Below are 56,272 nucleotides of genomic sequence, written 5' to 3'. Positions count from 1 at the left end.
ACCGACGCGATCTGCCGCGTCAGTCGGCGCTGCTCCTCGCGCAGCCACGCCAGATGGCCCTCGAGGGCGCTCTCCTGGCTCGTGGGTCGCGCGAGGATCTCCCCGATCTGCGGGAGGCCGAGGCCGAGTTCCCGCAGGAGGAGGATGCGCTGCAGCCGCACGAGCGCCGCCTCGTCGTAGTACCGGTAGCCGTTGGCGCCGGTGCTCGACGGGAGAAGGAGCCCGAGCTCGCCGTAGTGCCGGAGGGTCCGGCTGGTGGTTCCGGCGAGCTTGGCGATCTGCTGGATCGACCATTCGTTCGTCATGTCCCTCACGGTAGAGGTCGACGTTGCGTCAAGGTCAAGTGCCGCCGCTGTGAGGCATGTCCCAGTTGTGGTTAGGCATGTCCCCGTTCTTGCTGGGTATGTCCCAGCTCCGGCTGGGTATGTCCCACTTCCGGCTGGGTATGTCCCACATTCGGCTGGGTATGTCCCACATTCGGTCGAATCCACCCGCCCGAAGCAACACAAAGTGGGACATGCGGCGGGCCGCAGCCACCCCGGCATCCGCCCATGTCCCACATTCGGTCGAATCCACCCACCCGAAGCAGCACAAAGTGGGACATGCGGCCAGCCGGCATCCGACCATGTCCCACATTCGGTCGAATCCACCCGCCCAAAGCGACACAAAGTGGGACATGCCCCAGCACAGCCCAGCACAGCCCAGCACACCCCAGCCCAGCACAACCCCCGCCCCATCCCCCGGCCATGCCCGCCCGCAACAGATAGCCCTCAGCGGGAACCAACGAACCGGATGCCGTTGACAAACTCGAGATATATCGTGTTACTCTGACAACACGCGATATATCTCGATCCACGGGGGGTCGGTCGCGGACGGAGGACATCATGACCCTGGAGAAGTGGCTCATCCACCCGGGCGAGACCCGCGTCATCGACATCGAAGGCGTGCGCCGGCTCAAGGTCGGCCTCGTCGGCGGGCAGGTCGACGTCGTCGCGCACGACGAACCCGGCATCCGCATCGAGGTGCACGGCGTCAGCGTGAAAGACCTGCGCATCGAGGCGACCGGCGACACGGTCGAGATCGACCACGCGCAGCTGCGCTGGGACAACTTCCTCGAAGTGTTCCGCAACTTCGGCAGCGGCGGGCCCAAGGCCGAGATCAGTGTCGCCGTCCCGCGGGGAACCGACTTGAACCTCGGCGTCGTGAGCGCCAGCGCCCTCGTCTCGGGGCTCACCACCGACGCCCGCCTCAACACCGTCTCGGGCGACATCATCGTCGACGGTCACACCGGCGACGTCTCGGTCAACGCGGTCTCCGGCGACGTGCAGATCCGCGGCCTGGAGGGTGCGCTCAGCGCCAACTCCGTCTCGGGCGACGTCGCCGCCACCGGCCGGCTGCGGAAGGCATCCGTCGACACCGTGTCGGGAGACATGCTCATCGACACGACCGGCGAGATCCAGGCCGTGAACCTCAACACCGTCTCCGGTGACGCGAGCGTGCGCGTCGACGAGTCGCTCCCCGCCAACTACGTGCTCCGCAGCGTCAGCGGTCGAGTCACGGTCGACGGGATCAAGCGGTCTACCTCGTCACCCACGAACTACACCGACTCCGTCGGCGAACTCAGCGGCACGTTCGTCGATGTCCGCGCCAACTCGGTCTCCGGCGCCGTGACGGTGCTCCGACGCAGCGTCGACCCCGTGGGCATCGACGAGGCCCCCACCCCCGAGGAGTGGTGAGCATGCCCCCCGTCTTCTCCCACGGCGACCTGCGCCTCTACCTGCTGCGGCTGCTCGACGAGGCCCCGCGCCACGGGTACGACCTCATGCAGGCGCTGTCCGATCGCACCGGCGGCACCTACACTCCCAGCGCCGGCACCATCTACCCGCGCCTCGCGAAGCTCGAAGAGGAGGGCCTGGTCACCAAGACCGTCGACGGCCGCAAGACCGTCTACGAGATCACGGATGCCGGTCGCACCGAAGTCGCCGACCGTGCGGACGACCTCGAGGGCATCGAGGCAGGACTCGCCGACAGTGTGCGCCTCATCGCCGACGAGGTGCGCGGGAGTGTGCGCGAGGCGATGAAGAGCCTGCGCGCCGACCTCGCCGCAGCGGCTCAGGCCGACCGTGCCGCACAGGCCGGCCGCACCGCCCCCGCCGGCGAGCGCAACGGTCCGCCGCGTCCGGCCGACGACGTGCGCACCGCGTCTCGCGAGCAGCTGCGTCGTGCGGATGCCGCGGTCACCGAGTTCCGCACGACGGTGCGCGCCGACCTGCGCACCCACGTCGCTCGCGGCGGCGCTCTGCCGTCGACGGCCGTCGACGCACTGGAGGAGGCGCTGACGCAGGCGCAGCGCGCGCTCACGGTGGCCCTGCGCGGCTGAGTCGGAACGGCGTTTCGTCTCGTCGCTGCGCTCCTCGCTCAACGACCGACCAGGGTCGCGGCCTCCCGGTCGTTGAGCGAGCGCAGCGAGACGAAACGCCCACCCCTCCCCGGTCGTTGAGCGAGCGCAGCGAGACGAAACGCCCACCCTTCCCCGGTCGTTGAGCGAGCCAGCGAGACGAAACGCCCCCGACCGCGCGGGAATCAGCCCTCGGGCCAGAGCTCCTCGTCGTCGCGCGCCGGCTCCTCCAGCGGCACCACGAGGATCGGGCGGGCCTGACGGTGCGCGAGGCGCGCGGCGACCGATCCGGTGAAGAATTCTCGCACCGACTCGCCGAATCCGCGCCGCCGCGTGCCCACGACGATGAGGCGCGCGTCGGACGTGTCCGCCAAGTGCTTGAGGGCCAACGCGGGGTCGCCCACCAGCTGGCGGACGCTCCAGTCGACGTCCATGCCCGTGAACACGGATGCCGCGGCATCCTTCACGACGGCCAGCTGAGTCTCACCCGCCGAGAGGTCGAGGTCGATCGGCGCGGAGTGCACGTAGCCGTCGGGATCTTCGTAGGTCACGAAGCGGGTGACGTCGACGTGCGCGACGATGAGCGGAGCGCCGAACAGCTTCGCGTAGCGGCCCGCCTCCTTGAGCACGCGGGTCGGCTGATCCGGGATGGCTCCGACGATGACCGCGCGATGCGGCACCGGGTCTTCGCGGCGTTCTCCACGGTGGGCGTCGGGCGCGACGCCGGCAGGATCTGGCTGGTCGGTCATGATTCAACCTCCGAACTCGTTGTCGAGCGTGTGTTCCCCTGCGAACCCGGAGCATCCGACGACGATGGCCTCAATGCACCGTGTTATCCTGAATGCTACTCTTACCGGCTCAACGCCGGACCATTCTGCGACGGGTATATTCACTCAAGCCCGTGACTCTGAAATGAGGGGGTCTCGCATGGGGCGTGGCCGTCAGAAGGCGAAGCACACCAAGATCGCTCGCGAACTCAAGTACGACACGTACAACGTGAACTACTCCGCTCTGGAAAAGGAGCTCGGGCACCACGAGGAAGACGCGTACGTCGACAAGTGGGCCGACCAGTACGCCGACGACGAGGACGAGCTCGAAAAAGCCTGACCTCGTCGTCCGTCACCACGGACGCGCGTTGCGCTGCTCCCATTCGTCCTCGACGGTGCCGGGCTTCGCCAGTCGCACGCCCGCCGGGATCGACGCGACGATGAACACCGCGAGCGCGACGAGCGGGATCGTCCACGCGCCCGTCAGATCGTGCACGACGCCAACGCCAAAAGGCAGCGCGGCGACGATCGCGTAGCCGATGCTCTGCACGAACCCGCTCAGCGCCACCGCCGTCTCGTGCGTGCGCGCGCGCAGCCCGATGAGCGCGAGCGCCAGCGGGAAGTACAGCGGGGGGATGCCGAGCAGCACCACCCACAGCACCGGCGCTGCCGCCGGTGCCCACAGCAGGCCGCCGATCGACACGAGTCCCGCGGCCACCGCAATCGCGAACAGCACGGGCAGCGCCCGGCGGCGCGAGGCCAGCGCAGGAACCGTGAGCGACGCCGGAAGACCCATGAACGCGAACAGCGACAGCAGGGCGCCGGCTTCCGCCGGTGCGACCCCCGCCGTGTCGATGAGCAACGGCGGTAGCCACGCGAAGCTCGTGTAGGCGACGGCGCTCGACACGAGGAAGGTGACCGTGATCGCCCAGGCGAGCGGAAGCCGCCACAGTCGCCCGAACAGCTGCGCGTTCGCCTCCTCGACGACGACGGCATCCCCTCCCCGCTCGCGGATGAGAAGCGCGACCCACGGCAGGATCGCGAGCACGCTGAAGATCGCCCACATCGACAGCGACGTCCGCCAGTCCGCCGCGTCGGCCACGGGCACCGCGAACAGCGGAGGCAGGAACGTCGAGAACGCCATCGTCATCGAATAGAGCGTCGTGACGAGGCCGATCCGGTCGGGGAAGTACTTCTTCACGAGCGGCGGCAGCAGCACGTTGCCGACGCCGACACCCGCGAAGATGACGGCCGTCGAGACCGCCAGCATGACGGCATCCGTCGACAGTCCCCGCGCGATGAGCCCGGCGGACACGACGACGAGCGCCACCACCGTCAGCCGTTCGAGGCCCAGGCGCCGCTCCAGCCGCGGGGTGAGCAGGCCGAAGAGAGCGAAGCAGACGGGCGGCGCCGCGCCGATCGCACCGACGATCGCCGCGGGGACGTCGAAGTCGTCCTGGATGTGGTCGAGCACCGGCGACAGCGACGCCACCGCCGACCGCAGCGAGAACGCGAACAGGGCGATCCCCAGCAGTGCCAGCGTGCGTCCGCGCCACAGCGGGCGGGCGGGAGCGGACGTCACTGATCCAGCCTAGGGCGTCGGCGCGTGGCGGTGGCCGGGGCCGGCGGAACCATTCCCGCCGTGCCGGCTCAGCTCTCCTGGTTGCCCTCGACCCAGGCGAGGTACTCCTCGGAGACCGTACCGGTGACGTAGCGGCCGTCGAAGCAGCTCATGTCGAGGTCCTCGACGTCGGGCGAGCCCTCCAGGATCGCCGCCTTGAGGTCCTCGACCTCCTGGTACACGAGGTAGTCGCAGCCGAGCTCCTCGGCGATCTCCGGGATCGTCCGGCCGTGCGCGACGAGCTCCTGACGCGAGGGCATGTTGATGCCGTAGACGTGCGGGAAGCGCACCGGCGGCGCGGCCGATGCGAACGTCACCGACAGGGCACCGGCATCCCGAGCCATCTGGATGATCTCGCGCGACGTCGTGCCGCGGACGATCGAGTCGTCGATGAGCAGCACGTTCTTGCCCTTGAACTCGCTCGACATCGCGTTGAGCTTCTGACGCACGCTCTTCTTGCGCACCGCCTGCCCCGGCATGATGAACGTGCGGCCCACGTAGCGGTTCTTGTAGAAGCCCTCGCGGTACTCGAGCCCCAGCTTGCGTGCCACCTGCATGGCCGCCGGCCGCGACGAGTCGGGGATCGGCATGACCACGTCGATCGATCCTGCCGGGGTGTACTTCGCGATCGTGTCGGCCAGCCGCTCGCCCATGCGCAGCCGCGCCTCGTACACCGAGATGCCGTTCATGATGCTGTCGGGACGAGCCAGGTACACGTACTCGAACGAGCACGGGACGAGCTGCGGGTCGGTTGCGCACTGGTGCGTGTGGAGATGACCGTCGAGATCGATGAACACGGCCTCGCCGGGCTCGACGTCGCGCACGACCTCGAAACCGCCGTTCTCGAGCACGAGCGACTCGGATGCCACGGTCCACTCGTACTTGCCGTTCTCGGCCTTGCGGGTGCCGAGGATCAGCGGACGGATGCCGAACGGGTCGCGGAACGCGAGGAGCCCGTAGCCGGCGATGAGGGCGATGGCGGCGTACGAGCCCTCGACCCGCTCGTGCACCCGGCCGACGGCCTGGAAGATCTGCGTCGGGTCGAGTTCGAGCCCCGAGATCGACTGCTGCAGCTCGTTCGCGAGGACGTTGACGAGCAGCTCGGTGTCCGACGACGTGTTGAGGTGCCGGCGGTCGTTGCGGAAGAGCTCCTCGGTGAGCTCACGCGTGTTCGTCAGATTGCCGTTGTGGACGAGGACGATGCCGTACGGCGCGTTCACGTAGAACGGCTGCGCCTCCTCCTCGCTCGACGCGGTGCCCTTCGTCGCGTAGCGCACGTGACCCAGACCGATGTCGCCCAGGAGCGCCCTCATGTCGCGGGTGCGGAACGCCTCGCGCACCTGGCCCTTCGCCTTGAAGATGTGGAAGACGCCGTTGGCCTCGGCGGTGGCGATTCCCGTGGAGTCCTGCCCGCGGTGCTGCAACAGCAGCAGCGAGTCGTAGACCTCCTGGTTGGCGGGCCCCTGACTGACGACCCCGACGATTCCGCACATCTGGTGTAGCTCAGTCCGTTTCTGCGTACGTGCCGACGAGCCGCACGGCGCCGCCGTCGACCCCCTTCGCACCCTGCTCGAAGTCTCCGGCCGGTCGCGTTCCGTCAGCGACGACGCCGACCTGCCACGTGTGGATGCCGTCGGCCGCCAGCGCCGAGATCGCCGCGCCGGCCTGATCCGGCGCGACCACCGCGAGGAAGCCGATGCCGAGGTTCCACGTGCCCTCGGTGGCCGTCAGCTCGAGGTCGGCGAGGTCGGCGAGCACGCGGAACACCGGCGACGGCGACCAGGTCGATCGGTCGACGTCGACCCAGGTGCCCTGCGGCAGCACGCGCGCCAGGTTCGCGGCGATGCCGCCGCCGGTGACGTGGCTGAGCGAGTGGACGGCATCCGGGATCGTGTCGAGCAGGCGCAGGAGCGGCGACGTGTACAGGCGCGTCGGCGCAAGGAGCGCTTCGCCCCAGGTGGTGCCGAAGTCGGCCGCGTTGTCGCCGTAGCCGATGCCGCGGCCGGCGACGATGTGGCGGACGAGGGAGTAGCCGTTGGAGTGGAGGCCGCTGGAGGCGAGGGCGAGCACCACGTCGCCCGCGCGGACGCGTTCGGCGCCGAGCACCTTCGCCGCCTCCACGACCCCCGTCGCCGCACCGGCGACGTCGTAGTCGTTGATCCCGAGGAGGCCCGGGTGCTCGGCCGTCTCGCCGCCGACGAGGGCGGTTCCGGTCGCCGCGCAGCCGTCCGCGATGCCGCGCACGATGTCGGCGATGCGCTCGGGGAACACCTTGCCGCACGCGATGTAGTCGGTCATGAAGAGGGGCTTCGCGCCCACCACGACGATGTCGTCGACGACCATGCCGACGAGGTCCTGGCCGATGGTGTCGTGCTTGTCGATCGCCTGGGCGATCGCGACCTTCGTGCCGACTCCGTCGGTGGACGTCGCCAGCAGCGGCTTCTCGTAGGAGAGGAACGCCGATGCGTCGAAGAGGCCGGCGAAGCCGCCGACGCCGCCCCAGACCTCCGGCCCGTGGGTGCGCTTGACGGCCGACTTCATCAACTCGACGGCCAGGTCGCCTGCCGCGGTGTCGACGCCGGCTTGGGTATAGGGATTCGGTGGGGTCGAGGCCACCCCCACAGCCTACCGGCCCCCAGCCGGTGCCGGTGCCGCTGCCGGTTGGCCGGCGGGGAGGGGGTGGGCGTGGGTCCCGGGGGGGGTGGCGGGGCCGGGTGCGGGGGGCCGGGGCGGGATCGGGGGAGGGTGGGGTGGCGGCTACCGGGCGCTGCCGTGCCGCATACAGGCAAAACCGGCGATCTGCGGCCCTCCAGCGCCCCACACGGCCGATTCAGCCTGTACGCGGAACACCGCGAGGGCGTCGGTCCCTAGGATGGCGGCATGAACGCCGCCGCCGGACCGGAGTGGGTCGTGCGCGAAGACGCCGGGATGCCGGTGCTCGTCGCGCTCTACCTGCGACAGGTGCTGGGGCTGCGCTACCCCGAGGAACTGCCCCCGCTGCGCGGCGTGCCCGCGCCCGACGCGTCGGAGTTCGACCGCGACCCCGGACTGGAGCGCCAGTGGCGCAGTTTCTGGGAGATGACCGTCGAACCGCAGGCGCACCCGTCGCCGGTTCCGCTCGACCTCGTCGACGGCTTCGAGATGCTCATCGCCCTCCCCACCGAGGGGTTCGCCGAGCTGAAAGCGGCGATCGCGCCGCACGGACCGGATGCCGTCGCCGTCGCGCGTCGCGCCCACGAGCACTATCGGGCGGCGCTCGGCAGCGGCTCCTCGTATCGGGCGTACGCGAGCGCGATCGCGCAGCATGAGCGACACGTGGGGCGGCGCGCGCACTCGTTCGAACTCAACGTGCAGGTGCTGCCGCTCACTCAGCGCGGCGTGTGGTGGATCGGGTCGCTCACGGTCGCGGTGACCGACGGTCTGCGCGGCGATGTCGCGGCGTTCGACTCGGCGATCGCGCCGGTCATCGCCGATCTGGCCTGAGCGTCAGGACGCGTCGGGGCGGTCGACGACGGTCTCGCGGTCGATCCGCACGTCGCGGGTACGGCGGCCGACCACCCGGTCGAGGATCAGCGCGACCGCGCCGCCGAGGGCGACGCCGATGGGCACGCAGATGAGCGCGACGAAGCCGAGCACCTGCGGCATCGAGTAGAGGACACCCGTGTTCTCGCTCTTGACCTGGGTGCCGTCGAAGGCGAGCGTGAGCACGAACGCCACGACGAGGCCGAGCACGCCGCCGGCCACCATGAGACGCCCGTAGCGGGGGCTGCGGCGCAGCTGCGCCGTCTCGATGTGGTGCTCGGCCTGGGACATGACTCCATTGTCCCACTCCGGGCGCCATTTCGGGGCGCGGCCGGTCAGGGGCGAACGGGCAGTACCGCGGTGAGGTCGGCGCGCGTGCCGGAGGCGAGGATGCGGCCGGCGGCGACGGCATCCGTCCAGGTCTGGGAGCCCGTCGCGAGGGCGATCCAGGTGGTCGCGTCGGTCTCGACGACGTTGGGCGGGGTGCCGCGCGTGTGCCGGGGACCCTCGATCACCTGGACGGCGCCGAAGGGCGGCACCCGCACCTCGACGGAGTTGCCGGGGGCCTTCTCCGCGAGCAGCTGCAGCAGGTAGCGCACCGCGGTCGCGAGCTGCGCGCGGGCGGGCAGATCGGCGGCCGCGACGGCGGCGAGCGCGGCGCGGCCGTCGTCGGTGCTGATCTTGCGCGGCATGTGGTCCAGGCTAGCCGTCGCTAACTCCTTCAATCTGGGTGGTCGCCACCCGGCCGCCCTCTCATTTCCGCGGCGCCAGCCCGCGCACGCGCACGAATTGCAGGAGTTACGAACACGCGGGAGTCGAGAGCAGCCCCTCGGTAGGCTGGGCGGGTGCGCATCCTCGTCCTCGGTTCCGGTGCTCGTGAGCACGCCATCCTGCTCGCTCTGAAGGCCGAGGATGCCGGTCACGAACTCTTCGCGGCTCCCGGCAATGCGGGCATCGCCGCCGATGCGGCCCTCGTCCCGGGTCTCGATGCGAACTCCCCCGCCGCCGTGACGGAGTACGCCAACACCGAGGCGATCGACCTCGTCATCATCGGGCCCGAGGCGCCTCTCGTCGCCGGTGTCGCCGACGCGCTGCGCGAGCGCGGCATCCCCGTGTTCGGTCCCGGCAAGGCGGCGGCGCAGCTGGAGGGCTCCAAGGCGTTCGCGAAGCGGGTGATGGATGCCGCGGGCGTTCCGACCGGCCGGGCCACGCGCGCGCACTCGCGTGATGAGGTGGCGGCCGCGATCGACGAGTACGGCGCCCCGTACGTCGTGAAGGCCGACGGGCTCGCGGCGGGCAAGGGTGTGATCGTGACGTCGGATCGCGACGCCGCGCTCGCCCACGCCGAGACGTATCTGCCGACCGGTCCGATCCTGGTCGAGGAGTTCCTGAGCGGGCCCGAGGTGTCGCTGTTCTTCGTGTCCGACGGCGACACCGTGCGGGCTCTCAGCCCGGCGCAGGACTTCAAGCGGGCCTACGACGGCGACGCGGGTCCGAACACCGGTGGCATGGGTGCGTACTCGCCGCTGCCGTGGCTCGCGGGGGCGTTCGGCGGCGAGGAGGAGTTCGTCGCCGAGGTCACCCGCACGGTCGCCGAGCCCGTCGTCCGCCAGTTGGATGCCGAGGGCACCCCGTTCATCGGTCTGCTCTACGCCGGGCTCATCCTGACGGAGCAGGGCATCAAGGTCATCGAGTTCAACGCGCGGTTCGGCGACCCCGAGACCCAGGTGGTGCTCGCGCGCCTCGTGACTCCGCTGTCGAGCCTGCTGCTCGCGGCGGCGTCGGGCACGCTCGAGGACGAGCCGGCGCCGGCGTTCGCCGAGGCGGTCGCGGTGACGGTCGTGCTCGCGAGCGAGGGATACCCCGAGGCTCCCGTCACGGGGCGCGTTCTGACGGGGCTGGATGCCGCGGCATCCGTCGACGGCGTGCACCTCGCGCATGCGGCCACGGCTGAGCGCGACGGCGGCCTCGTCGCGACCGGCGGGCGCGTGCTCAACGTCGTGGCGCTCGGCAACACGTTCTCGCAGGCGCGGGAGCGCGCCTACCGTGCGCTGGGCGAGATCTCGCTGGAGGGCTCGCACCACCGCACCGACATCGCCGCCCGCGTCGCCGACTGACGCGACCGTTTCCGCCGCCGAAACAACACCCCCGCGCCGAAACAACACCCCCGCCGCGCGGGAATCGTGTGGTCTCGCGTGGAGGGTGTTGTTTCGGCGAGGAGCGGCAGCCGAGCGTCGCGGGTGCGCCGCGGGTGCGTCGCGGGTCAGCGGCGCGCGGCGACGGATGCCGGTCGGCGCAGGAACAGCACGGCCACGACGCCGATGAGGATGACGCCCGCGGGAACGAGGATCGCCTCCGACATGGCCGCCGAGAACCCGTCGACGACGAACGGGGGCAGGGCGCCCTCGCCGAAGCCGCTCGTGGCGTCCGAGGCTCCCGGGAGGTGGGCCGACAGCCGCGACTGCATGACGGCGGCGATCGCGGCCGATCCGATGACGGAGCCCACGGTGCGCGTCGTGTTGTAGATGCCCGCACCGGCGCCGGCCTGGCGCGGCGGCAGGTCGCGGGTGGCGGTGGTGGCGAGCGGACCCCACATGCCCGCGTTGCCGATTCCCATGAGCGCCGACGGGAGCAGGAACATCCAGATCTCGGTGTCGACGTTCATGAGCGACGAGTACCAGAAGAGCGACGTCGCGACGAGTAGCAGGCCGGGCACGAGCAGGAGCCGCGGGTCGGACCGGTCGAGGAGCTTGCCCGCGAACGGCGCGAGCACCCCCGACAGCACCGCCATCGGGATGAGCAGCAGAGCCGACTCGGTGGGCGTGAGCCCCCGGGCGAGCTGCACGAAGAACATGAGCGGCAGCGACATGCTCGTGACGGTGAAGCCGACGGCGGCGATCGTGAGGTTCGAGATCGAGAAGTTGCGGTTCGCGAAGAGCTCGAGCGGCACGAGGGGTTCGCTGCGGGTGCGCGCCTGCGTCCAGATGAAGATGCCGAGCACGACGACGCCGGCCCCGATCATGAGCCAGATCCAGGTGGTCCAGGCGAACTTCTCGCCCTCCTGCAGCCCGAAGACGATGAGGAAGAGGGCCACGGCGCTGAGCACGACGCCCACGAGGTCGAAGCGGTGCGGGTGGGTCTCGAGCGACGGCACGAGGATCCACGCGAGCACGAAGCCGATGACGCCGACGGGGATGTTGATGAAGAAGATCCACTGCCAGCCGAGCCCGTCGACGAGCAGGCCGCCGGCGAGCGGGCCGACGAGCGTCGCCATGCCGGCGGTCGCCCCCCACAGGCCCATCGCCGCGCCGCGGCGCGTCGCGGGGAAGGTGCGCGTGATGACGGCCATGGTCTGCGGGGTCATGAGGGCGGCGCCGAGACCCTGCACGGCACGCGCCGCGATGAGCATCTCGAGCGTGCCGGAGAGCCCGCACCACAGCGACGCGAGCGTGAAGATCGCGAGTCCGATGAGGTAGATGTTCTTCGGGCCGAACCGGTCGCCGAGGCGTCCGGTGATCAGGAGCGGCACGGCGTACGTCAGCAGGTAGGCCGAGGTGACCCACACGACGTTGTCGAGGTTGTTCGTCGCGGGGTCGAGGGCCGCCTTGATGGCGGGGTTGGCGACCGAGACGATCGTCGTGTCGACGAGGATCATGAAGAACCCGATGACCAGCGCCCACAGGGCGGGCCACGGGCTGCGGGCGGGCGTCTCCGGGGCGGGTGCCGCCTCCGGGCGGGGCGCCGCCGGGGCGGGCGCCGCGTCGGGACGGGATGCCGTCGAAGGATCGGTCATGCGATCACACTCTCTCTGAAGGCCGCGAGTCGGGCCATGGTGGCGACGGGCACTTCGTGCACGCCCCAGGGGATGTCGGGGTCGGCCAGGCGGGTGAGGAACCCGTCGAGCCAGGCGAGATCGGCCGCGAGCACGTGCTCTTCGCGATCGAGCTCGACGAGGAACTGCGCGGGCACCTGACGGCTCGCGGCGCCGGCGAGGCCCGCGCGGAGCTCGTCGCGATACGCGCTCAGCGCGGCCCGTCGTTCGGACAGGAGCGCCGCCACTTCGGCGCGCGGCAGGTCGTGCGCTTCACCGAGGGCGACGCGGAACTCGAGGATGCCGTCGATCCGCGGCAGCCGGGAGCGCACCCAGTCGTCGGCCGCGGCGCGACCGGCATCCGTCACGGCGTAGGTCGTGCGTTCGGGGCGGTTGCCGTCGCGATCGACGCCGACCTCCTCGACCAGTCCGTGCCGTTCGAGCCGGGCGACGGTGTGGTACAGCGTGCCGCGCGAGCAGCCGACGAGCCGGTCGTCGCGGCGCTGCTGCATGAGCCGCAGCATCTGGTACGGGTGCATGTCGCGCTCGCGGAGCAGGCCCAGGACCACCACTCCCAGGGGCGTCAACGTGAGGGTGCGCGGCGTCGCGGCAGTGCTCACGGCATCCGTCATGTCGCCTCCCCCGAAGTGCTGTCGCGTCGTCCGCGCGCTTTTCTCCGGCGGAAGATCGTCCGTCGAATAGTCCACATGGACTATATACCGAAACTCCGACATCGGTATCAGCCGGCACCGACCGCGCTCCTCACTGTCGAGGCGATGGCCGCCTCCACTTCGCGAAACGGAGCCGCTCATGCGCACCGAACTGCACCGCGACCAGCCCGACGACCGCTCGACCACGTTCACGGTCAACGTCGATCGGGACGACCTCAGCCTCACGGAGACGCCGCTGGGCGTCGTCGTCCGACTGACGGACTTCGCCACCGGCGGAGCACCCGGCCATCCCGCCCTGCCCGTCACGCGGGTGCGGATCGCCGCACCCGAAGGGCAGTGGCCGATCGGCCTGACGGTGGAGCGCGAGAAGTGGACGCGCGCGACACGAGGGCTGACCTTCGTCGCCCCCGCGCAGCACGCCCGCCCCGCGGCCCGCGCGACCCACGTGCACTGCGACGCCGACTGCAGCTGCCGCCGCGACGACCACGCACCCATCGATACGGGGTTCCCGGCCCCGCCGATCGTGCCGCCCGACGTCGACGCCTACCTCGCCGCCGCCGAGGAGCCGCCGCCCGTCGTGCGATCGGCCGGCATCGAGACGGTCGGCGGCATCCGCATCGCCGTGATCGAGATCTCGCCCGTGCGGATGACGCGCAAAGCCGTGCTCGAGCTGTGCACCACGGTCACCGTCACGGTGCAGTTCGGCCCCGAACCCGCCGTCGACGACCGGGAAGCGGCCGCGGCGGAGTTCCGTGAGCGGTTCGGCGACGCGTTCGACGAGCAGCGACTGCAGCTGCTGCCCGAGGCGCTCCCCGTGACCGAGACGGAGAGCGTGCGCTTACGCGACGTCGTCCGCGGCTCGGTGCTGAACCCGGAGGTCGTCGAGAAGATCGAGCTCGACTGGCCGCGGTTCGAGTTCCCCTCCGCGTACGTCATCGTCACCGACGACTACACGTGGAATCCGATGACGCTCACGCGCGGAGCGCCGCGTCCCGGCATCGTCGCGCAGTTCGAGCGGCTCGCGCAGGCCAAGCGCGCGCGGGGCATCACGGCCCGCGTGGTCACGATCACCGAGATCCTCGACGGGCGCTGGGGCGACTTCCGCACGGGCTCCCGCGACCTCGCCGAGGTCATCCGGCGCTTCCTCGTCGCGAAGCGGCAGGACTGGGGCATCTCGTGGCTGCTCGTGGGTGGCGACGTCTCGATCGTGCCCGCCCGGCAGGCTGCCGGCGGCATGCTCGGCACGGTCGCCGTCGGCACGAACGCGAAGCCCGACAACGGGCAGAGCTTCTGGACGGGCTCGCACCTCCGCATCCACGCGCAGGCGCTCGGCGACTGGTGGGGCAACAGCGTCGACAACCGGCTCACCCGCATCAGCGACGGCACGCTCATCCCGTACGACTCCGCGGGCACGTCGGGCAGCGCGTCGCCCGGTTGGTACTTCACCACCGGCGACTACGCGACCCGGAGCGCCACTCCCACGGAGTGGATCCGCGTCGAGGGACCGCAGAGCCTCGTCGCGACACCGCTGCAGTTCCTGTACGCGTGGAACACGATCCCCACCGACTTCTACTACGCGAGCCTGTCGAGCTTCCTCATCGGCACCCGCCGCATCGACCTCGGGTTCTTCTCCTTCACGCTCCCCTGGGTGTACGTGCCGGAGCACGCATGGGATGCCGCGGGCAACGGCCTCTACGGGCAGAACCACGCCGACGGCACCGACATCGACGGCGTCGTGCTGCGCACCGACCTGAGCGTCGGGCGAGCTCCCGTGGAGGATGCCGCCCAGGCGGCGGTGTTCGTCGACAAGACGCTCGCCTACGAACGGGCCGGCGGAGTGTGGGGGCTGCTGGCCGACCGCGACTGGCCGCGCCGCATGGTCCTCGTGTCGTCCGACTGGGGCGGGCGCACCTTCCTGTGGCCGACCGCCGCCGCCACGCCCGGCGACAACCAGTTCGCCACCCAGGCGGGTCAGAACCGGGCGCTGCTGAAGCTCACCGCCGCGCCCGCGGACTACACGTGGGACCTCATCGCCCGCATCACCGAGACCGATCGGCGTGAACTGCCCTTCAAGACCGACCCGTCGGCATCCGTCCGCGGCTGGTACTACGCGATGTCGGCGACCGACGCGCGACCGAGCGCCATCCGCATCCCCCTGTTCTTCACGACGCTCACCTTCCCGGTGCCGAGCCCGTGGATCGTCGTGCACGGCGCCGCGGCCGAGCGGGCACCGCAGGCCTACGAGTTCAACCCGCGGGGGGCCGAAGGGTCGATGGCCGACCAGGAGCGGCTGCGGAAGCAGCTCCGCAGCGAGGTGCCCGGCATCGACCGGTTCTCGCGGCACTATGAGGACGAGCGCGACCTGTCGTGGTTCGACCGCTGGTCGGCGCCGGTGCAGTACCTGACGGAGTCGGGCCTGCGCGGCGGGCTCGATGCCGCACCGCACCTCGTGTCGCTGTCCGGACACGGCAGTCAGTCGGGCGTCGCGCACCTCGGCACCGGCATGGCCGCCTCGCTCCGCAACGGCACGCCGGGCTTCATCGGCTACGCCGACTCGTGCCTCACGAACGGGTTCGACGCGAGTGACGCCATGGGAGAGGCGCTGCTGCTCAACGGCGCGGGCGGGGCCGTCGGCTACGTCGGCAACACGAGGTTCTCGTGGATCGGCGTCGGCGACGACTTCCAGCGGGCGTTCTTCCACCGCCTCGCCTCCACGCGGCACCTCGGGCTCCTCAACGACAGCCGCGTGGGCGTCTTCGGATCGACGGGCTACTGGTCGGGCTACGACCGGTGGCAGATCTTCAGCCTCAACCTGTTGGGAGACCCCGAGCTCCGCGTCTACCGCGCCGCCTTCCCGCGGCTCGTCCTCGAGGCGGACCTCGGGCACGGTCTCCTTCGGGTCACGATCGAGCGGGCCGAGCCGGTCCCCGGGCGGCCGGGAGATCCCGGACCGGTCGAAGGCGCGCTCGTCCACGTGCGGGCCGTCGACGGCCACGGCGAAGAGGTCGTGCTGGAGACGGATGCCGACGGCATCGCGAAGCTGCCGCGGAAACTCCGGGGACGCGCCGTGGAGGTCACGGCATCCCACGGCGACGCCGCCGTCTCGGTGCTGGAGCTGGCCGGGCGGGACGGGTGAGGCCATACTGACGGCATGACCTCGCCCGACGAGCTGTTCGACGCCCTCGCCGCCGCACACCTGCGACGCGAGGGCGTCGACATCGGTCCGATGTTCGGAAGCGAAGGACTCCGCATCCGCGGCAAGATCTTCGCCTTCCGCGTGAAGTCGGGGATCATCGCGAAGCTGCCCGAGGCGCGGGTCACCGAGCTGGATGCCACGGGCCGCGCCGAGCGCATGATCATGCGCGAACGGGCGATGCGCGAGTGGGTGCTCGTGCCCGACGCGTCCGCCGACCTGTGGGAGGGCGTCGTCGACGAGGCCTTCGCCTTCGTCGACAGCATCACCCCGGGTGGTTGAGCGGACACAACCCTCCGGTCGTCGAGCCAGCGCAACCCTCCGGTCGTTGAGCGAGCGCAGCGAGACGAAACGCCGTACCCCTCCCTCGCCCGCTGACCCTTCCGGTCGTTGAGCCCGCTCACCCCTCCGGTCGTTGAGCGAGCGCAGCGAGACGAAACGACGCTCCCCGTCCTCGCCCGCGCTCCCTCCGGTCGTCGAGCCCGCTCACCCCTCCGGTCGTTGAGCGAGCGCAGCGAGACGAAACGCCGTACCCGTCATCGCCCGCGCTCCCTCCGGTCGTCGAGCCCGCTCACCCCTCCGGTCGTTGAGCGAGCGCAGCGAGACGAAACGCCGTACCCGTCATCGCTCGCTCACCCCTGTGGATAACTCCCGACATCTCTCGAACATTCCTTCTAAACTCGACGCATGATCACCCCGCTCGATCGCATCGCCGAGGCGCTGGCCGCGCTCGCGGCAGCCGGCGGCGAGCGCGCGCCCGAGGCCCTGACCCCGGGCGAACTCGTGGCTGTCACGACGGCGTTCGGGGCCCTGAAAAGGCAGGTCGAGGCGGCGCTGGCCCCCGTCGCCGCCGAGGTGGCGCGGCAGTCGCGCACCGAGCTCGGCCGCGACTCGCTCGCCAAGCGCCAGGGGTTTCGCACGCCCGTCGCGATGATCGCGACCGCCACCGGCACCACGGGCGGCGAGGCGGCGCGACTCGTCCAGGTGGGAGAGGCAACCGCGTCGCGGCGCTCGCTGACCGGCGAGGAGCTCCCCGCGGCGCACCCGCACGTCGCTGCCGCGGTGGCGTGCGGTGCACTGGGCACGTGGGCGGCCTCGCAGATCGTCGCCCTGCTCGACCGTGTATCGACGCGCTGCACTCCCCTCGCGCGGGATGATGCCGAGCGGCAACTGGTCGACCTCGCCCAGGGGCTACGTCCCGACGAACTCCAACGGCTGCTCTCCCGTGCTGAGGCACATCTGGATCCCGACGGCGTCGAGCCGCGGGAGCAGGAGCGGCGCGGCGAGCGCTCGCTCGTCATCCAGGAGCGCGAGGGCATGGTCGTGCTGACGGCGCGACTCGACCCCGAGACGGCGGCACCGATACGGGCGGCGATCGATGGGCTCGTCACCGGCGCCCTGCGACGCAATGAGCACCTCGACGAGGCCGAGCGCGATCAGCGCAGCGTGAGGCAGCTGCAGGCCGACGCCCTGGCGGATCTCTGCCGCCACGGACTCGGATGCGACGCGCTCCCCTCCGGGCCGTCGGCGACGGTGATCGTCCGGGTGGATCTCGACACCCTCCTCACGGGCCACGGCTCGGCCACCATCGACGGCATCGACGTGCCCGTGAGCGCACAGGCCGCCCGCCGGCTGGCAGCTGACGCAGAACTCATCCCGTGCGTGCTCGGAGGCGAGTCCGAGATCCTCGACTGGGGCCGGGCGAAGCGGCTCTTCACCCGCGCGCAGAAGCTGGCGCTCGGTGAGCGCGACGGCGGCTGTGCAGGATGCGGCGCCCCGCTCACCTGGTGCCACGTGCACCACCTCCGATGGTGGGAGCGAGATCGCGGTCCGACAGATTTGTCGAACGGGGTGCTGCTGTGCTCGGGTTGTCACCATCGGGTGCACGACGATGGCTGGGACATCGATGTCGAGGGTGTGGGCACGTCCGCGACGGTGTGGCTCACGCCGCCCGCGTGGATAGACTCCGCACGCACCCGCCGTCGCGGCGGCCGCGCACGCTACGAACTGATCGCCTGACGGCGCCATCACGCGAGGAGCGAGCGCGATCACTGATGACCACACCCGACCGGGATAATGAACGGGTGACCGACGCGCGCGAACTCCCCGGCTGGACCCACGTGTACTCCGGGAAGGTGCGCGACCTGTACCGGCCCGCCGACGCCGCGGATGCCGCCCCCGGCACGATGCTCGTCGTCGCGAGTGACCGCGTGAGCGCGTTCGACCACGTGCTGAGCCCCGGCATCCCGGACAAGGGCGCGCTGCTCACGAGCCTCAGCCTCTGGTGGTTCGACCAGCTCGCCGGCGCTGACGGCGGACGCCCCGTGCCGAACCACCTCGTCGCCGGCGCGACGCCGCCCGCCGAGGTCGCCGACCGGGCCATGGTCGTGCGTGCGCTCGACATGCAGCCGATCGAGTGCGTCGTGCGCGGCTACCTCACCGGCTCCGGGTGGGCGGAGTACCGCGCGAGCCAAACGGTCTGCGGCATCCCGCTCCCCGCCGGACTCGACAACGGCGACCGTCTGCCCGAGCCCCTCTTCACCCCCGCCTACAAGGCGCCGATGGGTGAGCACGACGAGAACATCACCTTCGCGCGGACCGTCGAGCTCGTCGGTGCCGAGCGCGCCGCCGAACTCCGCGACGCGTCGCTCGAGATCCACACCCGCGCCGCCGCCATCGCCGAGGAGAAGGGGCTGATCCTCGCCGACACGAAGTTCGAGTTCGGGGTGGATGCCGACGGCATCCTCACCCTCGCCGACGAAGTCCTCACGAGCGACTCTTCGCGCTACTGGGATGCCGAGGCGTGGCGCACCGGCACGACACCGGCGGAGCGGATGGCGAGCTTCGACAAGCAGATCGTCCGCGACTGGCTCGCCGCCCACTGGGACCAGCAGGGCACGCCGCCCGAGCTTCCCGCCGACATCGTCGCGCGCACGGCGGACAAGTACCGCGAGCTGCTGGGCCTGCTCACCGCCTGAGCGCGCGCGCCGTTCCGGCGCTCCCAGGGTTCTCCCAGATAACCTGACGTCGAGCATCACGCCCGACCTTCCCCCGAATCTGAGGAGCATCGCCATGCCCACCTGGAAACTCCACGGCGACGGCCGCCACGTCGAGCGCGGCGCCGTCGTGAAGCCCGACGAGCGTCTGAGCTGGGGCGGCACGATCGCCATCGGCGCACAGCACGTCGTCGCGATGTTCGGCGCCACCTTCCTGGTGCCCGTCATCACCGGCTTCCCCGTCTCGACGACCCTGCTGTTCTCGGGCGTCGGCACGCTGCTCTTCCTGCTCCTCACCCGCAACCGCCTCCCCAGCTACCTGGGGTCGTCGTTCGCTTTCCTCGCGCCGATCCTCGCGCTCGGCCCCGGAGGCGGCAAGCCGCTGGAGACGGCGGAGCAGTTGTCGCAGGCGCTCCTCGGCGTCTTCGTCGCGGGCCTCCTGCTCGCCGGTGTCGGCTTCCTCGTGCAGGCCACCGGTACTCGCTGGATCGAGAAGCTCATGCCGCCGGTCGTCTCCGGCGCCATCGTCGCCCTCATCGGCCTGAACCTGGCCCCGGTCGCGTGGCAGAACTTCCAGACCGACGCGCTGCTCGGCACGATCACCCTCGTCGCCTGCATCCTGTTCGCCGTGCTGTTCCGCGGGTTCCTCGGCCGCATCTCGATCTTCCTCGGCGTCGTCGTCGGGTACGTCGTGGCGATGATCCTCGGACGCGTCGACTTCTCGGGCGTCGCCGGCGCCGCGTGGATCGGCCTGCCTGAGTTCCACTTCCCCGCCTTCGGCGACCCGGTCGCCTGGGGCGCGCTCCCGATGTTCCTCCCCGTCGTCCTCGTCCTGATCGCCGAGAACGTCGGGCACGTCCGCGGCGTCGCGACCATGACCGGCGACCCGACGATCAACCGTCACACCGGCCGCGCCCTCGTCGCCGACGGCGTGGCGACGGTCGTCGCGGGCGGCCTCGGCGGCTCGGGTACCACGACCTACGGCGAGAACATCGGCGTCATGGCCGCCACCCGCGTCTACTCGACGGCCGCCTACTGGGTCGCCGGCATCGTGGCGATCCTCCTCGCCTTCTCCCCCAAGGTCGGCGCGGTCATCTTCGCGATGCCCAATGGCGTGCTCGGTGGTGTCACGACCGCGCTCTACGGCCTCATCGGCGTCATCGGCATCAAGATCTGGGTCGACAACCAGGTGGACTTCTCCCGCCCCGTCAACCAGTACACGGTCGCCGTCGCGTTCGTCATCGCGATCGCCGGTTTCACCATGAACCTCGGCACCCTGAGCTTCGGCGCGATCGTGCTCGGCACGATCGCCGCGCTCGCGATCTACCACGGCGGCAACGCGATCGCCCGGTGGCGCAAGACCGGAGCCGACGACGGCGGCCCCATCGTCCCGATCGGCCAGCTCGGCGGCGACCCGCAGTAGCCGCTCGTTCCGCAGGCCCGGGCGTTCACAACTCCGGACAGCTGCCTCGTTAGCTCCCCCTGTGGCCCGCTTCGGGCCCGGGGGGAGCGTCGTTTCCGGAGTTGCGAAACCCCAGACCGATGCCAGCCCCGACCGACGCGAACTAGGCGACCGCGTCAGGCGGAGACGCGGACGATCAGGTCGGTCTCGAGGATCGTCACGTGCGGGGGCTTTCCGCCCGACAGGATCGACAGCAGGATGTCGGCCATGCGCTCGCCCTGCTGGAACGACGGCTGCCGCATGGTCGTCAGCTGCGGACTCACCGTCTGCGCGACGGGCGAGTCGTCGAAGCCGATGATCGCGATGTCGTCGGGCACGCGGATGCCGACGCGCCCGAGCGAGGCGAGGGCACCGCGGGCCATGAGGTCGCTGGCGACGAACAGCGCGTCGAAGGCCACCTGGCGGTCGAGGATGCGCTGCATGGCGGCGGCGCCGCCGTCGGCGGTGAAGTTGCCGTCCTCTACCGCGACCTCTTCGAGCCCTGCGGCGGCGAGCGCTTCCCGGTACCCCGCGAGACGGTCGACGCCGGCGGGCATCGTGAGCGGGCCGGTGATCGTCGCGATACGCCGCTTCCCGGTGCCGATGAGGTACTCGGTGGCGCGGCGGCCGCCGGCGACGTTGTCGACGTCGACGTAGTAGTCGCTGTCGCGTTCGCGCACGGGACGCCCACCGAAGACGACGGGCACGGCAGCAGCGATGCGGTCGATGAAGGTGTCGCTCGTGTGGTGCGAGACGACGATCGCGCCGTCGACGGCGCCGCTGCGCAGGTAGGCCGTCGCCTTGTCCTGCGGGTCGTCGCTGGCGATGATCAGGTTCAGGACGTAGTCGGAGCGACTGAGGCGCGCGTTGATCCCCGACACGATCGCGGCGAAGAACGGGTCGCCGAAGAAGCGCGTGGTGTCTTCCGGTACCACGAGCGCGAGCGCCATCGTGGCGCGGCTGGCGAGCGACCGCGCTGCGCGGTTGGGCACGTAGTTCAGCTCGGCGATCGCCTGGTGCACCGCTTCGAGGGCGGCGGGGCTCACGGCCGTGGAGCCGTTGACGACGCGTGAGACCGTCGAGCGCGACACACCGGCCACGGCAGCCACCTCTTCGATGGTCGCGGCGGAGCGCGTCGAATCGATGGTCACGGCGGGGCTACCTCTGCAGGAGCGGGTTCGGGATGTCGATCGCCCGAGAGGCGATGACCCGACGATACTCCAGCGCGCTGTCCTTCAACGCGCGCTCCTGCGTCTCGTAGTCGACGCGGACGATGCCGAACCGCTTTTCGTACCCCCACGCCCACTCGAAGTTGTCGAGCAGCGACCAGTAGAAGTAGCCGCGGACGTCGACTCCGGCGTCGGCGGAGTCGAGCACGGCACCGAGGTGCCCGCGCAGGAACTCGGTGCGGTCCGCGTCGTGCACCCGGGTCTCGCCGTCTTCGATCACGGCCACGTCGTCGTAGGCGGCGCCGTTCTCGGTCACGTAGAGAGCGGTACCGGCATCCTTCGCGTACTCGTCGGACACCCGCTCGAGCAGGGTCGTGAGCGCCTCGGGCTGCACCTCCCAGTGCATCGACGTGCGGGGAAGACCGCGTTCGTGCCAGTGGATGCCGTCGTGCGACGGGAACGGCGAGGCCGTCTGTCGCGTCGTGGGCGCGTCGCCCGGGGTCGGCGGGTTCGGGTCGGGCTGACCGCCGACGAACTCGCCGTGGTAGTAGTTCACACCGAGCGCCTGGAGCGGGGTGGCGATGACCTCGAGGTCGCCGGGGTGCGTGGCGGCATCGAGCGCGTCGATGGCGGCGGGGTCGACGGCACGGAAGTCCTCGACGATGTCGGCGGGGTAGCTGCCACGGAAGATCGGGTCGAGGAACCAGCGGTTGAACTGGCCGTCGATGCGGCGCGCGGCGTCGAGGTCGGCGGCGTTGTTCGGGTCGGCGGGCTCGGCGACCGTGAGGTTCAGGGTGATCCCGAGGTCGAGCGACGCGTCGCGCTCCCGGAGTGCCTGCACCGTCTGCCCGTGGGCGAGCAGCAGGTGGTGGGCGGCGAGCACGCCCTCCGTGACGGAGAAGTGGCCGGGTGCATGGATGCCGCCGGTGTAGCTCAGGAACGACGAGCACCACGGCTCGTTGAGCGTCGTCCAGTGCTGCACGCGGTCGCCGAGCGCGTCGTGCACGGAGAGCGCGTACTCGGTGAACCGGTCGGCGCTCTCGCGGACGGTCCAGCCGCCGCGGTCCTGCAGCGCCTGCGGCATGTCCCAGTGGTAGAGGGTCAGCCACGGAAGGATGTCGGCGTCGAGCAGCTCGTCGACGAGGCGCTTGTAGAAGTCGATGCCCTTCGGGTTGAGGGCACCGGCATCCGGGCGCACGCGCGACCACGAGACCGAAAAGCGGTATGTGTCCAGCCCGAGGCTCTTCATGAGCGCGACGTCGTCGCGGTAGCGGTGGTAGTGGTCGCACGCGACGTCGCCGTCGTCGCCGTTGATGACCGCTCCCGGCACGCGGCAGAAGGCGTCCCAGATGGATGCCGTCCGGCCGTCTTCGAAGGCCGCGCCCTCGATCTGGAAGGCGGCGGTGGCGGCTCCGAACAGGAAGCCGTCGGGGAAGGTGCGCGACATGGACGCAGTGTCCTCTCGGAAAGTGTGGCTCATGGAGGGTACCGCCGAATGGCGCTCGGGTCGTCGGCGGGGCCGATTTCAGCCCTTGACCGCACCCGCCATGATGCCGCTCACGAGCTGCTTGCCGGCGAAGATGAACAGCAGCAGCAGGGGGATCGTGGCGAGGATGACCCCGGCGAGGACGATGGAGTAGTCGACGAAGTAGTTCGACTGCAGCAGCGACAGCGCCACGGGAAGGGTCGGGTTCTGCCGATCCAGCACGATGAACGGCCAGAAGAAGTTGTTCCACGCCCCGACGAAGGTGAAGAGGAACAGCATGGCCGCGGCCGGTCGGGCGGCGGTGACGCCGACGGTCCAGAACGTGCGGATCATCGACGCGCCGTCGACGCGGGCGGCCTCGATGAGTTCGTCGGGCACCGCCTGTCGCAGGTACTGGGTCATCCAGAAGACGCCGAACGCGCTCGTGAGCGCCGGGATGATGATCGCGCCGATCTGGCCGGTCCACCCGAGCTCGCTGAACAGGATGTACAGCGGCACGACGCCGAGCTGCTGCGGCACGGCCATCGTCGCGACGACGAACACCAGCAGCGCCGGACCGCCGTGGAAGCGGAGCTTGGCGAACGCCCAGCCGGCGAGCGTCGACGTGATGACGACGGCCGCGGCGATGAGGAAGGAGCTGTAGATCGAGTTCCACAGCGCCGGCCAGAAGTTGACGGCGGGGTTGTTCATGACGGCGACGGCGTTGTCCCAGAAGTTGCCGCCGGGCACCCAGCTGAACGGGCGGCGCAGCGACGACGCGTCACCCGAGCCGATGATGAACGACCAGTACAGCGGGAAGACGCCCGTGAGGAAGACGACCGTCAGGATGCCGTAGACGACCCACCCGGGGCGGGAGCCGCGAATGCGGACGGTGCGGCCGGCCTTGCGGCGGGCACCGGCATCCGGGATGGTGTCCTCGACGGTCGCGAGGGGCGTGGGGGTTCCGAGCGTGCTCATCGCGAGCCCTCCTTCGCGTCGCGCTTCGCGGACTTCTCGAGCGCGCGTTGCTGCCGTTTCGTGAGCTCCCGATGCAGACCCTCGTCGCGCACGAGCGTGCGGGTGATGAGGAGGTTCAGCAGACCGATGAGCAAGATGATGATGAAGAGGATCCAGGCCATCGCGGCGGCCCGGCCGAAGTTCCACTGGCCCCACCCGATGTCGTAGAGGTAGAGCGAGATCGTGAGCCACTGTTGGGCGGCACCGCCTCGACCGAACTGGTCGAACACGCGAGGCTCGTCGAAGATCTGCAGACCGCCGATCGTCGAAGTGATGATGACGAAGATGAGGGTCGGCTTGAGCGACGGGAGCGTGATGGAGAAGAACTGTCGCACGGGACCGGCGCCGTCGACGGTGGCCGCCTCGTAGAAGTCCCGGTTCACGGCCTGCATCGCGGCCAGCAGGATCAGCGTGTTGTAACCGGTCCAGCGGTAGTTGACCATCGTGGCGATCGCGATGTGACTCCAGAAGGGGTCTTTGTGCCAGGGGATCGGGGTAAGTCCGATCGAGGTGAGCCAGTTGTTCACGAGCCCGAAGTTGTCGGCGAAGATCGCCGTGAAGATGAGGCCGACGGCGACGGGCGCGACGACGAAGGGGAGCAGGACACTCATGCGCCAGAAGGTCTTGGCGCGGATGTTGCGGTCGAGGACGGCGGCGATGAAGATCGCGAGGATCAGCTGCGGCACGCTCGAGAGCACGAAGATGCTGAACGTGTTGCGCAGGGCCGTCCAGAAGTGGGGCTGCGTGAGGATCCACACGTACTGGTCGAAGCCGATGAACTCACCCGAGTTGCGGATGAGGTCCCAGTCCATGAAGGAGATCACGGCCGTGTAGGCGATCGGGAAGAGACCGACGACCGCGAACATCAGGAAGAACGGCGAGATGTACAGGTAGGGCGAGAACTTGATGTCCCACTTGCTGAGCTTCTGGGAGAACGAGATGACCCGGGGTGCCCGGGGGCCGTCGTCTGTGGTGCGCGGGCGCGTCGCGGGGCGCTGCTGTGTCGTGGTCACGGTCGTCCTTCGTCGTGGGGTGGGTCTGCCCGGGGGGAGGTCTCGGTGATGACGGGGGCGCGGCGTTCGGGTCGCCGCACCCCCGGTCATCCGAGTCCGGGTGGGATCAGAACGCGCTGACCTCGGTCACCCAGGTGTTCCAGCTGGTGCCCTTGTCCTCGAGGCCGTCGAAGACGCGGGTGACCGCGTTCTGGAGGGCGTCGTGGAACTGGAAGTACTTCGGGCCCTTGAACGGCGCGACCGTGATGGCGTTCGCGCGGTTGGTGAGGATCTCACCCGAGGGGGCGTCGTTGAAGTACTCGTTGGTCGCCGAGGCGAGCTCAGGGCTGGCGAGCGCGTCGTTCTGGCTCGGGAAGGTGCCCGCGTTGGTGAACGCCTTGATCTGCGTCTCGGGCGCGGTCAGCCAGTCGGCCAGCTTCTGGGCCGCGGCGACGTTGGCACCGTTGGCCGGGACGACCAGGTACGAACCGCCCCAGTTGCCGCCGCCGCCGGGGAAGCCGTCGGCGATGTCCCAGCCCTTGGTGTCGGGCGCGTTGCCCGAGATCACACCGAGCATCCAGCCGGGGCAGAGCATCGTGGCGAACTCGCCGCTGGCGAGGGAGGCGAACCAGTCCTCGCTCCACTGGCCGGCGTACGCGGCGACGGGCACGGCACGGTCGACGACCGTCTCGTAGGCCTCCTTGACGACCGGGTTCTCCGTGGCGACGATCGAGCCGTCGGTGTTCTCGTAGGTGATCTCCTCCTGGTTGAGGATGCCCTGGAGCACGGCGTTGGCGGAGTCGATGAACGGCTGGCCGGTCTTCTCCTTGTACTGGTCGGCGACGTCGAAGAACGCGTCCCAGGTCGGGAAGAGCTTCGCGACCTCGGCACGGTCGGTCGGCAGGCCGGCCTCCTCGAACAGGTCGGCGCGGTAGCAGATGCCCTGCGGGCCGATGTCGGTGCCGTAGGCGACCAGGTTGCCGTCGCCGTCGGTGGCGGCCGCTTCCTTCCAGTCGAGCCAGCGACCCTTGAGGTCGTCGGAGACGGGAGCGAGCAGGTCGGCGTACTGCATCATCTCGGCGAACCAGTCGATCTCGACCGCCTCGACGTCGGCGAGGCCGGACTTGCCGAGCTTCTGGAAGAAGTTGGCGCGCGCGTCGTTCGACGTCGCGGCCTTGTTGTGCACGACCTTGATGCCGGTCTCCTCCGTGAACTCGGCGAGGAGCTCGTCGGTGTAGCCGAAGTCGTTGAACGTCGCGAGCGTCAGTTCGACGCCCTCGAAGTTCTGCTCGCCCGACGACTCGGAAGGCGTCGGGGTGCCGCCGCCGGCGCAGCCGGCAAGCACGATCGCGGTGGTGGTGGCGGCGCCGGCGATGAGCCCGATGCGGCGCAGTGCGCGTGATTTCACGTGTCACTCCTTTGTGGTGTGGGTCTAGCTGCGTGTTCGCTGTCGTCGGCGGTCCGTCTCACATCGGGTTCCGTGGGAGCGCTCTCACCAGACGAGATGACCGTACGGGAGCGCTCCCACGAATGTCAAGGGAGCGCTCCCATGAGAAGGATCACGGTTCGGTCACGGCATCCGTCGAGTCGGCTTCGGGCTGCGGGACCGATGGATGGCGCGAGCGCTCCGTGGCATCCGCCGGCGCTCCGTGGCATCCGCTGGGCTACCCGTAGACTGGGTGGACACCCTTCCCGCGACTTCCCGGAGCCTCCAGATGCCCACCATCGTCGTCGACGTCATGCCCAAGGCCGAGCTGCTGGACCCGCAGGGGAAGGCCGTCGCCGGCGCGCTCTCGCGCCTCGAGGTCGGCGGCATCTCGGGGGTGCGGATCGGGAAGCGGTTCGAGCTCACCGTCGACAGCGCCGACGAGGCGACCCTGGCCAGCGTGAAGAAGATCGCCGACGAGATCCTCTCGAACTCCGTCATCGAGGACGTCGTGGGCATCGAGGTGGTCGAGTGACCGCCCGCATCGGGGTCATCACCTTCCCCGGTTCCCTCGACGACGGCGACGCGCAGCGCGCCGTGCGCCTCGCGGGTGCCGAGCCGGTCGCGCTGTGGCACGGCTCCCACGACCTCGAGGGCGTCGACGCCCTCGTGCTCCCGGGCGGCTTCAGCTACGGCGACTACCTCCGCGCGGGCGCGATCGCCGCGCTCTCGCCGATCATGGCGGAGGTGAAGGATGCCGCCGCCGCCGGCATGCCCATCCTCGGCATCTGCAACGGCTTCCAGATGCTCGTCGAAGCGCACCTGCTCCCCGGCGGACTCATCCGCAACGCCCACCAACAGTTCATCCGCCGCGACCAGCGGCTGCGCGTCGAGAACGCGTCGACCGCGTGGACGTCGCAGTTCGAGGCGGGCCAGGAGATCACGATCCCGCTGAAGAACGGCGACGGCGGTTACATCTGCTCCGCCGAGACCCTCGCGCGGATCGAGGGCGAAGGTCTCGTCGCCTTCCGCTACGTGGGCGTCAACCCCAACGGCTCGCTCGACGACATCGCGGGCCTCACGAACGAGCGCGGCAACGTCGTCGGCCTCATGCCGCACCCCGAGCACGCCGTCGAGCCGGGCTTCGGTCCCGACACCGCCGCCGCGATGCGGTCGGGCGTCGACGGTCTCTCGTTCTTCACGTCGGCCGTCGCCTCCCTGGCATCCGCCGCCGTTTGACGCCTTCCGGCCGCGCTGGTGCGCTGGGTGGGTGGAGCGCTGGGTGGCGCGCTGGGTGGGCATGTCCCACATTCGGTCGGTTGCGGCCCTCGGTGGGTCGCCATGTCCCACATTCGGTCGATTGCGGCCGCTCCCTGGGTGGGCATGTCCCACATTCGGCCGGTTGCGGCCGCTACCTGGGTGGGCATGTCCCACATTCGGCCGGTTGCGGCCCCTGCCTGGGTGGCCATGTCCCACATTCGGCCGGTTGCGGCCCCTGCCTGGGTGGCCATGTCCCACATTCGGCCGGTTGCGGCCCCTCAAAGCGACACAGAGTGGGACATGGCTCGCGCAAAGTGGGACAGGCCGGCTCTCGGCCGGAGATGCGGCTCGCTAGCGGCGCGCGGAGGTGGGCATGTCCCACATTCGGTCGGTGGCGCTTGCTGGATGGGTGGGCATGTCCCACATTCGGTCGGTGGCGCTTGCCGGATGGGTGGGCGCGTCCCACATTCGGTCGGTTGCGGCCGCCGGGTGGGTGGGCGTGTCCCACATTCGGTCTGTAGCCCTCGCTGGAGGAGTAAGCATGTCCCACAATTGGTCAGTTGCGGCCCGTCAAAGCGACACAAAGTGGGACATGCCTTGCAGAAAGTGGGACATGGCCCGCACAAAGTGGGACATGCCTTGCATGCCGGTGCGCACCACCGACCCCGGACCGGCGAGCGTCAGACCGTGCCGGCGGGGGGCCAGACCCCGATGATGAGCGACATCACGACCACGAGCACGAGCTCGTGCGAAATGTTGAGCACCGTGAGCTGGGACGGCCGGCCGGCGAACACGTCGTGGACGATGAAGCGTCCAGCCGTGAAGCCCGCCCACAGGGTGAGGCCCGTCACGAGCGCCGATGTGAGGTAGCCGCCGCCGTAGAAGTGCCACGCGATCGCGACCGATCCGGCGAGCACCCACGCGAGCAGGAACGACAGCGCGATCGACACGATGATCGGAAGCCACGCCTCGGCGGCCGTCTCGGGGTCGCGCACCTCGGCGAGGCGCTTCCAGCGGGCACCGAACACCTTCGGCACGTACCAGATCGACCCGACCACGATCGCGGCGACGGTGGCCACGAGCACGGCCCAATAGTTGATCTCGGGAATCATCGGTCCTCCTCGGTGAGGCCAGGTCGGGTCGGTGCGGCCTTCCCGGAACGTTACTCCCGGTAGCGTCGAAGAGTGAGCATCGTCGTCACCGTCCCCACCGCCCGCCTCGCCGAAGACCTCCGCGACGTGCCCGACGACGTCGAGGTGCTCCTCTGGGACATGTCCACCCCTGCACCGCGGCCACGCCTCGACATCGTCGTCCCGCCGTACATGACGCAGGGCAGCTTCCTCCCGAAGCTGGCCGAGATCGAGGTGGGGCTCGTGCAGGGGCAGTCCATCGGCTACGAAGGCGTGGAGAAGATCCTGCCTCCCGGCATCCCCTTCGCGAACGCCGCCACCGTTCACGAGACCTCGACCGCCGAGTTGGCCGTCGCCCTCACCCTCGCGGTGCAGCGTCACCTCGACCGGTTCGCGATCGACGGTCAGCGCGGCCAGTGGAACGGCGTGTTCGCCGAGAGCCTCGCCGACCGCCGCGTCCTGCTGCTCGGCTACGGCGGCATCGGCAAGGCGGTCGCCGCCCGCCTGCGCCCCTTCGAGGTGGAGCTCGTGCCGGTAGCCTCCCGCGCCCGCGAGGAGGACGGCATCCGGGTGCACGGCGTCGACGAACTGCACGACCTGCTGCCGACCGTCGACATCGTCGTGCTGTCGCTGCCCGGCGGCGACGCCACCCGCCACATCATCGGCGAGGCCCAACTGGCGGCGCTCCCCGACGGCGCGCTCGTCGTCAACGTCGGGCGCGGGCCCCTCATCGACACCGACGCGCTCGTGCGTCACGCGAGGGCGGGTCGCATCCGCGCGGGACTCGACGTGACCGACCCCGAACCCCTCCCGCAGGACCACCCGCTGTGGGGGGTGCCGGGCGTGCTCATCTCTCCGCACGTGGGCGGGGCGTCGACGGCGATGCAGCCGCGCATCGCCGCCCTACTGCGCCGCCAGATCGCCCACGTGCGCGCCGGCGAGACCCCCGAGAACATCGTCCTCGGGGGCTGAACGACTCCGGATGCCGTCGGGCCGCCGCCCTCGGCGAGCCCGTCAGCGTGCGCGGATGCTCAGCGTGCGCGGATGCCGCTGGCCGGCGGCTAGAGCCGGTCGGCGACCGTCGCGGCGACCGTGAGCCACGCGTCGCGCGACTCGGCCGACAGGGCGTCGAAGTCGATCGGGCCGCCGTCGACGAGCGCCGGGTCGAACGGCACGTGCACGACGGCCGAGGTGACCTGCGCGAAGTGGCGCTCCAGCCGCTCGGACAGTCGCTTGTCGGGGTGCGCCGACGGCGCCGCGAGGATCGTCACCGCCTGGTCGATCTTGTGGTCGAAGCCCTTCTCGCGCAGGCCGTCGAGCAGCCACGCCGCGCTGGCGGCAGTGTCCTCGCGGACGGTCGAGACGATCACGAGCTGGTCGGCGGCGGCGACGGAGGCGACCCAGTTCGACGCGCGCATGTTGTTGCCCGTGTCGATGATGAGCAGCCGGTAGTACCGCGACAGCACGCTGTGCAGCCGGTCGAACGCGGCGGCGTCGATGGTCGAGGATGCCGCGGCATCCTCGTCGGAGGCGAGCACGTCGAATCGGGCGTCGACCTGCGTGCGGACGTACGTGTCGAGGCCGGCGAGGCTCGACTGGGTCGTCGAGGCGAACAGGTCGAGATCGTCGAGGAGGTCGACGGCCGTGCGGTGGTGGGGGACGTTCTGCGCCCGCCAGCCCAGCGTGCCGCGGGTCTCGTTGTTGTCCCAGGCGAGCGTCGCCCCACCGCGCTGCGTGCCGAACGTGGCAGCGAGGAGGAGCGTGCTCGTGGTCTTGTGGGCGCCGCCCTTCGGGTTGAGCACGACGATCGTGCGGGGCGCGTCGAGACGGCGCTGCACCTTGCGCTGGCGTTCGATGCGCGAACGCTCCGCCTTGCCGGGGCGCGGCGAGATGGCCCCGCCGGTGGCGCGACGGATCGCGCCCTGCCAGCCCTCGGTCGCGCGCGGACGGGAACGGTCCAGACGCGAGTTCAACAGGTCGTCGACGGTGGGCGCGGTGCGCGAGGGCGACTGCGGGTCGCGTCGCTGCACGTCGGCGCGCAGCGGCCCGGCGGGCGCGCGCGTCGGCTCGGGCGCCCGCGTCGGCTCGGGCGCGCGCACCGGCTCACGCGACGGCTCGACTGCGGCGGACTCTGCCGCCGCGGCTGCCGCTACCGGCGCGGCCGGCGCGGGCGCGAAGCTCGGCGCCGGTGCGAACGCGGGCGCCGCCGGCACCGTCTCGTGCACCGGCTCAGGAGCGGAGACCACCGGGACAGCGAGCTCCTCCGCGGGCGCGGCCGCCTCGGCATCCGGCTCCACCACCGGCTCCATCACCGGTTCCGCCGCCGCCACCGGCTCCGGCACCGCGTCGAGCGAGGCGGCTCCCCCGTCGGAGGCCGACAGCGACGTCGCCTCCAGGAACGTGCCGTCGGGGTGGACGATCATCGGCCAGCGCGTGGCGCCGTCGACGACCATCGCGGTCACCGGCTCGCCGACGGATGCCGCGAGCTGCCGGATCGCCTCGACGATCCGAGCGCGCAAGCCCTCCTCGGTCGACGCGAAGACCTCGTCGATCTCGCCGCCGACGTGGATCTGCGCCCCCGTGCTCGACGTGATGTGCACGGTGGGTTCGTACGTGGTGGTGGCCACAGTGGTCCTTTCCTGAGGGCACATCGAGTATCCCACCCCGCGCCGTCCGCGCCGAGGGGGCGCTCGACGGGCGTCGGCCGCACATCGTCACACAGTGGAAACACGAGCGGCCGTCACCGTACACACGGCGGCGCGATCATGGTGCCAACCTGCACCGCATCCATCCGCTCCACCTCCACACCCGAAGGACCTCGATGGCGATCCACAGCACCGCGCGCCCGCGCGCCCGCGTCCTCGTCACGGCAGCCGTTGCCGTGGCATCCGTTCTCGCACTCTCCGCGTGCGCCGGCGACACCTCGCCCGCGCCGGCCGGCTCCGGCGACGCCGCCGACTTCGGGGAGATCAGCGTCCAGTACTCGTGGATCAAGAACGAGGAGTTCGCGGGCGAGTTCTACGCCTACGAGAACGGCTACTACGAAGACGCCGGGTTCTCCAACGTCGTCGGCATCTCGGGCCCCGACACGGGCGTCGCGAAGCTGCTGTCCGGCACGGTACAGGTGGCCCTGTCCGACGCCGCGTCGATCGGCGCCGCGATCGCCGAGCAGGACGCCCCGCTGAAGATCGTCGGCGCGACGTTCCAGAAGAACCCGTTCACGATCCTGTCGCTCGCCGACGGCGGCAACATCATGACGCCGCAGGACCTCGTCGGAAAGACCATCGGCGTGCAGGACTCCAACGCCTCGGTGTTCCAGGCGCTGCTGAACGCCAACGGGATCGACCCCGCCGACGTGACGGTCGTCCCGGTCGACTTCGACCCGACGCCCCTCATGAACGGCGACGTCGACGGCTTCATGGCGTACCTCACGAACGAGGCCCTCACCGTCGAGCTCGCCGGCTACGACATCACGAACCTCGCGTACGCCGAGAACGGGGTGCCGTACGTCGCCGAGACGTTCTCGGTCACCGACCAGTACCTCGCCGAGAACAAGGACCTGCTGAAGGCGTTCCTCACGGCCGAGATCAAGGGCTGGACCGACGTCTTCCAGAACAGCACCGACGACACCGTCGCGCTCATCGAGAAGTACTACAACGCCGAGGCCGAAGAGTCCTCCGAGGGGCTGGAAGCCGTCTTCGGGGCGCTCGACCCCACCAAGACCGGCATGGGCCTCGAGGCGGAGAAGCTGCTGATCTCCACCGAGGAGACCGAGGCCAACGGCCTGTTCACGATCTCCGACGAGCTCAAGCAGCAGACGGTCGACTCGCTCGCCGCCGCCGGCTGGGACGTCACCGTCGACCAGCTCTTCGACACGACGATCATCGACGAGATCTACGCCGAGAACCCCGACCTCATCGACTACCTGCCCTGATCCGTTACCCGCGCTGATCCCATGACACAGAGCTCCACCACGACGGATGCCGGTGCCCCTCTCGCCGAGGGAGGCACCGGCATCCGGATCGACGGTCTCACCAAGACCTTCACGACGGGTCGCCGCAGCGTCACGGCGCTGCAGGACACCGACCTCCACACCGACCGGGGCTCGTTCCTGGCACTCCTCGGCCCGTCGGGGTGCGGCAAGTCGACGATCCTGCGGATCCTCGCCGACCTCGAGACCCCGACGACCGGTGAGGTGCGCGTCGACGGCAAGACACCGCACGAGCTGCGGGCGTCGGGCGAGCTGGGGATCGCGTTCCAGGACCACGCCCTCCTGCCGTGGCGGAGCGTGCGCAGCAACATCCGGCTGCCCTTCGAAGTGGCCGGTCGCCGCGTCGACGACGCCTACATCGACGAGCTCATCGCGCTCGTCGGACTCCAGGGGTTCGAGAAGGCGAGGCCCGCGCAGCTGTCGGGAGGCATGCGGCAGCGCGTCTCGATCGCCCGCGCCCTCGCCCTGAAGCCCTCGGTCCTGCTCCTCGACGAGCCCTTCGGGGCGCTCGACGACATGACCCGCCAGAACCTGAACCTCGAGCTGCTGCGCATCTGGAGCGAGAAGCCCGCGACGACGCTGCTGGTGACCCACGGCATCTCCGAGGCGATCTTCCTCTCCGACCGCGTCGCCGTCATGTCGCCGCGGCCCGGACGCGTGAAGGAGATCATCGAGGTCGACCTCGCCCGCCCGCGCACGCCGGAGATGCAGCGCACGCCCGAGTTCCACGCCCTCGTCGACCGCGCGTCCGAGCTCCTGTTCGGCGCCGACGGACGCGCCGCGGCCGAGTCGTGAGAGCGCCCTGACATGCGTGCGCGCACCCGGATGCCGGGATGGCTGGCGGCCGTCGTCGGCACCGTCGTCCTCATCGCGGCGTGGTGGCTGTTCTCCGCCACCGTCTTCACCCCCGCCGAGGGCACCGACTACACCCCAGTGCCCTCACCGTGGGTCGTGCTGACAACCCTCGTCTCCGACGGTCCGGCGGCCTATTGGTCGGTGTTCGGCGTCACGGTGCGCGAAGCGGCGATCGGCTACGCGTGGGGCAACGGCATCGCGCTCCTTCTCGCAGCGAGCGTGCTGCTCCTGCCGCGGCTGGAGCCGATCGTCATGCAGATCGCCGTCGTCAGCTACTGCCTGCCGGTCGTCGCCGTCGGCGGCATCGCGATCGTCACCCTGGGCGGCGCGAAGCAGCCCGGCGACGCCAGCTCGACCGCGATCTTCCTCGCCGCCCTCGCGGTCTTCTTCACCACCGTCGTCGGCGCCGTCCTCGGCTTCACGGCGGCTGACCGCGCGTCGCTCGACGTCGTCCGCGTCTACGGCGGCTCCCGCTTCACCCAACTGCGGAAGGTGCGCCTCATCGCCGCCCTCCCCTCGATCCTCAACGCCCTGCAGATCGCCGTGCCCAGCGCCTTCCTCGGCGCGGTGCTCGGCGAGTACATGGGGGCGATCGACCGCGGCGTCGGCATCACCCTCATCCGCCTGCAGGGCAACCTCGACTCCACCCGCGTGTGGGTCGTGTTCCTCCTGTGCGCCCTGATCGCCCTCGCCGGCTATGCCCTCGTCGGGCTCCTGTCGCGCCTCGTCGCGCCCTGGGTGTCCGGACGCTCGGCGGGAGGCCGGCGATGAACCGCGCGGTGTGGCGTCCGGTCGGCCGCGCCGCCGCGAACGCGATCATCACCCTCGCGATCATCCTGCTGCTGTGGCAGGGCGTCGTGAGCCTCACGGGCATCTCGCCGTACGTCGCGAAGGGCCCCGCCGACGTGTGGGCATTCCTCTTCAGCGACGGCGACGAGCCCGGCAGCGCCGCCGCCAACCGGGACGTGCTCGCCCCACTGCTCGCCCAGACGATGCAGGATGCCGCACTCGGGTTCGCTGTCGGCATCCTCGCGGCCATCCTCCTCGCGATCCTGTTCTCGCTGTCGCGGGGGATCGAGGCGGGGGTCATGCCGCTCGCGCTGCTGCTGCGGAGCGTGCCGCTGGTCGCGCTCGCCCCCGTCATCATCCTCATCACGGGACGCGGATCGAGCGCGTCGGTGGCCGTCATCGGCAGCATCGTCGTGCTGTTCCCCGCCCTGGCATCCGTGCTGTTCGGGCTGAGCCGGGCACATCCCGAGAGCCTCGACCTCGTCCACGTGTACGGCGGATCGCGGCTCACCGCGCTGCGCAAGGTCAATGTGCCGGGCGCGCTGCCGTCGCTGTTCGCCGCAGCGCGCGTGTCGGTGCCGGGCGCCGTGACGGGCGCTCTCCTGGCGGAGTGGCTGTCGACCGGGCAGGGGATCGGTGGGATGATCCAGAAGTTCAACGCCTCGGCGCGCTTCGAGGAGCTCTGGGCCTCCGTCGCGATCGTGACCCTCGTGACGCTGCTGCTCTACAACCTCGTGCAGATCGTCGAAACGGCGGTGCTCACCCGCATGGGGATGACCGGCACGCTCACCTGAGGCGGGCGGCGGGGGCGCGTCAGACCGTGAAGACGCTGTGGACGGGACCGCACACCGCGCGACCGCCGAGGTCGGCGAGCTCCATCAGCACGGCGGTGCCGGCCACGGTGTATCCGAGCCGTTCGAGCAGGCGCTGGCCCGCGCGCAGGGTGCCGCCGGTCGCCAGCACATCGTCGACGAGGAGCACCCGCGTCCCCGCGGGGAGATCGTCGGCCATCTCGATGGTCGCCTGGCCGTACTCGAGGTCGTACGACACCGCCGCCGCCGGACGGGGCAGCTTGCCGGCCTTGCGGATCGGTACCATCCCGACGCCCGCCGCCACCGCAGCGGCCCCTGCCAGCAGGAAGCCGCGCGCCTCGACCCCGGCGATCACGTCGTAGGCGCCGTCGAACGGCGCGACGAGCGCCTCGACGACGGTGCGCATGGCCTCGGCATCCGCCAGGAGCGGCGAGATGTCGCGGAACAGGATGCCGGGCTCGGGGAAGTCGGGAATCCGGGCGATGAGGGATTCGGCGCGCGCGAGGTCTGCGGAGGTCACCGATCCAGGGTACGCGGGCGGCGGTGCCCGACCCACGCCGTCGGTAACTCCTTCGATTTCGAGCTCGCGGGCGCCACCGGGCCCGAATCCGCCCGTCCGCCGCCGAATCGAAGGAGTTGGCCACAGCGGGCAGCGAAGACCACACCGCGCTCGACGTGCGCAAGCGCTTGCGCTACGGTGGATGCCATGACTTCGACGACGACTCCCGTCCTCGCGACCGCCACCGACGGCGCGCCCGCGACCCCCGCCCCCGGATCCGAGTGGTGGCGCACCGCGGTGATCTACCAGATCTACCCGCGCTCGTTCGCCGACGCCTCGGGCGACGGCATCGGCGACCTGCCCGGCGTCACCGCGCGGCTCGACGACCTCGTCTCGCTCGGTGTCGACGCGGTGTGGCTCAGCCCGTTCTACCGCTCGCCGCAGAACGACGCCGGCTATGACGTCGCCGACTACTGCGACGTCGACCCCCTCTTCGGCACCCTGGCCGACTTCGACGAGATGCTCGCCCAGGCGCACGCCCGCGGCATCCGTGTGATCGTCGACCTCGTGCCGAACCACAGCTCCGACCGCCACGTGTGGTTCCAGGAGGCGCTGGCCGCCGCGCCCGGAAGCGCCGCGCGTGCGCGCTACATGTTCCGCGACGGCAAGGGCGAGAACGGCGAGCTGCCCCCGAACAACTGGGAGTCGGTCTTCGGCGGTCCGGCGTGGACGCGGGTCACCGAGCCCGACGGCACCGCGGGGCAGTGGTACCTGCACCTGTTCGACTCGACGCAGCCCGACTTCGACTGGTCGAACCCGGTCGTGCAGGAGGAGTTCCGCCGCATCCTGCGCTTCTGGCTCGACCGCGGGGTCGACGGCTTCCGCGTCGACGTGGCGCACGGTCTCGTGAAGTCCGACGGCCTGCCCGATCACCTGCCCGCCGTCGACGCGGACAGCATGGGCGGGGGCGACGACGACGTGCCCTACTGGGGCCAGGAGGGCGTGCACGAGATCTACCGCGACTGGAACCGCGTGCTCGCGGAGTACGACGGCGACCGCGCGCTGTGCGCCGAGGCGTGGCTTCCGACGGTCGACCAGACGGCGCTGTGGGTGCGTCCCGACGAGATGCACCAGGCGTTCAACTTCCCGTACCTCATGACCCAGTGGGATGCCGCGGCGATCCGCGAGGTCATCTCCGAGTCGCTGCGGGCGTTCCCCGCGGTGGGCGCCCCGGCGACGTGGGTGCTGTCGAACCACGATGTCGTCCGCCACGCGTCGCGCCTGGCGCTGACGGCGGAGAACCCGCAGGGCCACGGCATCGGGCCGGACTCCCCCGGGCAGCCGATCCCCGAGGTGGGCCTGCGCCGCGCGCGCGCCGCGACGACGGTCATGCTGGGCCTGCCGGGTTCGGCGTACCTGTACCAGGGCGAGGAGCTGGGGCTCCCCGAGGTGATCGATCTGCCCGACGACGCCCGGCAGGACCCGACGTGGTTCCGCACGGATCACGAGCGGTACGGCCGTGACGGATGCCGCGTGCCGATCCCGTGGGATGCCGAGGCGCCCGCGTACGGGTTCAGCCCGACCGGTGCGTCGTGGCTGCCCCAGCCGGCGGAGTGGGCGACGCTCGCCCGGTCGGTGCAGGAGCACGATGCCGGGTCGACGCTGTGGCTCTACCGGTCGCTCCTGGCGACGCGACGCAGCGAGGGACTCGGCGGGGGCTCGCTGGAGTGGCTCGACGGCTTCGGCGACGACGTGCTGGCGTACCGCGTGGCGACGTCGAGCGGCGCCGTCACCGTGATCGCCAACGCGGGCACCGAACCGGTGGCGCTGCCGTCGGCGACGGTGCTCGTGGCGAGCGACGCGTTCGAAGGCGGCGAGCTTCCGGCCGACACGGCCGTGTGGCTGACGACGGACTGACGTGACGAGCCTGGAGGAGGTCGCCCGTCTCGCCGAGGTGTCGACGGCGACCGCCTCGCGGGCCCTGAGCGGACGGGGACGGTTGGCGGATGCCACGCGGCTCCGCGTGCGCGAGGCGGCGGCCGCGCTGGGCTACGTCGTGTCGGCGACGGCATCCGGTCTCGCGACGGGCCGCACGCGGTCGATCGGCGTGCTCGTGCCGCTGCTCGACCGCTGGTTCTTCGCGAACGTGCTCGACGGCATCGCGACGCGGCTGGCACCGCTCGGCTACGACATCACGCTCTACAACGTGACCGACGATGCGGGCCAGCGCGCGCACCTGTTCGAGACGTCGCTACGGCGGGGCCGGGTGGATGCCGTCATCGCACTGTCGCTGGACTTCTCGGCGGCGGAGCTGGCGGTGCTCGACGGCCTCGGCCTGCCGCTCGTCGGGCTCGGCACCCCGAGCCCCCGGCTGTCGACGCTGCGGGTCGACGACGAGGCGGTCGCCCGCGTCGCGACGACGCATCTCATCGAACTCGGCCACCGACGCATCGCCCACATCGGCCAGAGCCGCAGCGCCGCCGACGACCTGGACATCCCGACGCTGCGTCGTCGCGGGTTCGAGGGGGCGTTGCAGGATGCCGGGATCCGTCCGCACGGCTTCGTCGCGACCGACTTCACGATCGAAGACGGCCACCGCGCCGCGCGCGAGCTGCTCGCGGGCGCGGACCGCCCGACCGCGATCTTCGCGGCATCCGACGAGCTCGCCTTCGGGGCGTTGTTCGCGGCCCGCGACGCCGGCCTCGACGTGCCCGGCGACGTCTCCATCGTCGGGGTCGACGGGCACGAGCTCAGCGGATTCTTCGGTCTGACGACCGTCGAGCAGTTCCCGCACGCGCAGGGCGAGAGAGCCGCGGATGCCGCGCTCGCGGCGCTCGGCGAGGCCGTCGACGTCCCGGCGCCCATGCTGCCGTTCGAGCTCGTCGTCCGCTCCAGCACCTCCGCCCCCGCCGGGGGCGCCGCGTAGGCTGGAGGGCATGTCGATCGACCTCGAAGCCCTGTACATCGATCTCCACCGTCATCCGGAACTGTCGTTCCAGGAGACCCGCACCGCCGGCGTGATCACGCGCGAGCTGACAGCCCTCGGCCTCGAGTTCGTCGAAGGGCTCGGCAAGACGGGCGTCGCCACGTCGATCGTCAACGGCGACGGTCCGGTCGTGTGGCTCCGGGCCGATATGGACGGGCTTCCGGTGGCCGAGCTCACGGGGCTCGACTACGCCTCGACCGCTCGCGGCACCGATCCGGCCGGCAACGACGTTCCCGTCATGCACGCGTGCGGGCACGACATGCACGTGACCGCCCTGCTCGGCGCCCTCGAGCGCCTTGTGGCGACGAAGGACGAGTGGTCGGGCACGGTCGTGGCCGTGTTCCAGCCGGCGGAGGAGTACGGCGCGGGCTCGCAGGCGATGATCGCCGACGGGGTGATCGACCGCTTCCCGAAGCCCGACATCGTGCTCGGTCAGCACCTGACGCCCCTTCCGGCGGGCGTCATCGGCGTGCGCCCCGGCACCCAGATGGCCGCCAGTGACGGCCTCACCGTGAAGCTCCTCGGCCGCGGCGGCCACGGCTCCCGGCCGCACGCGACGATCGACCCCGTCGTCATGGCGGCCGCCACCGTCATGCGCCTGCAGACCGTGGTGTCGCGCGAGATCGATCCGCGCGAGATGGCGGTCGTCACGGTGGGATCGATCCACGCGGGCTTGAAGAACAACATCATCCCGGCCGAGGCGACGCTCGAGCTGAGCCTCCGCTACCCCGACGACGACGCGCGCGCCGACGTCATGGCGCGCGTGGAGCGCATCGTCCGCGCGGAGGCCACGGCATCCGGCGCGGAGCAGCCCCCCGTGATCACGGTGGACCACTCCCTCCCGCCGACGATCAACGATGCGGCGGCGACGGCCCGCGTCACCGCCGCGTTCGACCGCGCGTTCGGCGAGGGCACGGTGATCGACCCGGGCATGTTCACCGGCAGCGAGGACGTCTCCTGGTTCGCGCGCGAAGCCGACGTCCCGCTCGTGTTCTGGTTCTGGGGCGGGCACGACCCGCAGGCGTGGGCCGAGGCATCCGCGCGCGGCAGCCTCAACGAAGACGTCCCCACCAACCACTCGCCGCACTTCGCACCGATCCTCCACCCGACGATCGAGCGGGGCGTCGACACCCTCGTCGTCGCCGCCCGTGAGTTCCTCGAGGGAGCGCAGCGATGACCGCGCCCGGAACGCCCGAGCGGCGCGACCGCACACCGCTCGTCCTCGGCATCGTCGCGGGCGTCCTGGCCGTCGCCGTCGTGATCGTGCTGGCGCTGTACTTCCTGCGGCCGAGCTCGACGGCATCCTCGGGATCGTCGCCGACGCCCCCGGCACCGGCCTCGACGCAGAGCGATGCCGCACCCGACGAGAGCGAGCCGTCGACGGCCGACGCGGGCGTCGAGGTCACCTCGACGGGGTTCACGATCACCGGCGACGACGGGGAGACGTTCACTCACGCGTGGGCCGACGACCCGCAGCCGGCGATCGACGCGCTCACCGCGCTGTTCGGCACTGAGCCGACCGAGGACTTCCAGAACGGCGACGCCGAGAACTGGGCGTACAACGTCTACGCGTGGGAGGGCTTCCGCTTCTACGACGTCTTCCTCGACGGCAGCGACCGCGAGCGCTCCGAGGTGCCCGCGCCGACGTACGTGTCGTACGGCACGGGCGTGGCCGCCGAGGTGACCGACGATTTCGGCATCCGCATCGGCATGACCGCCGACGAGCTCGACGCACTGGGTCCCGACGACGCGATCGCCGACGGCGGCACCGCCGCGTACCTCTTCGGCAAGGACCGCGCGACGTTCTACAACGACGGCGCGCGCACGTTCGGGGCGATCGTCACGCAGGATGCCGAGTCGTTCTGGGTCACGTACACCTACGCCCCCAAGCTCTGACGGCGTTCGCGCGCCTTCCCGCCGAGAAGGTGGCGCAATCGGGTGCTTCCCGGGTGTGGAAGCCGCCGTTTGCGCCACCTTCGCTTCGCGCCTGCGGCTACCCGGCGCTTCCACGTTGCGCGTGAGGGCGCGCAGGCGTAGTGTCGCGCGTCGTGACTGACGACAGTCGCGATCCGTCCGACGAGACGACACCGATCGCGAAACGCATCCTCCTGGGTGATCCGCTGACGAGCGAGCAGCTCGACGACCAGGCCCTGCCGAAGAAGATGGCGCTGCCGATCTTCGCCTCCGACGCCCTCTCCTCGGTGGCCTACGCGCCGCAGGAGCTGGTCATGATCCTGCTCATCGGCGGCACCGCGTTCCTCGCATTCACGCCGTGGGTGGCCGCCGCCGTCGTCGCGCTCCTGGTCGTCGTCGTCCTCAGCTATCGCCAGCTCATCAAGGCCTACCCGTCGGGCGGCGGTGACTACGAGGTGGCCCGCACGAACATCGGCGAGAAGGCCGGTGTGGTCGTGGCATCCGCGCTGCTCGTGGACTACATCCTGACGGTGGCCGTCTCGATCGCCTCGGGCGTCGACAACATCATCTCCGCCGTGCCCGAGCTCGATCCGTGGCGCATCGAGCTGGCGGTCGGCTTCGTCATCCTCATCATCGTGGTGAACCTCCGGGGCGTGCGCGAGGCGTCGACGGCGTTCGCGATCCCGACCTACGTGTTCATCGGCTCGGTCGCCGTCATGATCGTCACGGGCCTCGTCCGCTGGGCGCTGGGCGATGCCCCCGTCGCGTCGTCGGCGGAGTTCGCCGTGCAGGCCGAAGACCTCAGTCAGGCCGCCGTGCTCCTGCTGATCCTCCGCGCGTTCTCCAGCGGATGCTCGGCGCTGACGGGTGTCGAGGCGGTCTCGAACGGTGTGCCCGCGTTCCGCAAGCCGAAGGTGCGCAACGCGCAGCTGACGCTCGTGACGATGGGCTCGATCGCGACCCTCCTGTTCGCAGGCCTCACCGCTCTCGCCCTCATCACGGGCGTGCGCTACGCCGAGAACCCCTGTCAGCTCATCGGCTTCGACTGCGCGGGCACCCCGCAGCCCTCGCTCATGGCGCAGGTCGCCGCCGCGACGTTCGGCGGCGGTTCGATCCCGTTCTACGTGATCCAGGCCGCGACGGCGTGCGTGCTGCTCCTCGCGGCCAACACCGCCTTCAACGGCTTCCCCCTTCTCGGTGCTGTGCTCGCCCGCGACGGCTACGCGCCGAAGTCGCTCAACACCCGCGGCGACCGTCTCGTCTTCTCCAACGGCATGCTGATCCTGGGGGCGGCGGCGATCGTCGTGCTGGTCGTGTTCCAGGCGCGGCTGACGACCCTCATCCAGCTGTACATCATCGGCGTCTTCGTCTCGTTCTCGCTGGGTCAGATCGGCATGGTCAAGCACTGGCGCCGCGAGCTGCGGCTCGTGCATCCCAAGCACGTCGCGGAGCGCCGCGGCATCGTGACGGGCCTGATCATCAACTCGGTGGGCGCCGCCTTCACCGTCTTCGTACTCGTAGTGGTGACGGTGACGAAGTTCACTCATGGCGCGTGGCTCGTGTTCCTCGCGATACCGGTGCTGTCGGTGCTCATGGTGGGGGTGCACCGGTATTACCGCGACGTCGACCACGAGACGGCGATGGACGACGACGTCACCTTCGGCTCCTCGGGCGATGTCGCGATCGTGCTGGTCGGCAAGCTCCAGAAGCCGGTGGCGAAGGCGCTCGACTACGCGCTCGCGGCGCGGCACGACAAGACGATGGCGGTGCACGTGTCGGTGAGCCCCGAGGAGACGGCAGCGCTCCAGGCGGACTGGGAGGTGCACGGGATGCCGGTGCCGCTCGTCATCATCGAGTCACCGTTCCGCCACTACGCCGCCCCGGTCGCGCAGTTCATCAAGGCCTACCGGGAGAAGCACGGTTCGACGATGGTGACCGTCTACCTCCCGCAGTACATCGTGGGGCACTGGTGGGAAGCGCTCCTGCACAACCGGCGTGCGCGGCGCATCGCGCAGCAGCTCATGCTCGTGCACGGGGTGTCGATCACGCTCGTGCCGTGGCTGCTCGACTCGTCGGAGCTCGTCTACGGGCGCCGATCCCGGCCGCTCCCCGGCGACGACCGTGCGGGCCGCATCACGAGTTACGGCCTCGTGTCCCACACCGACGACCCCGGCGACTGACGGTCTCCGGCCGCAGGTTCAGACCGACGTGAGGATCGCCTCGCGCTTCGCGGCAACCGCCGCGTGCACGCCGGCGGCGTCGGCGGCGCGCTGGCCCAGGTACTGAGCGAGCTGCGCCAGCCGGTCGCCGAGGGCGAGCGCACCGTCGCGCGCCTGGGAGATGCGCTCTCGCACCATCCAGTCGGCGAAGACGTTGTCGAACAGCACGTCGAAGACCGCGAGCGTCTGCGAGATCTCCACGCCGCGAAGGGCGGGCGCGTCGATGTCGGCGAGCTCGACGGAGAGCCGCTCGAGCGCGCGATTGACCTGCGTGAGGGATGCCGTCGCCTCGTCGATGCGGCTGTGCTTCATGAGGTCGGTGATCATCCCGCCGCCGAAGAACGTGTCGTACGTCGACCAGCCGCCGGCGCTGTCGAGCATCTGGAGCGCGTCGGCGAGGGCCACCCGGGCCGCGTGGAGGGCACGCGCGGCCTCGTCGATCTCGCGACTCTCGGCGGTGAGTTCCCCCAACTGGCGTGACAGGTGGGCAAGCTCGGCCGCCTGCGGAGCATCGGATGCCGTCAGCGCAGCTTCGTAGCGGGCGAGGGCGGCGCGGTAGGCGGCCTCCACGTCGCCGAGTTCGTCGCGCTCGCGCCGGAAGCGGTCGGCATCCTCGCGGGCGTGGGCCAGCCGCGCCTGTGCTGCGGCGAGCGCGCGGGCCGCGGCATCCGCTTCGGCCTGTTCGACCGCCCGTCGCTCCTCGGCGTCTCCGCGGAGCGTCGCCCACAGGCGGGTGGCGGAGATGCCGTCGAGGCGGCGGACGTCGGCGAGCTCCTCCCCCAGCTGGCGCTGCAGGTTCGCGGTCTCGGCCTCGCGCTCGGCGACCAGACGCTCGGCCACGGCGAGCTGCGCTTCCCGCTGTGCGTGCCGGGTGCGCGCGGTCACGGCGTCTCTCACGGCGTCGGCGAGGGCGGGGATCGATGACGGCTCGGACATGCCTTCCACACTGTCACACGCCCCGGAGCCGGGCGGGATGCCGGGGCGTAGCCTAGAGGGGTGAGTTCCGCGACCGATACGTCCCCGTCCGCGGCCCCGGCCTCCGCCGCCCCGGCCCTCGACGTCGCTCGGCTGCGCGCCGACTTCCCGATCCTCGGCGAACACGTGAACGGACGCCCGCTCGTCTACCTCGACTCGGCGGCGACGAGCCAGAAGCCCCGTCAGGTGCTGCAGGCCGAGTACGACTTCCTCACCCACGCGAACGCCGCCGTCCACCGCGGTGCCCACACGCTCGCCGCCGAGGCGACCGACCTGTTCGAAGACGCGCGCGAGGCGGTGGCATCCTTCGTCGGCGCCCGCGCCGAGGAGCTCGTGTGGACGAGCGGCGCGACGATGGGGCTCAACCTGCTCGCGTACGCGATCGGCAACGCCACGGCGGGGCGCGGCGCTCCCGCGTCGGCGCGCTTCGCGCTGCAGCCGGGCGACGAGATCGTGACGACCGCGATCGAGCACCACGCGAACCTCATCCCGTGGCAGGAGCTCGCCGCGCGCACCGGCGCCGTGCTGCGGCACATCCCCGCACATGACGACGGCACGCTCGACCTGGATGCCGCGGCATCCCTCATCGGGGCCCGCACGCGCGTCGTCGCGTTCACGCACGTGTCGAACGTGCTCGGCATCGTCAATCCGGTGACCGAGCTCGTGGCGCTCGCCCGCGAGGTGGGCGCGCTCACCGTCCTGGATGCCTGCCAGTCGGCACCGCACCTGCCGCTCGACCTGCAGGGTCTCGGGGTGGACTTCGCTGTGTTCAGCGGCCACAAGATGCTCGGACCCTACGGTGTCGGCGGACTGTACGGCCGCTCGGAGCTGCTCGACGCGCTCCCGCCGTTCCTCACCGGCGGCTCGATGATCACGACCGTCACCCTCGACCACGCCGAGTACCTGCCCGCGCCGCAGCGGTTCGAAGCGGGCACGCAGCCCGTCGGCCCCGCGATCGGGCTCGCGGCGGCCGTGCGCTACCTCGACGGCGTCGGGCTCGATGCGATCCACGCGCACGAGAAGGCGCTCGCGGCGCGCATGCGCGACGGACTCGTCGGCATCCCCGGCATCCGTCTGCTCGGCGATGCCGAGGGGGTCGAGCGCGTGGGACTGTGGTCGTTCGACGTCGACGGCGTGCACGCGCACGACGCCGGCCAGTTCCTCGACGACCGCGGCATCGCCGTGCGCGTCGGTCACCACTGCGCGGCCCCGCTGCACCGCCGCTACGGCATGACCGCCTCGGTGCGCGCGTCGGCGTCGCTGTACAACACCGTCGACGAGATCGACGCGTTCGTCGACGCGGTCCGCGGCATCCGCGGCTACTTCGGAGTGGAATCATGAGCGATCTCGACACCCTCTACCGCGAGCTGATCCTCGATCACTCGAAGCACCCGCAGCACTTCGGTCTCGCGGAGGAGGACGGCGCGCACGCGACGTCGCACCAGAAGAACCCGGTCTGCGGCGACGAGATCACGCTCCGCGCGCGGGTGACGACCGACGGCGAGACCATCCGCGACGTCACGTGGGAGGGCTCGGGCTGCTCGATCTCGCAGGCATCGGCATCCATGCTCTCCGACCTCGTCGAAGGGATGCCGCGCGGCGAAGCCGCCCAGCTCATCGACGGCTTCCGCGAGGCGCTCCGCTCGCGCGGTCAGATCGAGCTCGACGAGGACGTCTACGGCGACGCCGCCGCGCTCACCGGGGTGTCGAAGTTCTCGGCCCGGGTGAAGTGCGCGATGCTCGCGTGGGTCGCCCTGGAAGACGCGCTCGCCCGCGCCTGATCCCGCCGGGCATGTCCCACCTTGTGCTGGGCATGTCCCACTCTGTGCTGGGCATGTCCCACTTTGTGCTGGGCATGTCCCACTTTGTGCTGCCGCCGCACCGGCATCCCCTGGGCATGTCCCACTTTGTGCTGGGCATGTCCCACTTTGTGCTGCCGCCGCACCGGCATCCCCTGGGCATGTCCCACTTTGTGCCACTTCAGCCCCTCCCAAACAACCAAAAGTGGGACATGAACCGCACGGAGGGGGACATGAACCGCACAAACTGGGACATATAGGCGGGGGACCCCTTTGTGCTGGGCATGTCCCACTCTGTGCTGCCGCCGCACCGGCATCCCCTGGGCATGTCCCACTTTGTGCCACTTCAGCCCCTCCCAAACAACCAGAAGTGGGACATGAACCGCACGGAGGGGGAGATGAACCGCACAAACTGGGACATCACCCCGCACAGAGTGGGACATCGACCGGGAGGTCGCACCCCCGGTCGTTGAGCGAGCGCAGCGAGACGAAACGGGAGAGCCTCAGCCGGCGAGCGCCTCCTCGAGGCGGAGATACGAGGCTTCCATACCCTCGGTCATCCCGGTGGCGAGGATCATGTCGCGCGTCTCCTTGTCGGGATACTCGATGAGGAGAGTGAGCAGCGTCGCGCCATCCTCTTCGTAGAGCTGGAGGTCGTTGAGGGTCGACGGCCCCGGCATCCCGATCATCTTCTCCGTGGTCACGGCGCGCCACTGCGGCTGCGACAGCACGGTCTCCCCCTCGAAGCCGAATCGCGTCGCCTCGTCGTCACCCTGCTGCCAGACGTAGCGGTAGGTGTCGCCGACCTCGCACTCGATCATCTGCCACCCGTCGGGGCCGAGCAGCCATTTCCGCAGCAGCTCCGGCTCGTGGTGCGCGCGCCACACGAGGTCTCGCGAGCCTTCGATGAGGCGGGTGATCCGCACGTGCTGGTCGTCGAGGATCTCCGTGCGCGTGCCCTTGCCCTGCGCGTAGTCGCGAAGGTCCTGCAGCACGGCGTCCAGCTGGTCCATCGCGAGACGCGAGCCCTCGACGGCGCCCATCGCGACGGTCTGCTCGAGCGCCTCCAGCGAGTCGAAGTACGTGACATTCGACAGCCGGGAACCGGCATCCGTCGGCTCGAAGGAGAACACCATACGCATCGAGGGGAAGCCCTCGAGCGGCGCGCCGTCGTCGCCGAGGAACGAGTCGAGCACTTCGAAGGATGCCGGGGCGTCGATCCTCAGGAACTCCCACCCGCCGCGTGACGCCTCGCCGCGGGGGCTCATCATGGCGTAGGAGGCCCGACCACCAACGGTGAAGTCGAAGGTCTCGAACGTCGCCGGCCATCCGGGCGGGCCCCAGAAGCGCTCGAGCTGGCGGGGATCGGTGAACGCATGCCACAGCCGGTCGACGGGGGCGGCGAACTCGGCCGTGAGGCTCATCGTGAGCTTCTCGGCATCGGTGGTGATGTCGGTGACGGGCATTCTTCAGTTCCTTCCGTGGGACGGCATGGGGGAAGTCAGTGCTCGGGTTCGGCGAGCAGGGCGTCGAGGCGGTCGATCCGCGAACGCCAGAGGTCTTCGTAGCGCGACAGCAGGGCGCGGGCGCGAGCGATCATCGTCGGGTCGGCCCGAACGAGGCGCTCGCGGCCTTCGGCGCGCTTGACGATGAGGTGCGCGGCTTCGAGCACGGCGACGTGCTTCTGCACGGCCGCGAACGACATGTCGTAGGCAGCGGCGAGCGCCGACACCGACTGCTCGGCCTCGATCGTGCGGCGCAGGATGTCGCGACGTGTCGCCGCCGCGAGGGCGTGGAACAGGCGGTCGGTCTCATCGTCGGTCAGCTCACCGGAGTCGTGGGGCGTTCGTTGTACAACCATTTGGTTGTACGTTATGCTCGCGGGGTCGTGGTGTCAAGGGGATGTCGCGGGGTTGCCGTCGCTAACTCCTCTGAATCGGTGAGCCGACGAGCGCTCCACCGCGCAACGACGGCATCTACCGCAGGCGCGGCGCACCGTTCGAAGGAGTTGGCCACAGTCACCCACGCGCACCACACGCGCCGCCACCTCCACCGGGTCACTGCCCCTCGCCGGCCCCGCCCCGGCCCCCGCCTGACCGCTCAGCCGACGGCGGCGGCGCAGGCGACGCACATCGTCGCCATAGGACGGGCCTCGAGGCGCCCCGCCGGAATCGGCTCGCCGCAGCGCACGCACACACCGTAGGTGCCGGCATCCCACCGCGCGAGCGCCGCGACCAGCTCGGCGCGCTCGGCCTCTCGAGCGCGGCGCAATGCCTCGACGCGCTGCCACTCGCCCGACAGCGTGGAACCCTCGGGGTCGTGTTCGTCGTCGGCAGTCGCGTCGGCGCGGTCGTGTCGCAGCGATGCGGCATCGGCGTCCAGGCGCGCGAGCAGCGCATCGACCTCGGCCAGCCGGGCCTCCAGCACGTCGCGCTCCATCCGGCGAGGGTACCCCGCCAACCCTCGCCCCCGCCGACCCCCGGCTCCCACGTGCCCCCGGCTCCCGCCAGCCCCGGCGCCTGTCAACCCCCTGGGCGCAGGGCCGGCGACGGCCGATGCTGTCCCCGAGGGAAGGAGCGATCATGAGCGATCCCCAGGAGAGCCTGCCGACGAACGACGCGGAGGACGCCGCCACCGCCGAGTCCGCGACAGCCGACAGCGCCACTGACAACGCACCCGACGAGGCCATCGACGACGCGCCCGCCGCCGACACCGGAACGGATGCCGAAGTGCCGTCGACGAGCGAGCTCGAGGAGCCGAGCACCGAGAAGCCCCCGGGCGAGGAGCCGAAGGCGCCGTCGCGTCAGGAGCCCGAGCCCAGCCACCAGGCGGTGGGGATCGGCGTCATCGACGACGGCGAGTGACGCTCAGGCGCCGTACCCCTGTGCGGAGCCGGTGACGCGGACCCCCTCGGTGCCGATGATGCAGCTGATGAGGCGGTCGTCGTACTGCGTCCACCCGTCTTCGGTCGGCGAGAAGTAGAAGTACGACAGCTCGGACTCTTCGTAGGAGACGCCCACGAACTCCTCGAACGCGGGGTCGCAGTTCTCCGTGACCGCGTCTTCCATGTCGGTCTCGCTCGGGTACTCGCCTTCGGGGAGCGTGAAGTCGTGGAACACCTCGTACACGTGCTCCTCGTCACACGGGATCGCGTCGACCGACGAGGTGAGGCCGCCCTGGTTGAAGTCGTCGAAGCAGTCTCCGACGACCATCTCGTTGGCTCCGAGGTCGCCTCCTTCGCTGATCGAGCCCTCCTCGTCACGGGTCACCCCGCCGAAGAGGCCGGTCAGCGAGGCGCAACCGCCGAGCAGAAGGGATGCCGCGGCGAGCGTGGCGGCGAGGGCGAGACGATGGCGCATGGCGACCTTTCGGATTCGGGGTTCGATCGCAGTATGGCATGCGGTCAGCGTGGCACCTCCACGCGACGCAGCCCTCCGACGACCGTGGCGGCGACGACGATGACGGCGACGATCACGTTCGCGGTCGCGGCCGTCAGCCACGATGCGGCTGGGATGGTCAGCACCACGAGCGCCGCTCCGACGAACAGATGCCGCGTCTCGCGGACGCTTGTTCGCCGCCACCTGCAGACCGCCGACGGTGACGAGCGCGAGTGCCACGGGAAGCGACACGGCGACGACGGCATCCGTGCTGCTCGCCTCGCCGGCAAGGAGGTCGAGTTGGGCCTGCACCCCCGCGCCGACCGCCGCCAGGGCCGCATAGAGGAGGTAGTGGCCGTAGCCCCAGACGAACGCGGCGCGCCGATTCCTCGTCAGCCCGTCGCGTCCCAGCGCGTCGAAGTAGATCCACCACAGCCCGAACGCGATCGCCAGCGCGGCGGCGACGATGACGACGACGGTCCCGAAGGGCGCATCGCCCTCGACGGCGCCCTGGAGCCCGATGGTCACCGACAGGACGGTTTCACCCAGCACGATGAGCGCGAACAGACCGTACCGCTCCGCGATGTGGCCGGCATGGAACACCGGTCCGGGCGACCGGCGGACGGCGAGGATCGGCGTGCCGAGATCGACGGCGAGCGCGAAGAGGAACACGAGGAACGTCAGCTGGCCGGGGACGATGGCGCCGAGGACCCACAGCGACTGGGCGACCGCCAGCCCCGCGGCATACGTGAGCGCGAAGGCGCGGTGCGCTCTGTCGGAGCTCGCGGCCCTCAGCCACTGGAGGATGAGGGGCACGCGCATACCGGTGTACGCGAGCGCCAGCGGAACCAGGTTGCCCTCGGCGGCCGTGTGGACGGTCGCGGCGACGGCCAGCACTCCGGCCATCTGCAACAGCGTGAGCACGCGATGGATCGCGTCGTCGGTGTCGAACGCGGTGGCGAACCACGTGAACGACATCCACGCCCACCACACCGGGACGAAGAGGAAGGCGTAGGTCAGCGCGGCTTCCGACGCGTGTCCGTCGGCGATGCCGTGGTGGAGGTCGCCGGCCAGGAGCGCGACGGCGACGACGAAGCACAGGTCGAAGAAGAGCTCCAGCGGGGTGGCGCTGCGCTCCCTCGCCGAATGGTCGCGCATCGACACCGCACGGATCGAGGGCAGGCGTCGCGCCATCACGCGACACCTGCGGTCGCTTCGGAGCCCCGAGGATCTCGTCGCCGTCGATACGCGAGGGATGCCGTCAGCGTCGCGGTGATCGCCAGCGCCACCGCCACGGCGGCGAGAGCGGCGAGGGCGGGGAGGGCGAGCGCGACCGGGAGGATCGCGAGCGGCAGCGCCACGGCGGGAGTCGCCCAGACCACGACCGAGGACGGGTCGTCGCCGAGCCGCACCGCGATCAGCGCGTTCGTGAAGTGGTAGAGCGCGACGCCGACGCACAGCGAGACGGCCGAGACGCTGGGCAGGGGCTCTCCGGGATGATGGATCGCCACCGCGATGGCACCGGCGATCACGGTGACACCCGCCAGCAGGGGGTACGGGAGGAACCCGATGATGTCTCGGATCGCGCGCGAGTCCTCTCGTTCACGAAGGAGGTCGAGTCCGAATCGCAGCGCGTCGGCGCCGTAGAAGAAGAACGACCACGCGAGGAAGGACACGATCGCGAGAGCGAGCGCCGCGGCGGCGGCACTGTCGGGCGACCAGTGCGTGTTCACGGCGGCGACCGTCGTGAGCACCGACTCGCCCAGCACGATGATCACCAGGAGCCCGAAGCGTTCGGAGAGATGCTCGACGTCGATCCTCGCCATGGCGGCGCCGCCCCAGCTGCGGAACGTCCCCACCAGCATGACCACCTCCACGATCAGTGCCAGCGCCCACAGTGCGAAGCTCACCGGTGCGGGCAGCACCGCCGACACGATCCACAGCAGGGCGGTCAGGCCGTTGTAGATCACGACACGCGAGCGTGCCGCCGCACCGTCGCCGCGAGTGCGTCGCAGCCAGAGGAAGAGGAGGAGGAGGCGCAGCGCGGCGTTGCCGGCCGCGAACAGCGGCGCCCGCTCCCCGATCGCTTCGGGTGCCGCCACGGCGATGGCGCCGACGGCGAACATCGCGATCATCATGACGACACCGAGACCGCGACGCGTGAGGTCGGGCGACGCATTCACCACGAACGTCAGGTTCACCCACGACCACCAGACCGAGGCGAACAGGGCAAGGAAGACGGCGAGCCCGACGACCGTCGGCTCTTCGTGCAGGCCGTGGGCGAGCTGACCGATGAGGGCGACGAAGATGAGGTCGAAGAACAACTCCATCCAGTGCACGCGCGACGGGTCGCGGTCGCGCAGCGCGGGCCCACCGGGTGCGGTGTCGAGTCGATTGCTCACTGAGGACCTTCCCTTCACGCCGCCTGGGATGCCTCGGCACAGCCCCCGGTGCACGGTCGTCCCCTGAGAAGACAGACTTCGCGCGGTTTTCTGACGCGAACGCCGTCGGCCGCGCGAGCCGTGGCTGCGGCGCGGCGCAACTAGACTGGATGCCGATCCCCCGCCGGCATCCCGAGTCTTGGAGCCCAGCCGCGTGAGCACCCCTCTTGCAGACACCGTCGAGAACGCCGCCGCCACTCCGGAGCGCGAACAGCCGTACGCGGCGCTGGGGCTGAAGCCCGACGAGTACGACCGCATCCGCGAGATCCTCGGCCGCCGTCCCACCAGCGGTGAGCTGGCCATGTACTCGGTCATGTGGAGCGAGCACTGCTCCTACAAGTCGTCGAAGATCTACCTGCGCCGCTTCGGCCAGAAGGTGTCCGACGAGATGCGCGAGCGTCTCATAGTCGGCATGGGGCAGAACGCCGGCGTCGTCGACGTGGGCGAGGGCTGGGCGGTCACCTTCAAGGTCGAGTCGCACAACCACCCGAGCTACATCGAGCCGTTCCAGGGCGCCGCGACCGGTGTCGGCGGCATCGTCCGCGACATCATCTCGATGGGTGCCCGCCCGGTGGCCGTCATGGACCAGCTGCGCTTCGGGGCGATCGACAACCCCGACACGGCGCGCGTCGTCCACGGCGTCGTCAGCGGCATCTCGTTCTACGGCAACTGCCTGGGCCTCCCGAACATCGGCGGCGAGACGGTGTTCGACGCCGTCTACCAGGGGAACCCCCTCGTCAACGCGCTCGCGGTGGGGGTGCTCCGCCACGAAGACCTCAAGCTCGCCAACGCGAGCGGTGCCGGCAACAAGGTCGTGCTCTTCGGAGCGCGCACCGGCGGCGACGGGATCGGCGGCGCGTCGATCCTGGCATCCGACACGTTCGCCGACGGCGGTCCGACCAAGCGCCCCGCCGTCCAGGTGGGCGACCCCTTCGCCGAGAAGGTGCTCATCGAGTGCTGCCTGGAGCTCTACCAGGGCGAACTGGTGGAGGCGATTCAGGACCTCGGTGCCGCCGGCATCTCGTGCGCCACGAGCGAGCTCGCCGCCAACGGCGGCTCGGGCATGCGGGTCGATCTCGAGAACGTGCTGCTGCGCGACCCGTCGCTCACGCCCGAGGAGATCCTCATGAGCGAGAGCCAGGAGCGCATGATGGCGATCGTCGCGCCCGAGAAGCTCGACGCGTTCCTCGCCGTGGTGGACAAGTGGCAGGTCGAGACGAGCGTGCTGGGCGAGGTCACCGGTGACGGCCGGCTGCAGATCTTCTGGCACGGCGAGCAGATCGTCGACGTCGACCCCTCGACCGTCGCGGTCGACGGCCCCGTGTACGAGCGTCCGGTGGCGTACCCGACCTGGATCGACGCGCTCCGCGACGACTCGGCATCCGCTCTGCCGCGTACCGACGACCCGGAGGCCCTGCGCAGCCAGTTCCTGCAGCTGCTGTCCAGCCCGAACCTCGCCGACACGTCGTGGATCACGAACCAGTACGACTACTACGTCATGGGCAACACGGCGCTGAGCTTCCCCGACGACGCCGGCATGATCCGCGTCGACGAGGAGTCGGGGCTCGGCTTCGCGATCGCCACCGACTGCAACGGCCGGTTCTGCCAGCTCGACCCGTATGCGGGCGCGCAGCTCGCCCTCGCCGAGGCGTACCGCAACGTCGCCGTCTCGGGCGCCATCCCCACCGCCGTCACCGACTGCCTGAACTTCGGCAGCCCCGAGAACCCCGAGGTCATGTGGCAGTTCGGGCAGGCCGTCGACGGTCTCGCCGACGCGTGCCTCGAGCTGGGTGTGCCCGTCACGGGCGGCAACGTCAGCTTCTACAACCAGACGGGCGACCAGCCGATCTTCCCCACCCCGGTGGTCGGCGTGCTGGGCATCATCGACGACGTCGCCCGCCGCATCCCGTCGGGTTGGCAGGATGCCGGCGAGAACATCTACCTCCTGGGCGTCACCTCGACCGAACTCAGCGGATCCGCGTGGGCCGGGACGGTGCACGACCACCTCGGCGGTCGCCCGCCGGCCGTCGACCTCGCGCAGGAGAAGAAGCTCGCCGAGCTGATCCACGCGGCATCCCAGCAGGAGCTCGTCTCGTCGGCTCACGACCTCTCCGAGGGCGGGCTCGGCCAGGCCCTCGCGGAGAGCGTCATGCGGTTCGGCGTCGGTGCCCGCGTGTGGCTGCGGGAGATCATGGAGCGCGACGGCGTGGATGCCGCGACCGCCCTGTTCAGCGAGTCCACCGGCCGCGTCATCGTCTCGGTGCCCCGCGAGGAGGACGTGAAGTTCCGCGGACTGTGCGAGGGTCGCGGCTACCCGGTGCTGCGCATCGGCGTGACCGACCCGGCGGCGGAGGGCGAGGAGCCCGCGCTCGAGGTGCAGGACGTGTTCACGGTGCCGCTGTCGGAGCTGCGCGAGAAGTCGCGCGGCACGCTTCCCGCCGTCTTCGGCGACATCATCCAGGAGGTCGTCGCGTGACCCTGTCGAAGCCGACTCCCGAAGACGACGAGTACGCGGGCATGAACGCCGCGCGCGGACGTCGCACGCGCATCATCGCGTGGGTGGCGATCGTCTCGCTCATCCTCGTGGGCGGCGGCTCGACAGTGCTGGCGCTGCTGTTCGGCTGAGCCCGGGCGTGGGCCATGTCCCACTTTGTTCGGGGCCATGTCCCACTCTGTTCGGGGCCATGTCCCACTCTGTGCGGGGCCATGTCCCACTTTGTGCGGGCCATGTCCCAGTTCGTGCGGGGCATGTCCCACATTCGGTCGATCCCGCGGCCCTGAAACAGCCGAGAGTGGGACATGCCGCCGGTTGGGACGGTGATCGCGCCCGCCAGGGTCAGTTGTCCTACTTTTTCGGGGCCATGTCCCAGTTTGTGCGGGGCATGTCCCACATTCGGTCGATCCCGCGGCCCTGAAACAGCCGAAAGTGGGACATTGAGCGAAGCTGCGCGGCAGAAGGCCCTGAAACAGCCGAAAGTGGGACAAGGAACGGGATGCCCACAGCGGATGCCCACAGCGGATGCCACGGGCGGCGGACTCCCGGACGGGATTCAGGCATGCTGGCTAGCATGACGTCATGGACCCGATCGGCTGGACGACGATCGCCGAGTTCTGGTGGATCGCACCGGCCGTGATCGGCGCCGGCGCATTCGGCTGGTTCGGGCTGCGGCACCAGCGCACCGAGCGGGCACGTCGGCTCGCGTTCGACGCGGCCAAGCAGGAGCTGCGCGCCGCGCGACAGCGCTCGGCCACCGCACGGGCCACGGCCAGGGTCGCCCGCGCCGAGCTGGCACGGGCGCAGGCGGAGCGCACGGCATCCCTCGCCACCTCTTCCGACGTGGCCGCCGCGCGCGCCGACGTGCAGTCCGCGCAGCGGGAGACCCGCGCCGCCGCGGCCACCCTTCGCGCCGCCCGCGCCCGCGTCACGGCCGCCCGCGCAGCGCTCCCGCGCCCTGCGACGCCCGCCGACGAGTTCCCCCTGGCCCGCCTCACCGCCCAGCACGACGCGGTGACCGCCCGCTGGATGGAGTACGAGACGGATGCCGCCCGCGTGCTCGCCTTCCCCGCGATGACCGATGCCCGCCACCCCCGGACCGCGGCGTTCCTCACGGCGCAGGCCGAGGCTCAGCGGCTCCGCCCCACGGCGGCTCGCCGCACCCGCGCGCAGGTGACGGCGACGGAGTTCACCGCGTATCGGGATGCCGTACAGCGGCTCGAGCGCGCGTTCGACGCGGCCGAACAGGAAGCCTGGCGGCTGGCCCGCGCCGCCGGAACCGCACCGGCGGGAGGTTCCGTCCCGCGAGGCCCGGCCTCCGAGTCGACCGGCGTGCCACCGTGGTCGGCGATCGCACAATCCGCCGTGTCGCGTTCGGCGGAGGCGCTGAACCGGGCAGCGGAGGCGGCGGCATCCGCCCTCGAGGGGCGTCTCGGCGGAGAGTCGCGCCGCCCGAGCCCGTCGCCGAACCCGTCGCCGGGGCCGACTCCGCAGCCGAATCCCGAACAGCCGAAGACGCCGAAACGGAACGGTCCTGACGAGGGCATCTGGCCGGTTCCTTCGCGCGGCGACCGACGCCCCGGCCCCGACGCACGCTGAGCAGTCCGCTCCCGCGCGGTTAGCATGGCACGGTGGAGCCGTTCTTCGATTTCCTGCGCGGGTACTGGTGGCTCGTGTTCCCCCTCATCCCGGCGTTCGGCGCCGTGGCGAGCGGGTGGGAGCGCGCCTCGCGCCGCCGGCACGAGCGACGGCTGGAGATCCTCAAGATCAAGGGCGAGCTGAAGGCGGCCGAGACGGCGGCGCGGGCCAAGCCGGTGGCCACGGCATCCGAGCCCCGTCCGATCACCCGCCCGTCGCCGCTTCCGGACCAGCTCGACCGACTGTTCGGGACGCACGACGCGGTCACGGCACGCTGGCTGGAGTACGAGCTCGACGTCGCGAAGCTCATCGACTATCCCGCGATGAGCGACGGCCGTCAGCCGCTGACCGCCGCGTTCTTGAAGTCGAAGAAGATCGCCGACGGGCTGCGGCCGGCATCCGCGTCGGCGAAGGTCACTCCGGAACAGGTGGCGGAGTATCGCGCCGCGGTGACCGACTACGAGGTCGCTTTCGAGCTGGCGGAGCGCGATGCCCGGCGCCAGAGCACGAGCGGTCTGAGCGAGGCCGAGCGCAAGCGGCTCGCAACAGCGAAGCAGCTGCTGTCGGTCGCGACCGACGAGGCGGCGACGGCCGCCGAACGCCA

52 protein-coding genes (2 of these 52 cut by a window edge) are annotated in these 56,272 nt (G+C 70.5%); 29 read left to right on the top strand and 23 right to left on the bottom strand.

The genetic code is table 11. The features are described from left to right. Positions 1-305: the beginning of a MerR family transcriptional regulator gene (locus ACSQ18_RS00770; RefSeq protein WP_436035165.1), read on the bottom strand. Its footprint begins 460 nt before the window's first position; only the first 305 of its 765 coding nucleotides appear in the window; it begins with the start codon at positions 303-305; the stop codon falls past the left edge of the window. 579 nt (positions 306-884) lie between these two features. On the opposite strand from ACSQ18_RS00770, the gene ACSQ18_RS00765 reads away from it, so the two are divergent. Together ACSQ18_RS00765 and ACSQ18_RS00760 are read left to right on the top strand one after the other, a co-directional pair. Next, complete coding sequence (locus tag ACSQ18_RS00765; RefSeq protein WP_144806860.1) at positions 885-1,736, top strand: DUF4097 family beta strand repeat-containing protein; 852 nt, start codon at positions 885-887, stop codon at positions 1,734-1,736. Positions 1,737-1,738: 2 nt separating this feature from the next. Beyond that, the gene (locus tag ACSQ18_RS00760; protein ID WP_436035163.1) at positions 1,739-2,380 is read left to right on the top strand and encodes a PadR family transcriptional regulator; all 642 of its coding nucleotides are present in this window, start codon (positions 1,739-1,741) and stop codon (positions 2,378-2,380) included. A gap of 203 nt (positions 2,381-2,583) precedes the next feature. Here the strand turns inward: ACSQ18_RS00760 and ACSQ18_RS00755 are convergent, their stop codons facing one another. Beyond that, on the bottom strand, positions 2,584-3,147 hold the full coding sequence (locus ACSQ18_RS00755; RefSeq protein WP_436035162.1) for a universal stress protein: 564 nt from the start codon (positions 3,145-3,147) through the stop codon (positions 2,584-2,586). A gap of 178 nt (positions 3,148-3,325) precedes the next feature. Here ACSQ18_RS00755 and ACSQ18_RS00750 point away from each other — a divergent pair, with 178 nt between their 5' ends. After that, positions 3,326-3,505, top strand: coding sequence for a DUF3073 family protein (locus ACSQ18_RS00750; RefSeq protein WP_144806857.1), 180 nt, complete (start codon positions 3,326-3,328; stop codon positions 3,503-3,505). A gap of 12 nt (positions 3,506-3,517) precedes the next feature. Here ACSQ18_RS00750 and ACSQ18_RS00745 read toward each other — a convergent pair whose 3' ends face one another. The 3 genes from ACSQ18_RS00745 to purM all read right to left on the bottom strand — a co-directional run bounded on the left by ACSQ18_RS00745 (position 3,518) and on the right by purM (position 7,402). Then, entirely contained in the window at positions 3,518-4,747 is a 1,230-nt protein-coding gene (locus ACSQ18_RS00745; RefSeq protein ID WP_436035160.1) for an MFS transporter, read from the bottom strand. Positions 4,748-4,815: 68 nt separating this feature from the next. Then, the gene (purF, locus tag ACSQ18_RS00740; protein ID WP_144806855.1) at positions 4,816-6,279 is read right to left on the bottom strand and encodes an amidophosphoribosyltransferase; all 1,464 of its coding nucleotides are present in this window, start codon (positions 6,277-6,279) and stop codon (positions 4,816-4,818) included. A gap of 10 nt (positions 6,280-6,289) precedes the next feature. After that, positions 6,290-7,402 (bottom strand): phosphoribosylformylglycinamidine cyclo-ligase, encoded by a 1,113-nt coding sequence (purM, locus tag ACSQ18_RS00735; protein ID WP_436035159.1) that lies wholly within the window; start codon positions 7,400-7,402, stop codon positions 6,290-6,292. Between the two features lie 264 nt (positions 7,403-7,666). Between purM and ACSQ18_RS00730 the strand changes: the two genes are divergently transcribed. Then, entirely contained in the window at positions 7,667-8,269 is a 603-nt protein-coding gene (locus ACSQ18_RS00730) for a zinc-binding alcohol dehydrogenase (protein ID WP_436035158.1), read from the top strand. Positions 8,270-8,272: 3 nt separating this feature from the next. Here the strand turns inward: ACSQ18_RS00730 and ACSQ18_RS00725 are convergent, their stop codons facing one another. Beyond that, positions 8,273-8,599 (bottom strand): potassium transporter Trk, encoded by a 327-nt coding sequence (locus tag ACSQ18_RS00725; RefSeq protein WP_436035157.1) that lies wholly within the window; start codon positions 8,597-8,599, stop codon positions 8,273-8,275. Positions 8,600-8,643: 44 nt separating this feature from the next. After that, positions 8,644-9,000: a sterol carrier family protein gene (locus ACSQ18_RS00720; protein ID WP_436035156.1), complete on the bottom strand. Its 357-nt coding sequence runs from the start codon at positions 8,998-9,000 to the stop codon at positions 8,644-8,646. 153 nt (positions 9,001-9,153) lie between these two features. Here ACSQ18_RS00720 and purD point away from each other — a divergent pair, with 153 nt between their 5' ends. After that, positions 9,154-10,425, top strand: a complete 1,272-nt coding sequence (purD, locus tag ACSQ18_RS00715; RefSeq protein WP_436035155.1) for a phosphoribosylamine--glycine ligase — start codon at positions 9,154-9,156, stop codon at positions 10,423-10,425. A 146-nt stretch (positions 10,426-10,571) separates the two neighbouring features. Here purD and ACSQ18_RS00710 read toward each other — a convergent pair whose 3' ends face one another. Then, positions 10,572-12,101, bottom strand: coding sequence for a DHA2 family efflux MFS transporter permease subunit (locus ACSQ18_RS00710; protein ID WP_436035154.1), 1,530 nt, complete (start codon positions 12,099-12,101; stop codon positions 10,572-10,574). Further along, positions 12,098-12,751, bottom strand: coding sequence for a PadR family transcriptional regulator (locus tag ACSQ18_RS00705; RefSeq protein WP_436035153.1), 654 nt, complete (start codon positions 12,749-12,751; stop codon positions 12,098-12,100). Before ACSQ18_RS00705 ends, ACSQ18_RS00710 begins: the two co-directional genes overlap by 4 nt. 178 nt (positions 12,752-12,929) lie before the next feature. Between ACSQ18_RS00705 and ACSQ18_RS00700 the strand changes: the two genes are divergently transcribed. The 5 genes from ACSQ18_RS00700 (at position 12,930) to ACSQ18_RS00680 (ending at position 20,402) form a co-directional block, all read left to right on the top strand. After that, positions 12,930-15,926, top strand: a complete 2,997-nt coding sequence (locus ACSQ18_RS00700) for a C25 family cysteine peptidase (RefSeq protein WP_436035152.1) — start codon at positions 12,930-12,932, stop codon at positions 15,924-15,926. Between the two features lie 15 nt (positions 15,927-15,941). Beyond that, positions 15,942-16,265, top strand: coding sequence for a hypothetical protein (locus tag ACSQ18_RS00695; protein WP_436035151.1), 324 nt, complete (start codon positions 15,942-15,944; stop codon positions 16,263-16,265). A gap of 405 nt (positions 16,266-16,670) precedes the next feature. Next, positions 16,671-18,002 carry a DUF222 domain-containing protein gene (locus tag ACSQ18_RS00690; protein ID WP_436035150.1) on the top strand — a complete coding sequence of 444 codons (1,332 nt, stop codon included), beginning with the start codon at positions 16,671-16,673 and terminating at the stop codon, positions 18,000-18,002. Positions 18,003-18,037: 35 nt separating this feature from the next. Next, the gene (locus ACSQ18_RS00685; RefSeq protein WP_436035149.1) at positions 18,038-18,961 is read left to right on the top strand and encodes a phosphoribosylaminoimidazolesuccinocarboxamide synthase; all 924 of its coding nucleotides are present in this window, start codon (positions 18,038-18,040) and stop codon (positions 18,959-18,961) included. A 94-nt stretch (positions 18,962-19,055) separates the two neighbouring features. After that, positions 19,056-20,402: a uracil-xanthine permease family protein gene (locus ACSQ18_RS00680; RefSeq protein ID WP_436035148.1), complete on the top strand. Its 1,347-nt coding sequence runs from the start codon at positions 19,056-19,058 to the stop codon at positions 20,400-20,402. Positions 20,403-20,557: 155 nt separating this feature from the next. Here the strand turns inward: ACSQ18_RS00680 and ACSQ18_RS00675 are convergent, their stop codons facing one another. The 5 genes from ACSQ18_RS00675 to ACSQ18_RS00655 all read right to left on the bottom strand — a co-directional run bounded on the left by ACSQ18_RS00675 (position 20,558) and on the right by ACSQ18_RS00655 (position 26,471). Beyond that, on the bottom strand, positions 20,558-21,571 hold the full coding sequence (locus ACSQ18_RS00675) for a LacI family DNA-binding transcriptional regulator (RefSeq protein WP_436035147.1): 1,014 nt from the start codon (positions 21,569-21,571) through the stop codon (positions 20,558-20,560). A gap of 7 nt (positions 21,572-21,578) precedes the next feature. Continuing rightward, positions 21,579-23,036, bottom strand: coding sequence for a GH1 family beta-glucosidase (locus tag ACSQ18_RS00670; RefSeq protein WP_436035145.1), 1,458 nt, complete (start codon positions 23,034-23,036; stop codon positions 21,579-21,581). 78 nt (positions 23,037-23,114) lie between these two features. Then, on the bottom strand, positions 23,115-24,032 hold the full coding sequence (locus ACSQ18_RS00665; RefSeq protein WP_436035143.1) for a carbohydrate ABC transporter permease: 918 nt from the start codon (positions 24,030-24,032) through the stop codon (positions 23,115-23,117). Beyond that, the gene (locus tag ACSQ18_RS00660) at positions 24,029-25,084 is read right to left on the bottom strand and encodes a carbohydrate ABC transporter permease (protein ID WP_436035142.1); all 1,056 of its coding nucleotides are present in this window, start codon (positions 25,082-25,084) and stop codon (positions 24,029-24,031) included. The genes ACSQ18_RS00665 and ACSQ18_RS00660 overlap by 4 nt, the downstream gene beginning before the upstream one ends. Positions 25,085-25,190: 106 nt before the next feature. Then, positions 25,191-26,471 (bottom strand): ABC transporter substrate-binding protein, encoded by a 1,281-nt coding sequence (locus ACSQ18_RS00655; RefSeq protein ID WP_436035140.1) that lies wholly within the window; start codon positions 26,469-26,471, stop codon positions 25,191-25,193. Between the two features lie 307 nt (positions 26,472-26,778). Here ACSQ18_RS00655 and purS point away from each other — a divergent pair, with 307 nt between their 5' ends. Both purS and purQ read left to right on the top strand, forming a co-directional pair. After that, positions 26,779-27,024, top strand: a complete 246-nt coding sequence (gene purS / locus ACSQ18_RS00650) for a phosphoribosylformylglycinamidine synthase subunit PurS (RefSeq protein ID WP_144806836.1) — start codon at positions 26,779-26,781, stop codon at positions 27,022-27,024. Then, a complete protein-coding gene (purQ, locus tag ACSQ18_RS00645) occupies positions 27,021-27,728 on the top strand; it encodes a phosphoribosylformylglycinamidine synthase subunit PurQ (RefSeq protein ID WP_144806835.1) in 708 nt (235 codons plus the stop codon). The genes purS and purQ overlap by 4 nt, the downstream gene beginning before the upstream one ends. A 701-nt stretch (positions 27,729-28,429) precedes the next feature. Here the strand turns inward: purQ and ACSQ18_RS00640 are convergent. Continuing rightward, positions 28,430-28,861, bottom strand: a complete 432-nt coding sequence (locus tag ACSQ18_RS00640) for a DUF1761 domain-containing protein (RefSeq protein WP_436035137.1) — start codon at positions 28,859-28,861, stop codon at positions 28,430-28,432. A 72-nt stretch (positions 28,862-28,933) separates the two neighbouring features. Here ACSQ18_RS00640 and ACSQ18_RS00635 point away from each other — a divergent pair, with 72 nt between their 5' ends. Further along, positions 28,934-29,851: a 2-hydroxyacid dehydrogenase gene (locus ACSQ18_RS00635; protein ID WP_436035135.1), complete on the top strand. Its 918-nt coding sequence runs from the start codon at positions 28,934-28,936 to the stop codon at positions 29,849-29,851. Between the two features lie 89 nt (positions 29,852-29,940). On the opposite strand, the gene ACSQ18_RS00630 is transcribed toward ACSQ18_RS00635, so the two are convergent. Next, entirely contained in the window at positions 29,941-31,506 is a 1,566-nt protein-coding gene (locus ACSQ18_RS00630; RefSeq protein ID WP_436035134.1) for a MinD/ParA family ATP-binding protein, read from the bottom strand. Between the two features lie 194 nt (positions 31,507-31,700). Here ACSQ18_RS00630 and ACSQ18_RS00625 point away from each other — a divergent pair, with 194 nt between their 5' ends. The 4 genes from ACSQ18_RS00625 to ACSQ18_RS00610 are packed head-to-tail and all read left to right on the top strand — an operon-like array spanning position 31,701 to position 35,308. Further along, complete coding sequence (locus ACSQ18_RS00625; RefSeq protein ID WP_144806832.1) at positions 31,701-32,813, top strand: ABC transporter substrate-binding protein; 1,113 nt, start codon at positions 31,701-31,703, stop codon at positions 32,811-32,813. Positions 32,814-32,834: 21 nt separating this feature from the next. Then, entirely contained in the window at positions 32,835-33,665 is an 831-nt protein-coding gene (locus ACSQ18_RS00620) for an ABC transporter ATP-binding protein (protein WP_436035133.1), read from the top strand. A gap of 12 nt (positions 33,666-33,677) precedes the next feature. Then, positions 33,678-34,496: an ABC transporter permease gene (locus ACSQ18_RS00615; RefSeq protein ID WP_436035132.1), complete on the top strand. Its 819-nt coding sequence runs from the start codon at positions 33,678-33,680 to the stop codon at positions 34,494-34,496. Further along, positions 34,493-35,308 (top strand): ABC transporter permease, encoded by an 816-nt coding sequence (locus tag ACSQ18_RS00610; RefSeq protein WP_436035131.1) that lies wholly within the window; start codon positions 34,493-34,495, stop codon positions 35,306-35,308. The genes ACSQ18_RS00615 and ACSQ18_RS00610 overlap by 4 nt, the downstream gene beginning before the upstream one ends. A gap of 19 nt (positions 35,309-35,327) precedes the next feature. On the opposite strand, the gene ACSQ18_RS00605 is transcribed toward ACSQ18_RS00610, so the two are convergent. Then, positions 35,328-35,846, bottom strand: a complete 519-nt coding sequence (locus ACSQ18_RS00605; RefSeq protein WP_301038893.1) for an adenine phosphoribosyltransferase — start codon at positions 35,844-35,846, stop codon at positions 35,328-35,330. Between the two features lie 186 nt (positions 35,847-36,032). On the opposite strand from ACSQ18_RS00605, the gene ACSQ18_RS00600 reads away from it, so the two are divergent. The 5 genes from ACSQ18_RS00600 (at position 36,033) to ACSQ18_RS00580 (ending at position 42,905) form a co-directional block, all read left to right on the top strand. Then, positions 36,033-37,742, top strand: coding sequence for a glycoside hydrolase family 13 protein (locus tag ACSQ18_RS00600; RefSeq protein ID WP_436035130.1), 1,710 nt, complete (start codon positions 36,033-36,035; stop codon positions 37,740-37,742). A 1-nt stretch (position 37,743) separates the two neighbouring features. Further along, complete coding sequence (locus ACSQ18_RS00595) at positions 37,744-38,751, top strand: LacI family DNA-binding transcriptional regulator (RefSeq protein ID WP_436035129.1); 1,008 nt, start codon at positions 37,744-37,746, stop codon at positions 38,749-38,751. 10 nt (positions 38,752-38,761) lie between these two features. Then, a complete protein-coding gene (locus ACSQ18_RS00590; protein WP_436035127.1) occupies positions 38,762-39,988 on the top strand; it encodes an amidohydrolase in 1,227 nt (408 codons plus the stop codon). Next, complete coding sequence (locus ACSQ18_RS00585; RefSeq protein WP_436035126.1) at positions 39,985-40,707, top strand: hypothetical protein; 723 nt, start codon at positions 39,985-39,987, stop codon at positions 40,705-40,707. Before ACSQ18_RS00590 ends, ACSQ18_RS00585 begins: the two co-directional genes overlap by 4 nt. A 140-nt stretch (positions 40,708-40,847) precedes the next feature. Then, entirely contained in the window at positions 40,848-42,905 is a 2,058-nt protein-coding gene (locus tag ACSQ18_RS00580; RefSeq protein WP_436035125.1) for an APC family permease, read from the top strand. An 18-nt stretch (positions 42,906-42,923) separates the two neighbouring features. On the opposite strand, the gene ACSQ18_RS00575 is transcribed toward ACSQ18_RS00580, so the two are convergent. Beyond that, positions 42,924-43,880: a hypothetical protein gene (locus ACSQ18_RS00575; RefSeq protein WP_436035124.1), complete on the bottom strand. Its 957-nt coding sequence runs from the start codon at positions 43,878-43,880 to the stop codon at positions 42,924-42,926. Between the two features lie 60 nt (positions 43,881-43,940). Here ACSQ18_RS00575 and ACSQ18_RS00570 point away from each other — a divergent pair, with 60 nt between their 5' ends. Then, a complete protein-coding gene (locus ACSQ18_RS00570; RefSeq protein WP_436035123.1) occupies positions 43,941-45,260 on the top strand; it encodes an aminotransferase class V-fold PLP-dependent enzyme in 1,320 nt (439 codons plus the stop codon). Then, complete coding sequence (gene sufU / locus ACSQ18_RS00565) at positions 45,257-45,700, top strand: Fe-S cluster assembly sulfur transfer protein SufU (RefSeq protein WP_436035122.1); 444 nt, start codon at positions 45,257-45,259, stop codon at positions 45,698-45,700. Before ACSQ18_RS00570 ends, sufU begins: the two co-directional genes overlap by 4 nt. A 521-nt stretch (positions 45,701-46,221) precedes the next feature. Here the strand turns inward: sufU and ACSQ18_RS00560 are convergent. The 3 genes from ACSQ18_RS00560 to ACSQ18_RS00550 all read right to left on the bottom strand — a co-directional run bounded on the left by ACSQ18_RS00560 (position 46,222) and on the right by ACSQ18_RS00550 (position 48,157). Continuing rightward, positions 46,222-47,184: an SRPBCC family protein gene (locus ACSQ18_RS00560; RefSeq protein ID WP_436035121.1), complete on the bottom strand. Its 963-nt coding sequence runs from the start codon at positions 47,182-47,184 to the stop codon at positions 46,222-46,224. Between the two features lie 35 nt (positions 47,185-47,219). Next, entirely contained in the window at positions 47,220-47,579 is a 360-nt protein-coding gene (locus ACSQ18_RS00555; protein ID WP_144806819.1) for a helix-turn-helix domain-containing protein, read from the bottom strand. A 239-nt stretch (positions 47,580-47,818) separates the two neighbouring features. Further along, complete coding sequence (locus ACSQ18_RS00550) at positions 47,819-48,157, bottom strand: TraR/DksA family transcriptional regulator (protein ID WP_436035120.1); 339 nt, start codon at positions 48,155-48,157, stop codon at positions 47,819-47,821. 143 nt (positions 48,158-48,300) lie between these two features. Here ACSQ18_RS00550 and ACSQ18_RS00545 point away from each other — a divergent pair, with 143 nt between their 5' ends. Continuing rightward, complete coding sequence (locus ACSQ18_RS00545) at positions 48,301-48,582, top strand: hypothetical protein (protein WP_436035119.1); 282 nt, start codon at positions 48,301-48,303, stop codon at positions 48,580-48,582. Positions 48,583-48,585: 3 nt separating this feature from the next. Here ACSQ18_RS00545 and ACSQ18_RS00540 read toward each other — a convergent pair whose 3' ends face one another. Then, positions 48,586-50,289, bottom strand: a complete 1,704-nt coding sequence (locus tag ACSQ18_RS00540) for a low temperature requirement protein A (RefSeq protein WP_436035118.1) — start codon at positions 50,287-50,289, stop codon at positions 48,586-48,588. Next, positions 50,289-51,497, bottom strand: a complete 1,209-nt coding sequence (locus ACSQ18_RS00535) for a low temperature requirement protein A (protein ID WP_436035117.1) — start codon at positions 51,495-51,497, stop codon at positions 50,289-50,291. Before ACSQ18_RS00535 ends, ACSQ18_RS00540 begins: the two co-directional genes overlap by 1 nt. A 193-nt stretch (positions 51,498-51,690) precedes the next feature. On the opposite strand from ACSQ18_RS00535, the gene purL reads away from it, so the two are divergent. From purL to ACSQ18_RS00515, 4 genes are all read left to right on the top strand, one after another. Then, the gene (gene purL, locus ACSQ18_RS00530; RefSeq protein ID WP_436035116.1) at positions 51,691-54,012 is read left to right on the top strand and encodes a phosphoribosylformylglycinamidine synthase subunit PurL; all 2,322 of its coding nucleotides are present in this window, start codon (positions 51,691-51,693) and stop codon (positions 54,010-54,012) included. Next, positions 54,009-54,161 carry a hypothetical protein gene (locus ACSQ18_RS00525; RefSeq protein ID WP_436035115.1) on the top strand — a complete coding sequence of 51 codons (153 nt, stop codon included), beginning with the start codon at positions 54,009-54,011 and terminating at the stop codon, positions 54,159-54,161. The genes purL and ACSQ18_RS00525 overlap by 4 nt, the downstream gene beginning before the upstream one ends. Positions 54,162-54,612: 451 nt before the next feature. Next, positions 54,613-55,629, top strand: coding sequence for a hypothetical protein (locus ACSQ18_RS00520; RefSeq protein WP_436035114.1), 1,017 nt, complete (start codon positions 54,613-54,615; stop codon positions 55,627-55,629). Positions 55,630-55,661: 32 nt separating this feature from the next. Continuing rightward, positions 55,662-56,272, top strand: partial view of a hypothetical protein gene (locus ACSQ18_RS00515; protein ID WP_436035113.1) — the 5' portion only. It continues 130 nt past the right edge of the window; only the first 611 of its 741 coding nucleotides appear in the window; the start codon lies at positions 55,662-55,664; its stop codon lies beyond the right edge, outside the window.

This window comes from Microbacterium sp. LjRoot45, assembly GCF_964253325.1.
GTDB lineage: Bacteria > Actinomycetota > Actinomycetes > Actinomycetales > Microbacteriaceae > Microbacterium.
This window is presented reverse-complemented; position numbering and strand designations above follow the sequence as displayed.

What these genes read in the sequence shown, in the direction of transcription:
- ACSQ18_RS00765 (WP_144806860.1), top strand. Translation starts at nt 885, where the DNA reads ATGACCCTGGAGAAGTGGCTCATCCACCCGGGCGAGACCCGCGTCATC.
- ACSQ18_RS00760 (WP_436035163.1), top strand. Translation starts at nt 1,739, where the DNA reads ATGCCCCCCGTCTTCTCCCACGGCGACCTGCGCCTCTACCTGCTGCGG.
- ACSQ18_RS00755 (WP_436035162.1), bottom strand. Translation starts at nt 3,147, where the DNA reads ATGACCGACCAGCCAGATCCTGCCGGCGTCGCGCCCGACGCCCACCGT.
- ACSQ18_RS00750 (WP_144806857.1), top strand. Translation starts at nt 3,326, where the DNA reads ATGGGGCGTGGCCGTCAGAAGGCGAAGCACACCAAGATCGCTCGCGAA.
- purF (WP_144806855.1), bottom strand. Translation starts at nt 6,279, where the DNA reads ATGTGCGGAATCGTCGGGGTCGTCAGTCAGGGGCCCGCCAACCAGGAG.
- ACSQ18_RS00730 (WP_436035158.1), top strand. Translation starts at nt 7,667, where the DNA reads ATGAACGCCGCCGCCGGACCGGAGTGGGTCGTGCGCGAAGACGCCGGG.
- ACSQ18_RS00725 (WP_436035157.1), bottom strand. Translation starts at nt 8,599, where the DNA reads ATGTCCCAGGCCGAGCACCACATCGAGACGGCGCAGCTGCGCCGCAGC.
- ACSQ18_RS00720 (WP_436035156.1), bottom strand. Translation starts at nt 9,000, where the DNA reads ATGCCGCGCAAGATCAGCACCGACGACGGCCGCGCCGCGCTCGCCGCC.
- ACSQ18_RS00710 (WP_436035154.1), bottom strand. Translation starts at nt 12,101, where the DNA reads ATGACCGATCCTTCGACGGCATCCCGTCCCGACGCGGCGCCCGCCCCG.
- ACSQ18_RS00705 (WP_436035153.1), bottom strand. Translation starts at nt 12,751, where the DNA reads ATGACGGATGCCGTGAGCACTGCCGCGACGCCGCGCACCCTCACGTTG.
- ACSQ18_RS00700 (WP_436035152.1), top strand. Translation starts at nt 12,930, where the DNA reads ATGCGCACCGAACTGCACCGCGACCAGCCCGACGACCGCTCGACCACG.
- ACSQ18_RS00695 (WP_436035151.1), top strand. Translation starts at nt 15,942, where the DNA reads ATGACCTCGCCCGACGAGCTGTTCGACGCCCTCGCCGCCGCACACCTG.
- ACSQ18_RS00690 (WP_436035150.1), top strand. Translation starts at nt 16,671, where the DNA reads ATGATCACCCCGCTCGATCGCATCGCCGAGGCGCTGGCCGCGCTCGCG.
- ACSQ18_RS00685 (WP_436035149.1), top strand. Translation starts at nt 18,038, where the DNA reads ATGACCACACCCGACCGGGATAATGAACGGGTGACCGACGCGCGCGAA.
- ACSQ18_RS00680 (WP_436035148.1), top strand. Translation starts at nt 19,056, where the DNA reads ATGCCCACCTGGAAACTCCACGGCGACGGCCGCCACGTCGAGCGCGGC.
- ACSQ18_RS00670 (WP_436035145.1), bottom strand. Translation starts at nt 23,036, where the DNA reads ATGTCGCGCACCTTCCCCGACGGCTTCCTGTTCGGAGCCGCCACCGCC.
- ACSQ18_RS00665 (WP_436035143.1), bottom strand. Translation starts at nt 24,032, where the DNA reads ATGAGCACGCTCGGAACCCCCACGCCCCTCGCGACCGTCGAGGACACC.
- purS (WP_144806836.1), top strand. Translation starts at nt 26,779, where the DNA reads ATGCCCACCATCGTCGTCGACGTCATGCCCAAGGCCGAGCTGCTGGAC.
- ACSQ18_RS00640 (WP_436035137.1), bottom strand. Translation starts at nt 28,861, where the DNA reads ATGATTCCCGAGATCAACTATTGGGCCGTGCTCGTGGCCACCGTCGCC.
- ACSQ18_RS00625 (WP_144806832.1), top strand. Translation starts at nt 31,701, where the DNA reads ATGGCGATCCACAGCACCGCGCGCCCGCGCGCCCGCGTCCTCGTCACG.
- ACSQ18_RS00620 (WP_436035133.1), top strand. Translation starts at nt 32,835, where the DNA reads ATGACACAGAGCTCCACCACGACGGATGCCGGTGCCCCTCTCGCCGAG.
- ACSQ18_RS00615 (WP_436035132.1), top strand. Translation starts at nt 33,678, where the DNA reads ATGCGTGCGCGCACCCGGATGCCGGGATGGCTGGCGGCCGTCGTCGGC.
- ACSQ18_RS00610 (WP_436035131.1), top strand. Translation starts at nt 34,493, where the DNA reads ATGAACCGCGCGGTGTGGCGTCCGGTCGGCCGCGCCGCCGCGAACGCG.
- ACSQ18_RS00600 (WP_436035130.1), top strand. Translation starts at nt 36,033, where the DNA reads ATGACTTCGACGACGACTCCCGTCCTCGCGACCGCCACCGACGGCGCG.
- ACSQ18_RS00590 (WP_436035127.1), top strand. Translation starts at nt 38,762, where the DNA reads ATGTCGATCGACCTCGAAGCCCTGTACATCGATCTCCACCGTCATCCG.
- ACSQ18_RS00585 (WP_436035126.1), top strand. Translation starts at nt 39,985, where the DNA reads ATGACCGCGCCCGGAACGCCCGAGCGGCGCGACCGCACACCGCTCGTC.
- ACSQ18_RS00575 (WP_436035124.1), bottom strand. Translation starts at nt 43,880, where the DNA reads ATGTCCGAGCCGTCATCGATCCCCGCCCTCGCCGACGCCGTGAGAGAC.
- sufU (WP_436035122.1), top strand. Translation starts at nt 45,257, where the DNA reads ATGAGCGATCTCGACACCCTCTACCGCGAGCTGATCCTCGATCACTCG.
- ACSQ18_RS00560 (WP_436035121.1), bottom strand. Translation starts at nt 47,184, where the DNA reads ATGCCCGTCACCGACATCACCACCGATGCCGAGAAGCTCACGATGAGC.
- ACSQ18_RS00555 (WP_144806819.1), bottom strand. Translation starts at nt 47,579, where the DNA reads ATGGTTGTACAACGAACGCCCCACGACTCCGGTGAGCTGACCGACGAT.
- ACSQ18_RS00550 (WP_436035120.1), bottom strand. Translation starts at nt 48,157, where the DNA reads ATGGAGCGCGACGTGCTGGAGGCCCGGCTGGCCGAGGTCGATGCGCTG.
- ACSQ18_RS00545 (WP_436035119.1), top strand. Translation starts at nt 48,301, where the DNA reads ATGAGCGATCCCCAGGAGAGCCTGCCGACGAACGACGCGGAGGACGCC.
- ACSQ18_RS00540 (WP_436035118.1), bottom strand. Translation starts at nt 50,289, where the DNA reads ATGGCGCGACGCCTGCCCTCGATCCGTGCGGTGTCGATGCGCGACCAT.
- ACSQ18_RS00520 (WP_436035114.1), top strand. Translation starts at nt 54,613, where the DNA reads ATGGACCCGATCGGCTGGACGACGATCGCCGAGTTCTGGTGGATCGCA.